Source organism: Mesorhizobium sp. M0598, assembly GCF_040320865.1.
In the GTDB taxonomy this organism is placed as follows: domain Bacteria; phylum Pseudomonadota; class Alphaproteobacteria; order Rhizobiales; family Rhizobiaceae; genus Mesorhizobium.
This window is the reverse complement of the sequence record NZ_JAMYQL010000005.1, coordinates 1-55,445: the sequence shown is the minus strand read 5'-3', so window position 1 is coordinate 55,445 and position 55,445 is coordinate 1. Positions and strand designations below refer to the sequence as shown.

The window sequence follows — 55,445 nt, the reverse complement described above, 5'->3', positions numbered from 1 at the left end:
AAGGGATAAGCCGCGGCAGGCCGATGGCAGGCCGGCCCGGCTTAGAGCGGTTCATCGTTTCACAGAAACGCCGAACCGCTCTATCTCTTTGTTTTTGCGCAATTCCGGACGGAAAACCGTTTCACACTTTTCCTGGAATTGCTCTAGTCGAGCGGCTTGATCTTGCCGAGCGGGATGAAGCCGAGCGAGGCCTTGCCCCTGACGATCTTCAGCGGCATCGACGGCTGGTTGCCGAGCAGCGCCAGTCCGGCAAAGCCGGTTTGGATCTCTTTCTTCTGCTCGGGGATGGCGGTGGCGAGGATTGCCGCCACGGCCTTCGGATCATTGAGCCTGATCGTCAGGTCGGCATTTATGAGACCGTCGTCATCGACCGACAGCGGTCCGGAAACGGTGATGCGCGCAGTTCCGGACGACAGATCGAGCTCGTGGATTTCGGCCGCCTGGCCGCGCAGGCTCTTCGGATTTGCCTTGATCAGCGTCACGCCGTTCTTCAGCGTCACGTCGCCGCTGCCGTCGAGCGGCGGCAAGACGCGCCCGTCGATGGCCGCCGCGTCGATTTCGAGATCGGTGAAATTGCCGGTATAGTCGATGTCCGGGCCGTTTGGGCGCAATTGCCCGATGGCAGTTCCGGCGCTGAACAGCGAGACGGGATCGGTGTCGTCTGCCGGATCGGTCTGGCCGGACAGGCCTTCTGCCTGCAGCGAGAGGCGTCTCGGCAGCGGCCAGGACAGCTTCATGTCGGCCCGCAGATCATCCCAGTCGATCCAGAGCGGGGTCATGCCGGGAACTGAGGTCCTGAGCGGCCCCCTGAGCTCGGCGGCAGGCGACAGAAGCCGCGTGATCTGCGTGGCGGCGTTGATCTTGCCTGTCGATGCCGCGACGTTGCGGCTGTCGTCCTCGTAAGCCAGGCTGTCGCAGGAAAGGGTGAAGCTGAAGGGATAGCCGCTGACCGCGAGATTGGCGCAGTCGGCCTTGATGCCTTTGTCGTCGAGGTCGGCGACCGCCTTTTTGGCTGCGCTCTCGACCAGGTCCGCCAGGTAGAACCAGCCCGCGCTGTAGATGCCGAACAGCACGAGAATGAAAGCGGCAAGCCACAACAGGCGGCGACGTTGGCTGGGCGGCGGGCGCTCGTCACTTGACGTCATGCTGCGGCTTTCGTTAACGCGGGGTGGCACGGGTGGGCTGTCGCTTGCGGCACCAATAGGCAGACGGACTGAAACACCACCGGTGAGGTGGTCGTCACAATCAGGCTTGGCGATATGGGCGATTTTTGGGTTTTTGGCTACGGCTCACTGATCTGGCGACCGGGATTCGCGCATGTCGAGACGCGGCGCGCCCGCCTGCATGGCTACCGCCGTTCGCTCTGCGTCTATTCTTTCGTGCATCGCGGCACGCGCGAACGGCCGGGCCTGGTGCTCGGCCTCGACCGCGGCGGCTCCTGCATCGGGCTGGCGTTCCGGGTTCCAGGCGAGCTGCGCAACGAGGTCATTACCTATCTGCGCGAACGCGAGCTGGTCACCAACGTCTATCTCGAACGTGTGCTCAGCGTTCGCCTCGACAAGAGTGAAACGGATGGGAGCGGGACGGTCGAAGCCATCGCCTATGTCGTGGACCGCAGCCATGAGCAATATGCCGGTGCGCTCGACCCGGCCGAGGCGGCGACCGTCGTTCGCGGCGCCGTCGGCCAGTCGGGGAGGAATGAGGACTACGTGCTCAGCACGCTGGAGCACCTCGAAGCACTGGGTATCAGCGACCACTGGCTGGAAGACGTGACAAGACGGATCGCGACGTAGCTTCTTTTATCGTTGACCATGATGTTTTCGGTGGTCTGGGCTACATCCTGAAAATCTGTTTTCCAAGATCGGCGCGATCCAGGCTGTTTGCCACGGCAAGCTTGAACTCGGTCAGCGCGTGGAGACCGCCGACAGGAACGTGGAAGCCGGGCTGGCCGAAGGTGTCGATAACCTCGCGTAGCACAGGCCGGTCGGCTTCGGCCGGCGGCGAAAAGAAATAGCGATAGATATTCGCCCTGATCTCGACGCCGCTCAGCAACACATCGAAATTGTGCAGTTCGAAGCGCTCGGCACTCATGCCGCCATTGATCACCATCTGCCCGCCGAGCGCCAGGGTGCGGATCAATTCGCCGCTGACAGGTCCGCCGACATTGTCGATAATCCCGTTCAATCCGGCGCCACCGGTGATATCCATCACCGCTTCCCGGATACTTGCCTTCAAGTCAGAAAGGTCAAGAATGGCGGCGGCGCCAAGCGTCTTCAGATCGAAGCTTTGGTGCGAGTGCCGCACCAGCGCGATGACGTTGATACCGCGTCGTTGGGCGAACTGCATCACCATTGTCGAAATCGACGAATAGCCGGCCGTGACAGCCAGCCACTGGCCAGGCCGCACACGGGAATCCACCAGCAGATCCCACGCGGTAATGGGGTTCACCATCTGCCCGGCGCGTTCGACCGGATAGCCGGCAGGCAACGGGATCAGCCATTCGGCGGGAATGGCCGCGTACTCGGCCCAGCTGCCATAATAGCTGAATGCGACAAGCGTGCCCGGTTCCAGCAAGACGTTCGCGCCGACGGCTTCGACGATGCCGGCGCCATGGTTTCCTGCGACCTGCCGGGGAAAATGCGGCTTCTTCGGTTCGGGATAGAGGTTCTGGATAAACAGGAAGTCGCCCGGATTGATCGAGGCCGAGACCATCCTGACCAGCACCTCGCCGTCGCCGATGCGCGGCATCGGCAGGTCGTCCATGTAGAGCACGTCGCGCGGCGAACCGATGGCGTCAAATACAATTGCTTTCATTCTGGTCTCCACAACAAACGATCCGGGGCAAACAGTCCGGGCTTGGCCAGACCGTGCCGAGATTTGCGTCGGCGCCGCGGAACCTATGGCCGGCCGGCAAAGGTCTGAATTGGCAGATTTGACAATCTATGTGCTAAACTTGCCAGATTGTTTCCTCAGAGGGTACTGGTTTGGAAATTCGGGACAGCGTCTTGAAGCCCGACACGGCGCGGCGGGTCGCGGTTTTGTGAAGCGCCGGCGGGCTGGAAAAGAGGCTATGCGTTTGACGTTGCCACGGTGCGACATAGGTTAGCCCGGTCGGCGGCTCCCACCCGCCCCAGCATGAATCACCATGGAGATCAGCCTTGCAGAAACGTCGTCTCGGTCGCACCGACCTATCCATCGCGCCATTGGTTCTGGGCGGCAATGTGTTCGGCTGGACCGCCGATGAGAAAACCTCGTTCGACCTGCTCGACCGCTTTGTCGACGCTGGCCTCAACGCCATCGACACGGCCGATTCCTATTCGCGCTGGATTGCCGGCCACCAGGGCGGCGAATCCGAAACCATCATCGGCCGATGGATGAAGAGCCGTGGTAACCGCGACAAGGTTGTCGTTATCACCAAGGTCGGTTCGGATATGGGACAGGGCAAGAGGGACCTGTCCGCCGCCTATATCGAAAAGGCCATCGATGCTTCGCTGAAGAGGCTGCAGGTCGATACAATCGATCTCTATCTGTCGCACTGGCCTGATCCGGCCACTCCCTATGAGGAAACGCTCGGCGCCTACCAGAAACTGCTCGACAAGGGCAAAATCCGTTATGCCGGCGCTTCCAACCTCGACGCCGCCCAGTTGCGGGCCGCACTTGACGTAGCAAGCCTGCGCGGCCTGCCGCGCTACGAGGTGCTGCAGCCGGAATACAACCTTTACGACCGCTCGTCCTTCGATGGTCCGCTGCGCGATCTGTGCGCGGCCGAGGACATCGGCGTCATCACCTATTTCAGCCTCGCCAAGGGGTTTCTGAGCGGCAAGTACCGCAGCGAGGCCGACCTCGGCAAAAGCCCGCGCGGTGGCGGTGTGAAGGGCTATCTCAACACCCGCGGCATGCGCATTCTCTCAGCGCTCGATGCCGTTTCAGCCAGACATTCGGCCAAGCCAGCGGAAGTGGCGCTTGCCTGGGTCATGGCACGGCCCGGCGTCACCGCTCCGATCGCCAGCGCGACGACGCTCGACCAGCTCGACAGCCTGGTGCGTGCCGCATCGTTGCAGCTCAGTCCGGACGATATCGCCGAGCTCGACAAGGCCAGCGCATAGCCGCGCACGATCGTTCAAGACCGGCGCCGCTGCCTTGCCCTACCGTCCCTGCCTCGTCGCAGGATGCAGGGACGCCGCATGGCCGGACAGGGTCTTCTCGATCAGCAGCTATGGCAGCAATTGCTGGCGCTGGTGCTGGCATCGGCCATCGTTATGGGCAGCCCGGGGCCGGCGACGATAAGCGTCACCGCGGTCGGTGCTGCGTTCGGCCTGCGCGATTCGCTCCGTTATGCCTCGGGAATCGTTGTCGGGACGGTCCTCGTGCTTTTGGTGGTGGCGACGGGCATCATGGCCGTTCTCATCGCGCTGCCGAAGCTCGCAGCGCTGTTGGCGGTCGCGTCAGCAGCCTACATCCTCTATCTGGCGTTCAAGATAGCGACGGCGCCGCCACTGGCGGCACGCATTGGTGGGGCGGCGCTTCCCACTTTCCTGGGCGGGTTCCTTCTGGCCGTTGCCAATCCGAAAGCCTATGTGGCGATTGCCGCCGTGTTTGCCGGCGCGTCTTCCGGCGCCGGCGGTCTTGCTATTTCAGCCAAGCTGGCGGTCCTCGCCTTGATGATTGTTGCCATTCATCTCTTGTGGCTTCTCGCCGGCGCGGCTTTTGCACGTTTGCTGCGCAAACCGCTGGCGTCGCGGATCATCAATCTGGTGTTTGCCGTGACGCTGGTTGCAACAGCCGCCCTGGCTGCCTTGCCGTGAGCCTTTCTGGCATCCGCGGCGGGTGTCTCAGCCTTTCAATTCAGGTTTCGCATCCAGCTCACCAAGCCGTTTCATTGCCGTCGGCGGCATCGGCGGCGGGTTCGGCGTCTGCGACGCTTCGACGAGGAGCTGGTCGCAGGCGGCCTCCGTCTCGCCGATCAGCCGTTGCATGAATTCGTCCTTGCCGAGGCCGGGCGGGATCGGTGGCAGGAAGCGCGCCTTGATCGTGCCGGGATAGCGCAGGAATTTGCGGCGCGGCCAATAGAGGCCGGCGACGTGAGCGACCGGCACCACCGGAATGCCAAGTTGCGCGTAGAGTTCGACGATGCCGTATTTGTAGACCGGTTCGTCGCCCGGCGCCCGGCGGGTGCCCTCGGGATAGATGATCAGCTGGCGCGGATTGCGCGCCAATTCCTGTTTGGTCGCGGCGATCACCGTCTTCAATGCCTTCGAGCGGCTGCCGCGGTCGACAGGAATCATCCGCATCTTCAAAATGTACCAGCCGAAGAACGGGATCCAGGTCAGCTCCCGTTTCAATATGTAAACGGGATCGTCGAGATAAGGCAGGAAAGCGATCGTGTCCCAGAAGGACTGGTGCTTCGGCGCCAGGATGAAGGAGCCGTCAGGCAGGTTTTCCTGGCCGGTGATCTCACTTCTGGTGCCGGCGATCTTGTCGTAGAGCCACATGCTGGTGCGCGACCAGAATTTCGGCACGAACCAGGCGCGATGGCGTGGCGACAGGAAATAATACGGGGTCCAGAGGATCATCTGGACGATCAAATTGAGGTAGAAGGCGAGATTGAACGCCAGCGAGCGGAAATACAGCATACAGCAAGTGCCCGGTGAGGAGGTGTGCGTTGGTTACACCAAGCGCCGGCAAAAAGGAAACGCTGCGAGGCGGGCGATCGGCCCGGCCTTGCGATGGGCCGTCTTCGTCACGTTTGCCACGCCGCCTGCAGCAGGCGCTGTCTCAGGCGCGGGGCGGCGAAGTCGAGGAATGCGCGCAGCTTCACCGGCAGTAGCCCCTGGCCGGCATGGACGAGGCTCACCGGCCATGGGTCTGGCTCAAACTCTTGCAGCACCGGGCGCAGCGTACCCGACCGAACTGCGGCGGCGATCTGGTAGGAAAGCAGCCTCGTCACGCCGACGCCGGCAATCGCCGCATCGATTGCCGCCTCAGCGGTGTTGACCCGTAACCTGGAGCGGACCGGTACGGTGAATTCGGCCTTGCCGGTGGCGAAGGTCCAACTGGCAGCGGTGAGCCCTTCAAAGGTGATTGCACTGTGCGCCGCAAGCTCCTGCGGCGTTTTCGGCGTGCCGTGCTCGGCGAGATAGGCCGGGCTCGCGCAAACGACGCGGTGGATCGAACCCAGGCGGATAGCGACCAGGCTCGAATCGGCAAGCTCGCCGATGCGGACGGCGAGGTCGATGTGCTCTTCGACCAACTGGGTTATCCGGTCGGCGAGTGTCAGCCGCACACTCACGTCGGGGTAGGCGGCGAGAAAGGCGGTGACGACCGGCAGCACATGCAGGCGGCCGAAGACGATCGGCGCAGTGACGATCAGTTCGCCGGTCGGGGCGCTGTATTCGCCGGCGGCTATTCGCTCGGCCTCGCCGACCTCGTCGAGAATGCGACGACACGCGGCGAGATAGGCATGGCCCGCATCGGTCAGCGACAGCTGCCGCGCCGTGCGGGTCAACAGCCGTGTCTTCAGATGCCGCTCCAGGTCCGAAACCTTGCGGCTGACCGTCGTCAGCGGAATGCCGAAGCGGCGCCCGGCAGCCGAGAGGCTGCCTGTCTCCGCCGCGGCAACGAAAAGCGACATGGACTGGAGGCGATCCATAGCTCTCCCGAAAATTTGCCCTCCCGAAAAACGGAAGGATAGATTGCAGATATGGCATCTGCATCTCGAAGATGGAAGGACCTATTTCCTGACTAGCAATGCAGCGCAGCTCGGCGCTTGAGGAGGCTTCCATGAACGCTCACACCAGCGATGTTGCTTTCACCCCGACGGTGAAGGCGATTCAGGCGCGCAAGGGCTCGCGCCAGGCCTATGCCCGTGTCGAGGAGCGTGGCGGCTGGCAGGCGGCAATCACGCCCGATCTCGCCGCCTTCATCGAGGCGCAGACCAGCGTCTTTCTGTCGACCGCCAATGCGGACGGGCAGCCTTACATCCAGCATCGCGGCGGGCCTGCCGGTTTCCTCAAGGTGCTCGACGAACGGACGATCGGCTTTGCCGATTTTTCCGGCAACAGGCAGTTCATCACCCAGGGCAACCTCAGCGACAACCCACAGGCTTTCCTATTCCTGATCGATTATGCGCACCGGCAGCGCATCAAGATCTGGGGCAAAGCGCAAGTCGTCGAGGGCGATGCCGAGCTGACGGCAAAGCTGATGCCGCAAGACTATAAGGCGCGACCCGAGCAGGTCATCCTGTTTACGGTTTCGGCTTGGGATTCAAATTGCTCGCAGCACATCCCGCAGCGTTTCGAAGCGGCCGACGTGGCGGCGGCGCTGGGCGAACGCGACAAGCGCATCGAACGGCTCGAACAGGAGATCGCACGCTTGCGCTCGGGTGCAGCAGCTAGGGAATAAAAGTGCCGGTGCCGTTCAGTTTCCGCCCGCGGCGTCGGCCAGCGTGACGCCGTTGGGCGATTGCTTCACCGGCATGATGCCGCGCGCCAGCGCCAGCAGGTATTTGTTATATTCGGTGAACAGCACGCGCAGCGCTTCTGGCTTGGTCAGCCAGCGGCCATTCTCGAGGTTGGTGTTGACCACCGGATAGGGTTCGAGCCTGGCGCCGTGCAGCAGCCGGCCCATTTCCAGCAGGCTGCGCGGCATGTGATAATTGTTGGTGACGAGAATGACCGTGCCGTAGGCATGGTCCTCGACCCATTTGGCACTTTCCTCGGCATTGCCGATCGTGTCGAGCGCGGCGCGGTCGATGTCGACGCAGCAGGAAAACAGCCTCTTGTCGCCGCCGGTCGCGGCCTGAAGCTGGCGGCGGCTGGCGGAGGGATGGACGCCGCTGATCAGCAGCCGCTCGCCCTTGCCTAACGAAAGCAGGCCCATCGCAGCGTCGAGGCGCGACTGGCCGCCGGTCAGCACGATGATAGCGTCGGCCCTTGCCGGATTGGCGGGCGTAGTCAGGCGGCTGACGGTATTGGCGAACCAGCCGAAGCCGGCGACAAACAGCGCCATAAAGGCGAGCAGAAGGAGAGCCGAGATGCGCAAGGAGCGGGCTGCCAGCAGCCGCCCATGTTTGGCGAACTGACCCGGCTTGGCAAATTCATCAGGCTCGGCGAATACAGGCGGGCGCGCAACCAGCACTGGCATGCATCCAGCGGTATCGGTCGAGTCCCGAACGTCCATCATGAAATGGTTAATCCCGAAATACGGCCTTTGGTAGGAAAAAAATGCAATTTTCGTGACGATGCGTTTTCATCCGTGATCGATCTTTCCTTTAGCCGGCGTCCGGCTGGCGAATGTCGATGTCGCTGAGATAGGTAACCACGGTGAAATGGGAGGTTGCCGCCGTCAGCGCGCCGATCACCAGCACCATGACAGCGACCCCGAGATAACCCGCCGAGCCGATGGCGAAATTGCCGAATAGGGCGGTCGCCTGGTCGGCCAGCGGCGTTGCCATGTTGCGTGACGACCACCAGGAGAAGACGATGAAGACCAGGATCGCCGCGGCGCCGCCTGCCGCGGCGCCCTTCATGCCGGTGACCAGAAAATGCCGGCGGAATTCGCGCGCGATGAAGCGCGCCTCGGCGCCGACAAAATGCAGCACCTCGATGATGTGGCCATTGCCGGCCATGGCGCCGCGCGTCGCGAATACCACGGTCAGCACCGTCGCCGACAGCATCAGCGCCAGCACTGCAATACCGATCGTTACCGTGGTGCGGGCCATGGCAACCAGCCGGTCGACCCAGGTGCGATGATCGTCGAGCGAGGCACTCGGCAGCTTCGGCGTGATCGCCGCGCGCAGTGCGGCGAAATCGGGCGGACTATTCTCGTCGATGGTGATGATGATCAAGCGCGGCACCGGCAGCTCATCGATGTTCAGGCCCGAGCCCAGCCAAGGCTCGAGCAGCCGGGCCGTCGCTTCGCGGTCGACGATCCGGGCGCTTTTCACGCCAGGGAATTCGCCGGCGATCTGCGAGGCCAGCGCAAGTGCGGCCTCCATGTCGAGGCCGTCGACCGGCTTGATCTGGATGGTCGCCTCGCGCGAGATCTGGTTCTCCCAGACGGAGGCGGTGTCACGCACCAGCGTGACGGCGCCAAACGTCAGGCAGGACAGAAACGTCATGATGGCGATGACCAGCACCAGCGCCCGGCCGGCGATGTTCTGCGCCGGCACGATCGGCGCCATTTTGCGCTGGACGCGGGGCTTTGCCGCCGCGGCGTCCTGACCCTCGAAATGTTCGACGGAGAGCTCAGTCATAGATGTCCAGCCTTCCGCCGGCCAGGATCATTCGCCGTGCGTCGACCTGTTCCATCAGGCCGAGGTCGTGTGTGGCGATCACCACGGCGGTGCCCAGCCGGTTGAGCTCGATGAACAGCCGCAGCAAGCGTCGTGCCAGCGGCGGGTCGACATTGCCGGTCGGCTCGTCGGCGAGCAGGATCTCGGGCTGCTCGATCAACGCCCGGGCGATGGCGGCGCGCTGCTTCTCGCCGCCAGACAGCACCGGCGGCAGCACATGCATGCGCTCGCCGAGGCCGACCCATTTCAGCAGCTCGGTGACGTCGGTGCGATAGGTCGCCTCCTCGCGGCCGCGCACGCGCAGCGGCAATGCCACGTTCTCGTAGGTGGTCATATGGTCGAGCAGGCGAAAATCCTGGAACACCACGCCGATGCGTCGTCTCAGATGCGGCAATTCGGTACGCGAGATGCGCGAGCGGTCCTTGCCGAAAATGGTGATCAGGCCGCGTGTCGGCTTCAGCGACATGAACAAAAGCCGCAGCAACGTCGTCTTGCCGGCGCCTGAAGGTCCGCTCAGGAACTGAAAGGAGCGCTCCGGAATGTGCAAGGAGATGTCGCGGAGGATCTCCGGACCCATGCCATAGCGGAGGCCGACATTTTCGAAGCGGATCACTTTCGACGACCTGAAATTCTCGGCGGCAAGATGCCAGCCCTTTCTATGGAAAGACCATCGGCCGGCATGGTTAACCGACGGTTAATTTGGGGGCTTTTCGAGCGAGTCACAGGGGTTCCGGTGGGGAAGCGTTAACCATTTCCGTTTACCCAAAAGAAACGAACAGCGAACAGGTGCGGTAGTGTTGGGCCATGATGGCTGAGGATCGAACCGCGCGCCCGGTTTCCGGCGAAATCATGACCGATCCGGCCGCCGAGCCGGAACGCATCATGCGCGACGTGACCGCCGAGGTCATCGATGCCGATTATGAGGTGCTGCCCCGCCATTTTACACGTCCAGACTTTGCGCCGCTGCCTGCGCGCATGATGTCCATGCCTTCGATCGAAGGCATGGACATGTTGCGCAAGCCCGAAACCGCCGTCGAACGCCCATTGTGGGTGCATGGTGGGCCGATCTTCTGGATTGTCGGCGTCGGTGCCGCCTTTGCCGCCTTCTGGATTTCGGGCGGCCATGCGCTGGTTCGTTAGAGCGGCGCCAGAAAATCAACAGGTCACCAGATAAACGATCAGCGACGCGCTGCGGACACCCGACCGTTCGCGGGCGTCCTGCGAAAGATTTGGCCTTGCCAGCCGGCTCGACATGCCTAGAAACAGGTTGAAGACCGTTTTCGGTCGGCTTCGCCTACAAGGCGATCATTTCTGGAAGGGCAGCCAATGCCAGTTGTGCGCGGCAAGGACATCGAAGTCCTGTTTTCGGCGTCCGCCATCGCGCGGCGGAACCTGGAACTTGCCAAGGAGATCGCCGGGCACGACTACCACGACCTTCTGGTAATCTCGGTGCTGAAGGGATCGTTCATCTTCGCCGCCGATCTTATCCGTGCCATGCACGATGTCGGCCTGTCGCCGGAGGTCGAGTTCATCTTCATCTCCAGCTATGGCGCCGGCACGACCAGCGGTGAGGTGAGGGTGCTGCGCGACATCGACAACGAGGTCGCCGGTCGCGATGTGCTTTTGATCGATGACATTCTGGAATCCGGCAAGACGCTGAGTTTCACCCGCGACCTCATGCTGTCGCGCGGCGCGAGGAGCTGTGCCATCGCCGTGCTGCTCGACAAGCGCATGCGCCGCCAGACCACGCTCAACGCCGACTATGTCGGCTTCGACTGCCCCGATTATTTCGTCGTCGGTTATGGCATGGACGTCGCCCACGCGTTTCGCGAATTGCCCTTCGTCGGCATCGTCAAGGGCGACGCTTGAGGCCTTTTGATAATTCTACTCCGGCGGCCACCTGACGCAGTTTTCTGCGCTTCCGGTGCTCTCGGACTCGAACGTCCGCTCCGCTCCGGTTCTCGAAAACCACGCTATCTGACTTGGCGGAGCGAATTCTGAAAAGGCCTCATCGACCCTTGGCGCCTTCAGGAAACATCAACTTTTCCCCGCCAAATATCCTGCCCATGGCAAAGCTCCTGATCGTCGAGGACGATGAATCCGTCCGCACTCTCGCCGCTCGCGCGCTCGAACGCGCCGGGCATAATGTCACTGTTGCCGCCGACGGCGCACATGGCCTTTCTCTGATCCGGGCGGCGCAAGGGAGCTATGACCTTGTGCTGTCCGACATCCGCATGCCGGAAATAGACGGCATCGAGATGGCCAAGGCGGCAGCAGCGCTGTTCCCGGCGATGAAGATCATGCTGATGACCGGCTATGCCGACCAGCGCGAGCGCGCCGAGGAATTGGACGGCATTATTCTCGACGTCGTGCAAAAGCCGTTCACGCTGGCTGAAATCCGCGCCCGCGTCGAACAGGCGCTCGCCTGCTTCGCCTAAAGCCCAAGGCCGACCGCCTTCAGGCAGGGTCGCAGGTCGCCGTAATGGCTGGCGCGCCGCTCAGGCGCCGGCTGGCATTGAGCGCAAACAGGCCGGCGCCGATGATGAGGGCTGCGCCCGCCGCCGTCGCTGGTCGCGGCACTTCGGCAAAGAACAGAAAACCCCATAGCGGCGACCAGATGATACCGGTGTATTCGAAGGTGGCGACGCTGTTGGCGGGCGCCAGCCGGTAGGCCTGCGACAACAGGATCATGCCGGCCGAGGCAACGAAGCCGCATGCCCCCATCTTGAGGAGATCCGGCGTCGCCGGCCAGACCCATGGCCGGACGAGGAATTCGAGACTCGGATGCACGGCGTGGTCAATGCCTGCCAGCCAAAACAATGCCGCCACAAATGCGGCGCCGATCAGATAAGCGCCGTTCTGATAGAAAGCCATGACAGTCGAGGATTCGGTGTCGCCGATCTTGCGTGCCATCAGCTGCGAGAAACCGTAGAGCAGAGCCGAACCTAGCGACAGCAGCGCTGCCCAGTCGAACAAGCCGGCGCCCGGGCGCACCATCACCAGCACGCCGAGCATGCCGACCAGGACGGTGGCGAGCGCCTGCCAGGACACGCGTTCGCCGAGATAGGGGCCGGCCAACGCCATGATGAACAGCGGCGCCATGAAATAGAGCGCCACCGCGTCAGCCAGCGGCAGGGCGGCGATTGCCAGGTAGTAGGCCGTGTAGGAGGTGAACTGGATGAAGGCGCGCATCGTCAGCATGCCGAACCGCTTCGACAGGATCGCCTGCAATCCGACATCGGCGTGGACAAGGAAAACCAGGATCGGCAGGGCGACGATCGAGCGGATCGCCATCACCTCGGTGACCGGATAGTGGCTCGACACCGCCTTGACCAGCGGGTCCTGCAGCGAAAAGACCAGCACGCCGAGACAGAGGCTGAGGATGCCGAGCACAAGCCGATTCTGCATAGGCGCTCCTGTCTCCCGCGTGCGCGGCCGAAAGCAGGCCTGCATCCGGGTAAAAAGAACCCGCCACCGTTTCGGGCAGCGGGTACGAGTGAGGACTTTTGATTGGTCCGCAGCCGATTTCCCGGCCGCATATCCAATGGGTAAGGCGACTATCGTCCGCCGTTTGACATGTTGCAAACGAATTGGAATGATGCCAGCAATCAGATTTTCTTATGGCGGGCACATGCGACCCAATCTCGACAGCGACCTGTTGCGCACCTTCGTGGCGGTCGCCGACACCGGCAATTTCACCAAAGCGGCGGAGCGGGCCGGCCGCACCCAGTCGGCGGTCTCGATGCAGATGAAGAGGCTCGAAGGCATGATCGGCGACAGCCTGTTCGAGCGCGGGTCGCGCGGTGTAGCGTTGACGCAGCGCGGCGGCGAACTCATCGCCAACGCCAGGCGCATCGTTTCACTGCTCGACGAGACGGCGGCATCGATGGTCGCGGCGCCGCTTGGCGGGCCGGTGCGCATCGGTATCCCGGAAGAATATGGCCACGCGATCCTGTCGCGGGCACTCGGCGCCTTTGCCAAGCGCCATCCTCAGGTCGACATCACGGTCCGCTACGCGCATTCCGGTGCGCAGATCGCGGCGCTCGCCGCCGGCGAGCTCGATCTGGCGGTGGTGTTCGAATGGCAGGATCTGTCAGGCGGTGAGGTGCTGATGCATGACCCGACCGTATGGGTGACGTCGGAGCTGCATCACATGCATGAGGAGCGGCCGGTGCCGATCGCGCTCTACAATCGTGCCGGTTGGTGCAAGGATTTCGCCATAAAGTCGCTGGAACAGCGCGGTCTCGCCTATCGTGTCGCCTACACCAGCGATACCAATGGCGGCCTGCGGCTCGCCGTCACCTCCGGGTTGGCGATTGCGCCGATCTCGCGCAGCAACATCCCGGCCGGCTGCCGCGAGCTTACGGCCGCCGACGGGTTCGGCGACATCGATTCCTCGAACGTGGTGCTGCGGCGCAATCCGAACGCTTCCGGCGAGGCCATCGACGGCATGGAAGAGGCGATCCGCGAGGCGTTCACCAACCGTTAAAACGTGCCGCTCAGTCCGGCGGTGGCGGCCTCCACGGACCGCACGGCGATCTTCCGAATATTGGGGGGCAGCCTTACTTCAGCTCCAGCAACCGCTCCAGATAGCTGCGCTCGATATCCGGGCTGAGTGCGTTGCCGAGCCGCTTGCGGATCGCTTCGAGGATCTGGCGGGCACGCTGCACATCGATCTCGTCAGGCACTCTCACCGAACTTCCGTCATCGGGACCCTCGCTGGTGCGGGGCCGCCCGAGCGGGTCACGGTCGGCATTCTGCTGGCGCCCGCCCTGCCCGTTGCCGCCCTGGTCGCCTTGCATCGCCTGCAATTGCTTCATCATGTCCTTGGCGCCCCTGCGCAAGGCTTCCAATGCGCGGCCCTGGTGACCGACGGCCTGGTCGCCTTCGCCCTCGCCGAGCGCCTGTTCGGCATTGCCCATGGATTTGCCGGCCTCGCCAAACCCCTCATTGGGGTCGAGGCCCATGCCTTCGAGGCTCTTCCTCAATTGATCGAGCTCGCTCTGCAGCTTGCCCTGGCCTTCCTGCAATTGCTTCAGCGCATCAGCAAATTCCTGCGGCGTCATCGGCTTCGGCCGGCCGAGCGGATCGCGGTCGTCACCCGGGCCGGGCTTGCCCTCTTCGCCCATCGGGCCTGGCTCACCGTTCTCGCCGAGCTGCTCGTCGCGGTTCTGCCCGCGCTGTTGCTGGCCGCGCTGCATCTGGTCCATACGGAAAGTGTCGTTCATCATCTCCTGCTGGCGCCGCATGATCTCGCCCAGCTTGTCCATCTGCTGGCGCATCTCGCTGTCCTGCTGGCCGCCCTGTTGCTGGCGGCCTGCCTGCAGATTGTTCATCATGTCCTGCAACTCGGACAGCAATTGCTGCGCCTGGTCGCGATTGCCGGATTTCGCCAGGTTCTCGATCTGGTCCATCATGCGGTCGATGTCGCTCTGGCGCAGTTCCTGACCGTTCTGCTGCATCTGTGGCGCATTCGGATTCTGCTGCGCCCGCGCCGCGAATTCCTGCAGGAACTGGTTCATCGCCTCGCGCAGTTCCTTCATCGCCTTCTCGATCTCTTGGTCGCTGGCGCCGTTCTTGATCGCATCCTGCAGCGCCTGCTGCGCCTGGCGCAGCCGCTTCTCGGCCGCCGACAGATTGCCTTCCTCAATGCCGAGCGCGATCTCCCAGAGGTAAGCGACCTCGTCGCGCAACTGGTCGTCGCTGTCTGCCATCTTCAGCCGGGTGCGGGCGCTCATGATGGCGAGGTAGTGCGCCATGTTGTCGAACGTGTCTTCCGGCCTGAGCGTGATTGCATCCATCAGGTCGAGCACGCGGTCCTTGGCATAGGCGTCGAGCGCCAGTATGCGGCGCTGCTCGACCACAGCCCGCGCCAACGGGTTGGAGAATGGCCGCTCCGGCATCACCAGCGTCTTGGTTTCGCTGGTCGCCGTGTGTCCGGCACCGTCGGTGGCGACAAGCGACAGCTTGACGTTGCCACCTGCCCAGACATGGTCGGTCAGGTCCTTCGTCGTCTTAGCGGCATTGGCCTTGCCGCCGCGGCGCGGCAACGTCAGCGGCATTTCCGGCGGGCCATAGAGCGGATGCGCGTTGGGCACTTGCGGATCGGCCAACGCGAAAACCGCCTTGGCGGAGGCCGCGCCATAGTCGTCGTCGATCTGGTAGTTGAGCTCGAAGGCGCCGTTGACGGCGCGCTTCGGCTCGCCGACAAAGCGGATCTGCGGCGGCTTGTCGGGAATTATGGCGAAGGCCCAGCGGCCGAGCTCGCCGTCGCTGGACTGCAGCGTCAGCGTGCCGTCGGCCGTTAACTTGCCGCTGAACTGGCGCACGGTGGAAGGCGTTGCCGGACTTGCCTCAGTCTTGGCGGCTTGCGGCCCGGTCGGATCGATGGCGCGGGTGTTGCCGCCGGTGTCGGCGTAGCTCAGCGTTTCCTCGCCCGAACCGCCGGTGACGCGCAGCGACACATCGCTGCCCTCCGGAATCGTGAAGGTCGGCGGCGCTTGAGTGGCGTTGTTGGCCAGGACCGGGGCGTTCAGGAATACCGGCGGCCTGCCGGTATAGGCCGGCGGCGTCACCCAGGCATCAATGCGCGGCGGCACGACGTCGCGGGCGGCACGGGCAACAAAACCGTCGCTCAGCCTGCCGCCCGATGGCCCGAAGGAGAAGGCAAAGGCAGTGACCAACAAAAGCGCGGCAACGGCACGCAGCGCCCACGGGTCGCGTTCCGGCACGCGTGTGCGCGGCACGTCGCCGCCAAGCTCGCCCAGCCGGTCCGCCATGCGCCGCTGATGCTCGCGCCACAGGGCTTGCGAAAAAATGCTTTCCTTGCCGCTCGGGCGATCGGTCTGGACCTGCACCGGGCTGTGCAGCAAACGGTTGGCCGCCTCGATGCGGCGGTCGACCTCGGCCCTGGATGGCGTGCGGAAGAAACGCAGTGGATAGAGTGCGGCAAGCGCTGCGACGCCGAATGCCGTGATAAGACCGATCCGCGCCAGATCGGGCAAAAATGGGAACAGGCCGAGCCACGAAATGCTGAGGAACAGGCTGGCGACGATGATCAGTGGCAGCAGCAATGGCCAGCCGCGTTCGACGATTATCGAGACCTGCGTCCCCAGCCGGCTCAAGGCAAGGCGCCTGGCCAGACTGCGATCGCTGGTGAAAATGGGTCGTTGTGTCATCGGCCCTTCCTGGCCGGGCGGGATAGCCCAGGCCTCACGAGTCTATCGCATGGGCCCGAAAAGTCGATTTTCGGGAAGCACGATGCGAAGACCTAAAATCCTAGCGCGTACTTCGTGCGTCCAAGCGGATGCACATCGCCCTAAGGATACCAACAAACACGGCGAAGGCGAGGCGGTTCCCCAAAACGTGAACAATAATGCCCCGGATATTGTCAGAATTTCGCCGGATTGGCGTTTGCGCCGCAGACCAGTACGGCAACGCGCTCGCCTGCAGCCGGTGCGTAGCGGCCGGACAGGAGCGCCGCGAAGGCGGCCGCACCGCCCGGCTCGGAGATGATTCGCACGCGGTCCCACAGCGCCGCCTGGGCGGCGATAATGTCGTCGTCGCCGACCAGGATCGAGCGCTCGACGAATGCCTCGGCGATAGGATACATCATTTCGCCGACACGCTTTGGCGCGAGCGAATCGGCGGCGATGCCCTCAGCCGGCGCGTCGACGGGTCGGCCCGCCTCGAAGGCGCGATGAAGCGTCGGCGCACCCTCCGGCTCGACCGCGATTATCCTGATGCGGCCGGAAAACCAGGCAGCGATGCCGCCGATCAGCCCGCCGCCGCCGACGGCGACCAGCAGGGTGTCGAGCTTCGGCAGGTCGGCCTCGATCTCGAGGCCGAGCGTGCCTTGCCCGACCAGCGTCTCCTCCTGGTTGAAGGCGTGGATCTGCAGCGCGCCGGATTTTTCGGCGAAGCTCTCGCTGGCGGCCAGCGCCTCGGCATAACGGGCGCCGCCGACGATCAGCTCGGCGCCGTAGCCGCGGATGCGGTCCAGCTTGGCCTGCGGGCTCACTTCGGGAACAAAGATGGTCGCCTTGTGGCCGAGCCGCATGGCGGCATAGGCGACGGCGGCGCCGTGATTGCCGCCCGACGCGGCGACGACGCCGGCCGCAGGAACCGGCCGTTCGAGGAGATTGGTGAACGCACCACGTACCTTGAACGAGCCGGAATGCTGCAAGCACTCAAGCTTCAGGTCGACGGGCAGAGGCGGGCGGCCGAAATCGGCCATGTCGACGCGCAGCACCGGCGTGTGGCGCACGAAGGGCCGGATGCGGGGTTCTATCGCCGCAATGCGCTCGCGTGTGATCGTGTGGCCGTGCAGCATGCTTTCACTCCCAGAGTTGACATTACTTAGTAACTTGGCAAAGTGCCTAAATGCAAGAGGTCGACGTTTTCAAAGCGATTGCCAACGAGCGCAGGCTCCAGATCCTCGATTGGCTCAAGGACCCGCGGGCGCATTTTCCGCCGCAGACGGACGGCGATCTGGTCGAGGACGGCGTCTGCGCGCTGCTGATCGCGGAGAGGCTAGGGATCACCCAGGCTACGCTCAGCGAGCATATGCGCGTGCTCACCCAGGCAGGGCTTTTGCGCAGCAAGCGCATCAAGCAGTGGATATTCTATCGCCGGAATGAGGACAGAATCGCCGAAATCAGGGCGCTCATTCAGCACCGGCTGTAGCTGCAGAGTTCTACTCCAACCAGTCCGGCACCGAGTCCAGTCCGATCAGCTCGTCATAGGTCTGGCGCGGACGCACAACGTGGAAGCGGTCGCCGTCGACCAGCACTTCCGGTACCAGCAGCCTGGTATTGTAGGTGCCGGCCTGAACGGCGCCATAGGCGCCGGCGGTGGAGACAGCGATCAGGTCGCCGGATTTCAGCCGGGGCAGGTCACGGTCGAGCCCGAGATAGTCGCCGGTCTCGCAAACCGGGCCGACGACGTCGACCTTCATGCGTGGTGCAGCGGCCGGCTGCTGCGCCACCGGCTTGATGTCGTGAAAAGCGTCGTAAAGTGTCGGCCGGATCAGGTCGTTCATCGCGGCGTCGACGACGAGGAAGTTCTTGGCGTCGCCCTCCTTCACGAAGATTACTTCCGACACCAGGATGCCGGCATTCCCGACGATCAGCCGGCCTGGCTCAAACATTACCTTCAGCCCAAGTTTGGCAACATGTTTCCTGACGATCCGGGCATAGGCATCGGGCAAAGGCGGCGGGTTGTTGTCGACGCGGTAGGGAATGCCAAGGCCGCCGCCGACATCGATGTGCTCGATGGCATGACCGTCGGAGCGCAAGGCGCCGACCAGCTCCACCAGCAGCGCAAAGGCATCGTCGAAGGGCTGCAATTCGGTGATCTGGCTGCCGATATGGGTGTCTATGCCGGTGACCTTGATGCCCGGCAGCTCAGCCGCGCGCGCATAGACCTTCCGCGCATGCTGCCACGGAATGCCGAACTTGTTCTCGGCCTTCCCAGTCGAAATCTTCTTGTGCGTCCTGGCGTCGACATCCGGATTGATGCGCAGCGAGATCGGCGCGATCTTGCCCAGCGCGGTGGCGCGGGCCGACAGCAACTCCAGCTCCGGTTCGGATTCGACGTTGAAGCAGAGAATGCCGGCCGAGAGCGCAGAATCCATTTCGCGCGCGGTCTTGCCGACGCCCGAAAACAGGATCTTGCTTGCCGGGATGCCGGCCGCCAAAGCGCGGCGCAATTCGCCCTCCGAGACCACGTCGGCGCCGGCGCCGAGCCTTGCCAGCACCCTCAGCACGGCCTGGTTGGAATTCGCCTTCATGGCATAGCAGACGAGAGCATCGAGCCCGGCAAAGGCCTCGGTGAAGACGCGAAAATGCCTGGTCAGCGTCGCCGTCGAATAACAGTAGAACGGCGTGCCGACGCTGGCGGCGATGTCTGATATCGCCACGTCCTCGGCATGCAGCGCGCCGTCGCGGTAGTCGAAATGGTTCACGAGATTGGTCCGAAATCAGAGCAGCGGGTCGAGGATGAATTTCTTGTCCTCGACAGGTTTTTCCGGCTCCGGCGGCAAAGGTTGCTTGGCCTTCTCGGCGTCCTTGCGGGCCTGCACGGCTGCCGCGTACGGCGTGTCGAGCGCAGCCTTCCTGCCGCAGGCCGCAACGGTGGCCATTGCCGCCAGCAGCGTCAGCGTCACCAAAATCCTGCTTCCGGTCATCGTGCCATCCGTCCGAAACTGTTGCCCGCAGCCGCTTCTAGCCGAGTTTTGCGGCCATTGCACCCCGCGTCTTACGCCTTGGCGAGCCGCTTTTTCCAGTAGCGGATCTGCTTGCGCACCTCGGACGGCGCGGTGCCGCCGAAGCTCGTGCGGCTCTTTACAGAATTCTGCACGGCAAGAACCGAAAACACGTCGGCGCTGATACCGGGGTGAATGGACTGCAGATCCTCCAGCGAAAGCCTGTCGAGCCCGACCTTCTTCTCCTCGGCCAGCGCCACCGCCCGGCCAGTGATATGGTGCGCCTCGCGGAACGGCAGGCCGAGCGTGCGCACCAGCCAGTCGGCGAGGTCGGTCGCAGTCGAATAGCCGGCGCCGGCCGCCTTCTTCATCGCGGCAGTGTTCACCGTTATATCGCGCACCATGCCGGTCATCGCCGCCAGCATCAGGTCGAGCGTCTCGGCCGCGTCGAAGACCGATTCCTTGTCTTCCTGCATGTCCTTGGCATAGGTCAGCGGCATGCCCTTCATCACCGTCAGCAGACCGACGAGATGGCCGGTGACACGGCCGGTCTTGCCGCGCACCAGTTCGGCAGCGTCGGGATTCTTCTTCTGCGGCATGATCGACGAACCCGTCGAGAAACTATCCGACAGCCTGACGAAGCCGAATTGCGGCGTCGACCAGATGATGATCTCTTCGGCCAGCCGCGACAGATGCGTCGCACAGATCGCCGCCAAGCCCAGGAACTCGAGCGCGAAATCGCGGTCCGAAACACTGTCGAGCGAATTGCGCATCGGCTCGCGGAAGCCAAGCGCCTTCGCCGTCTGGTGCCGGTCGATGGGAAAGCTGGTGCCGGCGAGGGCGGCGGCGCCGAGCGGGCTTTCATCCATCCGCTCAATCGCATCGCGGGCACGCGACAGGTCGCGCGCAAACATCTCGACATAGGCCATGCAGTGGTGGCCGAAGGTCACCGGCTGCGCCGCCTGCATGTGGGTGAAGCCCGGCATCACTGTTGCCGCATGCTCCTCGGCCCGATCCAGGAACGCCGTGATCAGGCCCTTCAGCGCCTCGGTGACGCGAAAGCACTCGTCCTTGACCCACAGCCTGAGGTCGACCGCCACCTGGTCGTTGCGCGAGCGGGCGGTATGCAGGCGGCCAGCGGCGGGGCCGATCAGCTCGGCCAGACGGGCCTCGACATTCATGTGGATGTCTTCCAGCCTGGTCGAAAACTCAAATGTACCAGCCTCGATCTCTGCCAGGATCGTGTTCAGCCCGTGAGCGATTTTCTCTTGGTCGGCCGCCGAAATAATGCCCGTTTGCGCCAGCATCTGGCTATGGGCGATCGAGCCGCGAATATCTTGCGCATAGAGTTTGCGGTCGAACGAGATCGACGCGTTGATCGCTTCCATGATTGCGGCCGGACCCGAGGCAAAACGTCCGCCCCACATCTGGTTGCTGGCCTTCTTGTCATTCATCGCTATAACCCGTGCTCCGGAGCAGTTTTTCAAAAATGGCAGACGGCAATAGATTTTTCCCGGCTTTGCGTCTCATCCTCGCCGCTTTGGTTGCGGGCGTGCTGGCCGGCGCGGTCGCGGTATATGTCAGGGAAAGCAGTTCTGGCAACAAGGCGCCCGCGCAAGTGGCCGCCGGCGGCGGCAAGGACGACGTCGCCTGCGCCGTCAAGACCGACCGTGCCAAGAAGATCGCCGCCGCTGCCACCGGCCAGGTTGCCGCGCTTTTGCCGGCGGATCCGCCGCAATCGCTGAAAAGCCTTGCCTTCAACGGCCCCGACGGCAAGCCGACGACGATCGCCGATCATGCCGGCAAGACGGTGCTGCTCAATCTGTGGGCGACATGGTGCGCACCTTGCCGCGCCGAAATGCCCGCGCTCGATGCGCTGCAGAAGGAGATGGGCAGCGATGCGTTTCAGGTTGTTGCCGTCAACGTCGATGCCGGCGACGATGCCAAACCGAAGAAGTTCCTGGAGGACACCGGCGTCAAGTCGCTCGGCTACTATCGCGATGCCACGATGGCGCTGTTCAACGACGTCAAGACGCGCGGCCTGGCGCTCGGTCTGCCGGTCACCATGCTGATCGATGGGCAAGGCTGCCTGATCGCCCATATGAATGGCCCGGCCGAATGGTCGGGGCCGGATGCCAAGCGTCTGGTCGAGGCGGCGCTTCAGCCGGGATAGGCTCAGACCGTGCGCAGGCGCGGCTTGAGCACGGCAATGCTTGCGCCGCGTCGGCTGGCGGTGCGGATTGCCGGAGCGGCCACGCCCGTCAGTTCCCCGAATGTCTCGATCGGAGCCGGTTTGCCGAGGTAGTAGCCTTGCCCGATCTCGCAAGCCTCGGCGTCCAGGAACTGCAATTCACCCGGCGTCTCGATGCCTTCTGCCAGAACCGGTAAGCCGAGACCGCGTCCAAGCCCCAGCACGGCGCGAACGATCGCCGCGAACTGGGCGTTCTTGTCGACCGATTTGATGAACGACCCGTCGATCTTGATCTTGTCGAAGGGAAAGGCGCTGAGGTTGGACAGCGAAGAATAGCCGGTGCCAAAATCGTCCATCGCCACATGCACGCCAAGCGCCTTGACCTGCCTCAAGGTTGCCAGCGCGCGCGGCATGTCCTTCACCAGGGCCGTTTCGGTGATCTCCAGTTCGAGCCTGCCGGGGGCCAGGCCGGATCTCGTCAACGCGTCGTGCACCTTGCGGCTGAAGTTCGGATTGTGAAGTTGCACGGCGGAGACGTTGACGGCGACCATCAGCGGGTTTGTCCAGCGAACAGCATCGTTACAAGCCGTCGTCAGCACCCAGTCGCCGATCTGCGCGATAGCGCCACTGTCCTCGGCCACGGGGATGAAAACGGCCGGAGAAATGTCACCCCGCTCAGGGTGCTGCCAACGGACCAGGGCTTCGAAGCCGATCATCCTGCCGCCGCGGATCTCCTTCTGCGGCTGATAGACGAGGTGGAACTCCTTGCGGGCGATCGCCTGGCGCAATTCATGCTCCATCACGCGCTTGTCGCGGGCCGCGGTGCCCATGGCCATCTCGAAAAACCGATAAGTGTCCCTGCCTTCGGTTTTGGCGCGATGGAGTGCCGTGTCGGCATGGCTGATCAGGCCGGCCTGGTCTTCGGCATCCAGCGGAAAGAAGGCGATGCCGATGCTGGCCGAGACGAGGCCGGAGCCGACCGAAACCCTGTTTTCCTCCCGGATCGCCGCCAGCAAGTCCTCGGCTATCCGGCCTGCGGCCAGGGGGTCGGGGAGGTTCGGAGCTATGATGGCAAATTCATCGCCGCCGAGACGCGCGAGCATCTGTCCGTGGCGCGGGATGCCGGAAATGCAGTGCGCCAGCTTCTGCAGCATAGCATCGCCGGCCCCGTGGCCATAGAGGTCGTTGACTTGCTTGAACCGGTCAAGGTCAAGCAGCAGGAGCGCCAGATGTCCATCCTTGCCGCTACGATCCATCGAGGCGAATTCTGCTTCCAGCCGGGAAGAAAAGCTCCGCCGATTGGCAAGCCCGGTAAGCGGATCGAAATGCGCGAGGCGGAGGATCTCTTGTTCTGCCTTCTTGCGCTCACGGATGTCGCGAACGGCAAGCACTGTATGAGGCCTGCCGCAGTAGGTGATTTTCCTGGCGATCAGCTCGACAGGAATTCTCGCGCCGTCGCTGCCCCTTAACTTCGCTTCCTGCGCCTGTTCGCCGAAGCCGGACATATCGGCTGCGCTCTGTCCGTCGAAAAGCTCGCCGAATTGCATCGTGTTCAGGGTGGCTGTCGCTGTTCCGGTCAGCTTCGCCATACTGTCATTGGCGCTGACAATGCGGGTGCCATCGCAAACGATCAGACCTTCCACCGCCGCATTGGCGAGATCGTGCATGCGATCGGCCTCGAGCTTCTGGCGGCGAAAGCGCAGGTCGATCCACAGCGCGGCACCCGATAGCACAAGGATTATCAGGCTGGCGACCGCTGCGGCAAAGGCCTGGGAAATGGGCTCGATGGAATGTTCGGATATTTCAATCGAGGAATCCGGAATGATCGACACCGCGGCCATCGCGATGAAATGCAAGCTGCAAATCGCCAGCGTCAAAAGCGCCGCGCCGCCGAAAGTCGCGAGCGCTGACGGACGGCGCAAGACGACAAGGAGCGCCAGTGCCGCGAGGATCACGCCGGCCAGAAGCGATATCGCGACAAGGAGCAGGTTCCATACGACCCGGCCTTCGACCTCGAAAGCTGCCATGCCGATGTAGTGCATCGTCGCGATGGCGCCGCCCAGAATAGCGCCACCGACGAGGAAATAGTCGATGCCGCGGCGCAAGGTGGCGACCCACATCCCAAGCGCGGTCATGATAACGGCGGCGGCAAGCGAAAAAGGCGGATAATCCCGGATTGTATGCGTTCGGTATTCCCGGCGTAAACGCGGTCATGGCGATGAAATGCGTCGCCCATATGCCGAACCCGGTCGAGGCCGCGGCGATCATCAGCCAGACAAGCCGGTTTCGCTCGGTCGATCGGCCGACATGCTTAAGGAGATTAACCGCTGAGAAGCAAGAAATTCCACAGACGAGTGCGGCAAGCGCAACCAGTCTCGGATCGTGCTGACTTACAATACAATTATAGACCGTCAGCATCCTGGTTCACTCGGTCTGCCAAAACTAACAGGGGAGGTGTGACTGATTAGCTCTTGGAGATTTTAACGAATGGTTAACCCGCGGGCCATGAGGCGGGTCTTTTCGGGGGAAAACCGACGCCGCTGCGCCGAAAGACGGTGATGTGATTTCTGGCGCCCGGTTTCGGTAGCGAGTGCACTTTAGGAAGGAATGATGTTCATTGATCCGCAATAAAACCGTTGTCCGATTGTCATCAGCGCCACATATTGGCTTTGCGGAAGTGCCCCTTTCGCCAATGACAAACGGGAGATGAAACATGAAGTTCTTCGGCTTTGCGGCCGGTATCGCCGCCACGTTGACCCTGCTTTCCACCACCTCCGCCTTCGCCGTCACGCAGATCAGCTGGTGGCACGCCATGACCGGCGCCAACGCCGAGGTCGTCGCCAAGATCTCCAAGGATTTCAACGCCAGCCAGAGCGACTATGAGCTCGTTCCGGTGTTCAAGGGCACCTATCCGGAGACGCTGAATGCCGGCATCGCCGCTTTCCGCGCCGGCCAGGCGCCCGATATCCTCCAGGTGTTCGACGTCGGCACCGGCGTGATGATGGCGGCCGAGGGTGCGATAAAGCCGGTGGCCGATGTGATGACCGGCGCCGGGATGACTTTCGACAAGAGCCAGTATCTGCCCGGCATCGTAGGCTATTATTCGAAGCCGGACGGCACCATGCTATCGTTCCCCTACAACTCTTCCTCGCCCATCCTCTATTACAACAAGGACATCTTCCAGAAGGCAGGCCTCGACGTGAACAATCCGCCCAAGACGTGGAACGAGGTGTGGGAAGCTGGCAAGAAGATCAAGACGAGCGGCGCCGCCCCTTGCGGCTATACCTCGACCTGGCTGACCTGGATCCACCTGGAGAATTTCGCGGCGTGGAATGACGTGCCTTGGGCCACCCAGCAGAATGGCCTGGCCGGCGGTGATGTCGAACTCAAGATCAATGCGCCGATTTTCGTCAACCACTTCCAGGCGCTAGCTGACCTGGCCAAGGACGGCACGTTCAAATATGGCGGACGCACCTCCGAAGCCAAGCAAATATTCCTCGCCGGCGAATGCGGCATCTTCACCGAATCGTCGGGCGGCCTCGGCGATATCGTCAAGTCCGGCATGAACTATGGCATCGGCCAGCTTCCCTATGATACCGACGCCAAGGGCGCACCACAGAACACGACGCCGGGTGGTGCCAGCCTGTGGGTGTTCGGCAACAAGTCGGACGAGGAATACAAGGGCGTCGCGGCTTTCTTTGCCTATCTGTCCAAGACCGATGTGCAGGAATATCTGCACCAGAAGTCGGGATATTTGCCAGTGACGCTTGCGGCATACGAGGCGACTAAGAAATCAGGCTTCTATGACAAAAACCCCGGCCGCGAGACACCCATCCTGCAGATGACGGGCAAGGCGCCGACCGACAACTCGAAGGGCGTGCGCCTGCCGAATCTGCCGCAGGTGCGCGATATCCAGAACGAGGAGCTGGAGAAGATGCTGGCCGGCCAGCAAACCGCCCAGCAGGCACTCGACAATGCGGTTGCGCGCGGCAACGCGGCGATCAAGGAAGCGCTGGAGAACTGACGGGATTATCTCGGTTAGTCGGTTGGAATATCGCCCACGCGAGCTCGCGTGGGCGATACCTGGATAGCGAGGGAAATCAGCCTGTCTCCACGCGTCGTCTTTCCCAACAAGATCCTGCCCTACCTGCTGGTGGCGCCACAACTCGCCATCACCCTGGTTTGCTTCTACTGGCCGGCCGGTCAGGCGCTTTACCAGTCCATGCTCAGGCAAGACCCGTTCGGGCTGAAGAGCAGGTTCGTCTGGTTGGCCAATTTCCGGAAGGTGCTGGCCGATCCGGCCTACCTCAACTCGATCAAGGTCACAGTAGTGTTCTCTCTTGCGACCGCGACCGTTGCCATGGTTGTGGCCCTGCTGCTCGCGGTCATGGCCGAGAAGGCCGTGCGCGGCAAAGGCCTCTACCGCACACTGTTGATATGGCCTTACGCCGTGGCGCCGGCGATTGCCGGCATGCTTTGGCTTTTCCTGTTCAATCCCTCGATCGGCTCGTTGGCCTATTTGCTGAGAAGCCTCGGCGTCGTATGGGACCCGCTGCTCAACGGCACCCACGCCATGATCCTGCTGGTGTCGGCTGCTGCCTGGAAGCAGATCAGCTACAACTTCCTGTTCTTCGTCGCCGGCCTGCAGGCGGTGCCGAAAACGCTGATCGAAGCGGCGGCCATGGACGGCGCCGGCGAAACCAAGCGCTTCTGGACCATCGTCTTCCCGCTGCTTGCGCCGACAACCTTTTTCCTGCTGGTCGTCAACACCGTCTATGCCCTGTTCGACACGTTCGGCATCGTTCATGCCGTCACCGGCGGCGGGCCGGGCAAGACGACAGAGACGCTGGTCTACAAGGTCTACAATGACGGCTTCGTTAATCTGATCCTGGGCGACTCGGCGGCGCAGTCGGTCATCCTGATGGCCATCGTCATCGCGCTCACAGCAATCCAGTTCCGCTATGTGGAACGCAAAGTCCACTACGGCTGAGGGCAGCGATGATCGGCCAGTCCCGGCTCCGCACCTTCATCGCCCATGCCGTGCTCATCCTCGGCATAGTGATCGTGGCTTTTCCGATCTACTACACCTTCGTTGCCTCGACGCACACGCTGCAAACGATCCTCAGGCCGCCCCTGCCGCTCTTGCCCGGCGGCCAGCTATGGAACAATTACAGCGAGGCGCTATTCGGCGGCATCGGTCGTATCGGCGGGGTCAGCGTCGGCAGGCTGCTGCTCAACACCACGATCATGGCGCTCGGCGTTGCGGTGGGAAAGATCTTCATCTCGATCCTGTCGGCCTACGCGATCGTGTTCTTTCGCTTTCCGCTGCGCATGACCTTCTTCTGGCTGATCTTCATCACCTTGATGCTTCCAGTCGAGGTGCGCATCCTGCCGACCTACAAGGTGATGGTCGATCTCGGCATGATCGACACCTATGCCGGCCTGATCGTCCCGCTGATCGCCTCGGCTACCGCAACGCTGCTGTTTCGCCAGTTCTTCATGACCATACCGGGCGAATTGGTCGAGGCGGCGCGTGTCGACGGTGCCGGGCCATGGCGCTTCTTTTTCGATATTCTGGTGCCGCTGTCGCGGACAAACATCGCCGCGCTGTTCGTGATCCTCTTCATCTATGGCTGGACGCAGTATCTTTGGCCGCTGCTCGTCACCAACAGCAACGACATGAACACCATCGTCATCGCGCTGAGAAAGATGGTTTCCTTCGCCGATGCCGACACCCAATGGCACCTGGTGATGGTCACGGCAATGCTGGCCATCGTGCCGCCGATCCTGGTGGTCGTGCTGATGCAACGCTGGTTCGTGCGCGGTCTGGTCGAATCCGAAAAGTGAGAAGCCGATGGCGACCGTGGATCTGAAGGATGTCAGGAAAATCTATCCCAGCGGCGTCGAGGCCGTGAAGGGCGTTTCCATCGCCATTCCCGACAAGGAGCTTTGCGTGCTGGTCGGCCCCTCCGGCTGCGGCAAGTCTACGCTGCTGAGGATGATCGCCGGGCTGGAGACGATTTCTGCCGGTACAGTCGCCATCGACGGCAAGGTGGTCAACGCCATTGGCCCGACCGAGCGCGACATCGCCATGGTGTTCCAGAACTACGCGCTCTACCCGCATATGAAGGTCTATGACAACATGGCCTATGGCCTGCGCAATCGCGGCACGCCGAATGACGAGATCGACAGCAGGGTACGCTCGACTGCCAAGGTGCTGGAGCTTTCGGCGCTGCTCGACCGGCGCCCGCGCGAGCTTTCCGGCGGTCAGCGCCAGCGCGTCGCCATGGGTCGCGCCATCGTGCGCAACCCGAAGGTCTTCCTGTTCGACGAACCGCTGTCCAACCTCGATGCGAAATTGCGCGGGCAGATGCGCATCGAGATCAAGAATCTGCAGCGCTCGCTTGGCGTCACCTCGGTTTATGTCACGCACGACCAACTTGAGGCGATGACGCTGGCCGACATCCTCGTCGTCATGAACGCCGGCCTGGTCGAGCAGACCGGCGCGCCGCTTGATGTGTACGAGAAACCGGCCTCGACCTTCGTCGCTTCGTTCATAGGCGCACCGCCGATGAATCTGCTGGCGCTCACAGGGGCCTCCCCAAGCTCGGTATTGGCGGACGGTAATGTGATTGGCTTGGCGCCTCGACAGGGCAAGGCAGTGACACTAGGCTTTCGTCCGGAGGACGCCGACATCACCTTCGCGGCAGAGGCGCCGGCCGGCGCGCTCGCGCTGCCGGCAACAGTGGAAGCGGTCGAACCGGTCGGTGCCGAAAGCTTTCTCCATTGCGTAGCAGCCGGCAGCCGCATCGTGGTGCGCGTCTCAGGCCGCGCCAGCGCCAAGCCGGGCGACCAATTGCGCGTCGTGGCTAGGTCCGAAAAGCTGCATTGGTTCGATCAGGCAGGCAAACGGGTCGATTGAAGTCGGCCTTGCGCAAAACCGTTCAGGCAAACACATGCGCCTTGCCCGACACGGTCAGCCGGACGATCTCGCCGATCGCCGGCGCGTCCATGCCCGGCTTGCGCAGGATCAACGGCGTATTGCCGATGGCGGCGGCGTCGGGCGGATCGGGGCTGTTCAACAGACGCACCGCGATGGTGCACATCGAGCCGGCGAACTCCGATTCCGTCACCTCGCCGAACAGCATGTCCGGCGTGCCGGACATGCCTTCACGCGATGTGCGTTTCAGCAACACCTGCTCCGGCCGCAGCATGATGCGGGCGACGTCGCGCCGCTCCGAGCTGTCGACAGCGATGCGGCCGAGCGGCGAGATGGCGAAGCCATCGGCGATCCTTGCCGGCAGGACGATGGCGTCGCCAAGGAACTCGGCGACCATCCTGTCCTTCGGCTTGAAATAGAGCTCGCGCGGCGTGCCGACCTGCGAGAATTTGCCGTCGCGCATCACCGCGACCTGGCTGGCGAATGACAGCGCCTCGGCCTGGTCGTGGGTGACCAGGATGGTGGTGATGCCGGCGGTTTCAAGGAGCTCGGCCACGGCCTTGCGCATCGAGGCGCGCAGGCCGGTGTCGAGCGCCGAGAACGGCTCGTCGAGCAGCATCAGCCGCGGCTTCATGGCCATGGCGCGGGCGAGCGCGACGCGCTGCTGCTGGCCACCGGAGAGTTCGTGCGGACGGCGCTTCAGGATACCTTTGTCCAGCCCGACGACATAGGCGAGCTCGGCGATGCGCTCACTGCGCTTTTCCTCGTGACGCCCCATGCCGAAGCCGATATTGGCGGCGATGCTCAGATGCGGGAATAGAGCGCCGTCCTGCGCCACCAGCCCGATGCCGCGGCGATGCGCCGGCACGGCCGTGTCGCCATCGGCCAGCACCTCGCCATCAAGCACGATGCGGCCCTGGTCCGGCGCCTCGAAGCCGGCGATCAGCCGCAGCAAGGTGGTCTTGCCGCAACCGGACGGCCCGACGATTGCCGTACGGCTGCCGCTGGCCACGCTGAGGTCGACGCCGGCAAGTGCTGCGACGGGCCCGTAGTGCTTGTGGATGCCGCTCAGCTCGAGAAAGCTCATCGCCCGGCCATCCGCTTCGACTGGACGTAGAGCAACCAGGTCAAAGGCAGCGACATCGCCACCATGATCAGGGCATAAGGCGCCGCCGACGCATAGTCGATCTCGCCGCTATAGGACCAGAACGCCATGGCCAGCGTGCGGGTGCCGTTGGGCGCCAGCATCTGGGTTGCGGTCAATTCGTTCATGATACCCAGCGCGACCAACGCCATGCCGGCTGCGGCGCCCGGCGCCGACAGGCGGATGGTCGTCGACCACAGCGCCTTGAGCGGCGACCGGCCGAGGCTGGAGGCGGCGCGTTCGAGCTCGACCGGTGCCTGTGCGATCGACGCCCGCAAGCTGATCAGGGCGCGCGGCAGGAACATCAGCGCATAGGCGACCAGAATAGTGAACAGGGTCTGGTAGAGCGGCATGGCGATACGCACGGCGATGGTGACCAGCGCCAGGGCGATGACAACGCCGGGCAACGCGCCGACGATATAGTTGCAGCCCTCCAGGACGCGTTGCAGCCGCCCGGGCGCGCGGATCGAAATCCACGCCATCGGCATTGCCGCGACGGTGGCGAGCAGCGCGCCGGCAATTGCTAGGAACAGCGTTTGGCCAAGCGCCAGGCCGATCTCGTCGAGCCGCCAGACATCGGCGCCGCCGGCCATGAGCCAGCGGCCGATAGTGGCGAACGGCACGCCGAGCGCCAGCAGCGTGGTAATGGCAGGCAGCAGCAGGCAAGGAATGGTGGCGCGCCCAAGGCCCGTGCGCTGCTGCTGGCGCGCAGCACCCGAACCGACGCGGGCATAGCGCTCCTCGCCGCGCACCAGCACCTCCAGCCCGAGCAGCACAAGGCAGCAGGTCACCAGCACGCCGGCCAGCATGTTGGCGGCGGGACCGTTGAAGGTCGACTGGAACTGGTCGACGATCGCGGTGGTGAAGGTGTCGAAGCGGATGAAGACATAGAGCCCATATTCGGCCAGGAGATGCAGGCCGACCAGCAGGGAGCCGCCGCAAATGGCGAGCCGGAGCTGCGGCAGCACGACGCGCCTGAACACACGCCACGGGCCGAGACCAAGGGCTGCCGCTGCATCCTCGAGAGCGGGATCGAGCCGGCGCAATGCCGCCGCCACCGGCAGATAAAGGAAGGGGAAATAGGCGATGACCGACACAAGCACGCCGGCCCACAGGCCGTGCAGTCTGGGCACCATGGTGACCCAGGCGTAGCTGTGGACGAAGGCCGGAATGGCGAGCGGCGCCACCGACAGCCAGGCCCATAGGCGGGCACCCGGCAGATCGCTGCGCTCGGTCAGCCAGGCCAGCATGACCGACAGCACGATCGAGATCGGCACCGCCAACACCACCAGCAGGCTGGTGTTGACCAGAAGTTCGCCGACGCGCGGCCTGAACACCAGCGCCGCCACCGTTTCCCAGCCGGTCTGCACCGCCACCCAGACGATGAAGGCAAGCGGCAGCAGCGCGAAAAGCGAGACAAAGACGGCAGCCAACGCAATCCATGAGACCGACCAACGACGTGCCCGCACGGCCGTGGCGTCGGCCGGCAAGCCTGGGCGTGCGAGATCGATCGCGGATTGCATCAGATCAGACGTTGCGCCAGCTCCGCCCGGAGGCGGAAACGATCGGCGGCGGATAATCTCGCGGGTAGCTTGTGGTCATAGGCAAATGCCATCTTGAAAACAGAGCGCTCCTGTGGAAAGCGAATTCCCACAGGAGCGCAGTCGGTTGCCCTTTTAGGACGAACGCCGGCTAAAGCAAGCCGGCCGCCGTCATCAGGTCGGTCACCTTTTTCGAGTTCAGCGTCGTCGGGTCGACTTTCGGCGCCTGCAGATCGGCCAGCGGCACCAGCTTCGGATTGGACTCGGCGCCCTTGCCGACTGCGTATTCGAACGAATCGCCTGTTTTCAGCACGTCCTGGCCGCCATTGCCGGTGACCCATTTCAGGAAAGCCTGCGCTTCCTTCGGGTGCTTGCTCGAGGCCAGCACGCCGCCGCCGGAAATCGAGACGAAAGCACCGGGATCCTGATGCTTGAAATAGTGCAACTCGACGTTCTTGCTGTTCTCGCCGGTCTTGGCCTGATCGCCGTAGTAGTAATAGTGATAGATCACGCCGCCTTCGACCTCGCCGGCATTGACCGCCTTCATCACCGTGCTGTTGCCCTTATAGGCGGTAAAATTCTCCTTCATCGCCTTCAGCCATTCGGCCGTCGCCGCCTCACCCTTGAGCTGCAGAAGCGCGCTGACGATCGCCTGGAAATCGGCGCCGGAGGGCGAAGCGGCCCAGCGGCCCTTCCATCTCGGATCGGCGAGATCGAGCAGCGATTTGGGCAGCTGGTCGGCGCTCAGCTTGGTCTTGTTGTAGGCAAAGACGGTGCTGCGCGCGGCGACGCCGACCCATTTACCGCTCGCCGGCTGGTACTCCTGCGGAACCTGGGCCAGCGTCTCGGTATCGACCGGTGCGAACAGGCCGGCCGCCTCGACTAATGCCATGGCCGGCGAATTCTCCGTCAGGAATACATCGGCGGGCGAAGCGGTGCCTTCCGCAACGATCTGATTGGAGAAATCGCTGTCGCCGCCATTGCGGACGGTAACCTTGATGCCGCTTTCCTTGGTGAATCCCTCCGCCCAGGCCTTGGTCAGGTTTTCGTGCTGGGCGTTGTAGACGACGATGCCCTCGTCCTCTGCTATTGCCGGGCGGGCGATCAGGCTGATTGCAAGTGCTGTCGCACCGGCAAGGGCGGAAAGAGCATATTTCATGGCGTCGTCCTCGATTTCGATGGTCTTTGGCTTGGCACGCTGCACCTACCAATACCTGACTGGTGCAGTCAACATTGCTGGCCCACTCAATCGCTCAAAAGGAGCAAACTTTCGTGATGCTCAGCTAATTTGCCTTGGACATTATTTCGCCGGCCCCGTAACAAATCAGCGCCGAGACGCGAATATCGGGGAGTGAACTCTTGTGAGCGGCAAGGACGAAGCCGAGCTTTCACGGCTGCTGCGGGCCGCGATCGCCGGAGACGAAAGGGCCTATGCCGACTTTCTGCACCGGATCGCCGCGCTCGTTCGTGGCTTTGCCCGGCGCAAGATCGTGCAGGGCGGGGTGGATCCCGAGGATGTCGTGCAGGAAACCTTGCTGGCCATTCATGTGAAACGACACACCTGGCGCCATGATGCGCCGGTGCTGCCTTGGGTCTATGCAATAGCCCGCTTCAAGCTGATCGATGCGTTCCGGCGGCGCGGTCGGCGGATCGAGATCGAGATCGACGAAATCGCCGAGACCTTTGCCGAGCCGGAATCGGAGACGGTGAGCGAGCGCGACCTCAACCGGGCGCTCGACAGCCTGCCGCCGGCACAGCGTTCCGTCGTCTCGGCCGTATCGGTCGAAGGCCGGTCAATCGGTGAGACCGCGGCCAAATTCGGCATCAGCGAGACGGCTGTGCGGGTGTCACTGCACCGCGGGCTTGCCGCCATTGCCAAACGGTTCAGGGCGGGGCGGGAATAACATGAGGACCGAAGATTTCATCAAGGCGCTCGACGCCGATGCCCGCAGCAAGGCGCTGCCGCTAGGCACCGCCTGGTGGCTTGCCGCCGGCGCGGCCATCGTGATCGCGGCCGCGGTTTTCTGGCTGACGATCGGCCCGCGGCCCGACATTGCGATCGCCATGCACACGATGCGGTTCCTGTCCAAATTCGTCTTCACGATTGCTCTTGCCGCCAGCGCCTTTGTCCTGGTGCGTGGGCTGTCGACGCCCGGTGCATCGACCGGCCGGGCGGTGAGCTGGATGGTCGCCGCGCCGCTGCTGGTGATTGTGGCTGTGATTCTCGAACTCTTCGCCGTGCCTGCGTCCGACTGGGGCACGCGCCTGGTCGGCACGAACATGGTCATCTGCCTGACCTTCATTCCGTTGATCGGGATCGGCCCGCTTGCCGTCTTTCTCGCGGTGCTGCGCCATGGCGCGCCGACAAGGCCGGTGCTTGCCGGTGCGGCCGCGGGCCTGCTTGCCGGCGGGCTGGCGGCGACCTTCTATGCGGCGCATTGCTTCGACGATTCGCCGCTTTTCGTCGGCACCTGGTATACGATCGCGGTCGCCATCCTTGCCGTGCTCGGGGCGCTCGGCGGACGACTTTTTGTGCGCTGGTAGCGAGGCGATCAGCGTGTCGGAACGGGATGCTCGCCGCGATAGTCGTAGAAGCCGCGCCCGGTCTTGCGGCCGAGCCAGCCGGCCTCGACATATTTGACCAGCAGCGGGCAGGGGCGGTATTTCGAATCCGACAGCCCGTCATGCAGCACCTGCATGATCGACAGGCAGGTATCGAGCCCGATGAAATCGGCAAGCTGCAGCGGCCCCATCGGATGGTTGGCGCCGAGCTTCATGGCGGTATCGATGGCGTCGACCGAGCCGACACCTTCATAGAGCGTGTAGATCGCCTCGTTGATCATCGGCAGCAGGATGCGGTTGACGATGAAGGCCGGGAAATCCTCCGAGACGGTGATCGTCTTGTCCAGCTGCTTCACGTAGGTTTTTGCCGCCTCGAAGGTCTGGTCCTCGGTGGCGATGCCGCGCACCAGTTCAACCAGCTTCATCACCGGAACCGGATTCATGAAATGTATGCCGATGAAGCGCTCCGGCCGGTCGGTCTGCGAAGCCAGCCGCGTGATCGAGATCGACGAGGTGTTCGTCGCCAGGATGGCCTCGGGGTTGAGCTGCGGGCAGAGCTGGGCATAGATCTTGCGCTTGACCGTCTCGTCCTCGGTCGCTGCTTCGATCACCAGATCGGCGCCCGCAAGGTCGGCCATGGCCGGTGCCGCCGAAATGCGCGCCATCGCCTCATTGCGCAGCTTTTCCTCGAGTTTGCCGGAGCCGACCTGACGGGCCATGTTGCCGCTGATCGTAGCGATGCCCTTTTCGATGCGGTCGGGCGAAATATCGTAAACCAGCACCTTATAGCCCGCCAGCGCCGACACATGGGCGATGCCGCCACCCATCTGGCCCGCGCCGATGATGCCGATCGTCTCGATCTTGCTCATTACCCGATCCCGTCGAGGCCTTTGCGGCCCGTTTTTTGTGCAGTGCAAACTAAAAGGGCGGGGCGACTTCGTCTACCCCACCCCTCAGAATTTAATACGCTTTGGCAGAAGGCGTCAAAGCGCCTTTTGCAGTTCCGGCAGAATGACGAAGAGATCGCCGACGAGACCGTAGTCGGCGACCTGGAAGATCGGCGCTTCCTCGTCCTTGTTGATGGCAACGATCACCTTCGAATCCTTCATGCCGGCAAGGTGCTGGATGGCACCGGAGATGCCGACGGCAATATAAAGGTCGGGCGCTACCACCTTGCCGGTCTGGCCGACCTGCCAGTCGTTCGGCGCATAGCCGGCATCGACGGCGGCGCGAGATGCGCCAACCGCCGCACCGAGCTTGTCGGCGACCGGCAGGATGACCTCCTGGAACTTCTCGGAGGAGCCCAGCGCACGGCCGCCCGAGATGATGATCTTGGCCGAGGTCAGCTCTGGACGGTCGGTCTCGGAGAGCTTGTTCTCGACAAAGCTCGACAGGCCGGGATTGGCCGCCGCCTGGACCGTCTCGACCGGCGCGGAACCGCCCTCGGGTGCTGCCTGGAAGGAAGCGGTACGCACCGTGATGACCTTCTTGGCGTCACTGGACTGCACCGTCTGGATGGCGTTGCCGGCATAGATCGGCCGCTTGAAGGTGTCGGGCGACACGACTTCGATGATTTCAGATATCTGGGCGACATCGAGCAGCGCTGCCACGCGGGGCGCGACGTTCTTGCCCGACGAGGTCGCCGGCGCGATGATCGTCTCGTATGGCTCAGCAAGCGAAACGACGAGTGCCGCCAGCGGTTCGGCGAGACGCTCGGTCAGTTCGTCGGCGTCGGCGAGCAGCACCTTGGTGACGCCCTTGAGCTTGGCGGCGGCATCCGCTGCCGGCTTGGCACCTTTGCCGGCAACCAGCACATGCACGTCCGAACCGATCTGCAGCGCCGCCGAAAGCGCCTTGGCGGTCTGGTCGGAAAGCGCAGCGTTGTCGTGTTCGGCAATCAGAAGAATAGCCATGATGTTTTCCTGACTTTCGTCTTCGAGGCTCCTGAAATCCGGTCAGGCCGAGTCGAAAACGGTTGGTTTCGAGAACCGGAGCGGAGCGTACTTCAGTACGTGAGCACCGGAAGCGGAGAAACCGGCCGTTTGCAGGCCGGCCTCATCGGATTTCCTTAGAGCACGCCGGCTTCGTTCTTCAGCTTGTCTACCAGTTCGGCGACGCTCTTGACCTTGACGCCCGCCTTGCGGCCGCCCGGCTCCTCGGTCTTGATCACTTTAAGCCGCGGCTTGACGTCGGCGCCGTAATCGGCAGGGCTCTTCTCGTCGAGCGGCTTCTTCTTGGCCTTCATGATGTTGGGCAGAGACGCGTAGCGTGGCTGGTTCAGCCGCAAATCGGCCGTGACGATCGCCGGCATCTTCAGTTCCAGCGTCTGCAGGCCGCCATCGACCTCGCGCGTCACCGTGGCCTTGTCACCGTCGAGCACGATCTTGGAGGCGAAGGTGCCCTGCGCCCAGCCGAGAAGCGCGGCCAGCATCTGGCCGGTCTGGTTGGAATCGTCGTCGATCGCCTGCTTGCCGAGAATGACAAGGCCGGGCTGTTCTGCCTCGACGACGCCCTTCAGCACCTTGGCGACGCCCAGCGGCTCAGTCTGCTCGTCGGTCTTGACCAGGATGGCGCGGTCGGCGCCCATGGCGAGAGCAGTGCGCAGCGTTTCCTGCGCCTGCTGCGGCCCGATCGACACGACGATGATCTCTTCGGCCTTGCCAGCTTCCTTCAGCCGGATCGCCTCTTCGACCGCGATCTCGTCGAACGGGTTCATCGCCATCTTGACGTTGGCGAGTTCCACCGCCGAACCGTCCGCCTTAACCCGGACCTTGACGTTCGCATCCACAACCCGCTTCACGGGCACAAGGATCTTCATTTGCCTGTCACCTCTTTCACGATAGTCTCTTCACGCTCGTCGGGCGCGCTATAGCAGCGTGCACCTCTTCAGAGTTGTCGAAAGCCGACATTCCGGACGGAATTCTGGTCTTCGCCACGCCAGTAGGGTGGCGCTTCCGTAGTTGCGGCGACCCCGCGCGTCAATATCCGGGGCGCACTCGGATCCTCGGCGAAGCACTCAAATCGGTTCAGTCCGGACCGGAAACGGTCCCCCGGCCCCAGCGCGGCGCCGGCTGCGCAGGTTGTGGGTCGCTTGGCGCCGGCTCCACGGCTACGGGCACCGGACCGGCGACCACGGCCGGCTCCTCGTCTGCGCCGGCGAGTAGCGGTACGCCGCGGCTGCGCAAGACAAGCACCAGCACGGCTCCAGCGATGATGCCGCCGATATGGCAGGCCCAGGAAACCTGATCCTCGCCTCCCTGGGCGAACATGAAGATCTGGAACAGGATCCACAGGATCAGCGGGATGAAGGCCGGGATGCGCAACGGGATGCGCGCGAAGACCAGCACCCATACCTTCACCCGCGGATAAAGGATCAGGTAGGCGGCGACCACACCGGCGATGGCGCCCGACGCGCCAATCAGCGGCACCGGCGAATCCCAGGCAACCAGACCCTGGAAGAAAGCGCCGGCGATGGCGCAAAGCAGGTAGAAGACGAGGTAGCGGACATGGCCGAGTGCATCCTCGACATTGTCGCCGAACACCCACAGGAACAGCATGTTGCCGCCGAGGTGGAAGATATCCGCGTGCAGGAAGGAATAGGTCAGATAGCTCAGGCTCTCCGGAATGACGACAAATTGCGGAGCGAGCTCGACGCTGTCATGCACGACCGACGGGATGAAACCGAGGCCCAGCACCGCGGCGTTGGCGAAATCCTCGCCGCCCAGTGTGGTGACAAAGTAGATCAGCACGTTGAGCGCGATCAGGCCGATGGTCACATATTGCAGCTTGATGTGCCGCAGCCTGTTGGTGTCGTAAAGCGGAATGAACATCAGGTCCCCAGCTCGGCGGATTTCAGCGGTTCTTGCCAGGAACCCATAACACGTCGGCATTTCCGTTGTCATTGACCGCGCGTGCGGCGACGAACAGAAAGTCCGAGACACGGTTGATGTATCTTATCGCCTCGCGGTTGACGTGCTCGTCCGGGTCTTGCGACAGCGCCACCATGATGCGCTCGGCGCGGCGGGCCACCGTGCGGGCGAGGTGAAGGGCAGCCGCTGCCGGCGTACCGCCGTTGAGCACGAAGGATTTGAGCGGCTCAAGGTCCTTGTTGAGGAGATCGATATCCTGTTCGATGCGGTCGGTCTGCGAGGCGATGATGCGCAACGGCTCGTAGTCGAGCGGCTTGCCATTATCGGGAACTGCCAGATCGGCGCCGAGGTCGAAAAGGTCGTTCTGGATGCGGCCGAGCATCGCATCGATCGCCGGATTTACTGCCGCGGTATGAATGCGGGCCATGCCGATGCAGGCATTGGCCTCGTCGACCGTGCCGTAGGCGTCGATGCGAAGGTCGGATTTCAGCCGCCGCTCGCCAGAGCCGAGGCCTGTGGTGCCATCGTCGCCAGTGCGGGTGTAGATCTTGTTGAGCTTGACCACGGGTTACCTCCCGGCTGGTGGCTGCTGCGTCACTTACGGGTGAAATACACCGCCAGCATGATCAGCACCAAGGCCACGAACTGCAAGAGCACGCGCGTCTGCATCAGTTTGTTGGAGGTCATGCTGGAGCCGCCGCGCATCATGTTGATGAGGCCGCGGATCAGTACGATCACCACGGCGACCATGACGAGAACGGCGAGGATGTTGAAGACGGTTGCCATGGTGTGTTCCAGTTGGATTGCGTTCAGGCGCGTTTGGCGAGCAGACGGTAGAGTGCCGATGACGGCAGGATGCGTTTAAGGATCGCGCCGATCCGGGCCGGCACAGTTACCACATAATGCGGGCGCGGGCGCCGCGACAGAAGCGCATGATGCAAGGCGGAATAAACCACCTCCGGCCCGGGCTTCAGCCGCGATGTGCTGCCGCCGGCCCGCAGCCGTTTGAGTTGCGCCGCATAGGCGAGGCGATGAACGGACTTCTCGTGATCGATATTTGCCAGGAACCACACAAGGCTGTTGCTGGCGATCTTCGATTTCACCGGCCCGGGCTCGATCAGCGAAACATGGATTCCGCTGCCGAGGAGTTCTTGGTAGAGGGACAGCATCAGCCCTTCGATAGCGTGCTTCGATGCCGAGTAGGCGCCGCGAAAAGGCACCGGCGCCAGGCCGAGGATCGACGAGCAATGAACGAGACGACCATGGCCCTGGCGGCGCATCACCGGTACGACACGGCGAGTGAGGTCATGCCAGCCAAAGACATTGGCCTCGAACTGCTGCCGTAAAGCCTCGACCGGCAGGTCCTCGACGGCGCCGGGCTGTCCGTAGGCGCCATTGTTGAAGAGCGCATCGAGCCGGCCGCCGGTCCGTTCCAGCACCGACGCCACCAGCGCCTCGATCGATCCGGGCTCGGTGTAGTCCAGATAAAAGGCCTCGATGCCGTCGGCCTCGAGCGCAGCGATATCTTCGGGCTTTCGGGCCGTCGCGAACACCCGCCAGCCTTCCTTCTTAAGAGCATGGGCGCAATAGGCGCCTATACCGGAAGAGGCACCTGTGACAATGATGGTGCGCAACTCTTCTCCGAGAGGACTGGTGGTTTGACCTAGGGTTGTCATTTACCGCAAACCCTTCCCATATTCGCGGCGTCGGGACAATCGAAGGGAACGCGGTTCTTGTTGCGGAAGATCGTAGCCCTCAAACGCGTCCTCTACGACGCGCTCGGCCATTTCAACACCGACGACGGCTGGGCAATGGCCAGCCATCTGGCGATCACCGCGCTGATGGCGCTTTTTCCTTTCCTGATCTTCGCCACGACGCTGGCGAGTTTTTTCGGCGCGCAGGCTTTCGCCGACACCGCCGTGCACCTTGTGTTCGACACATGGCCCGAGCAGATCGCCAAACCGATCGCGCGCGAGGTGCTCAACGTGCTTACCGTCCGGCGCAGTGACCTGTTGACCTACGGTATCGTGCTTGCCGGATATTTCGCCTCGAACGGCATCGAGGCGCTGCGCACCTCGCTCAACCGGGCCTATCGTGTCTCAGAAACGCGCGGCATCATCTACCGGCGGGTGCAGAGCATCATCTTCGTGCTGATCGCGACGGCCGGGTTTTTGGCCATCAGCGTGCTGCTGGTCTTCGCGCCATTGCTGGCACGGCTGGCCGAGTCGCATTTCGAATGGATAAAACCCTATATGGGCACGATCACGCTGTGGCGTTACGTCATCGCCTCAGTAGTCATCATCGGCGGCCTGTTCGCCGTGCATTTCTGGTTGCCGGCCGGCAAGCGCCGCTTCGTTTCGATCGTGCCTGGCATCATCTTCACGCTGGTCGGCTGGCTCATTGGGTCGACCATCTTCGCCGCCTATCTCGATCATTTCTCGTCTTATGTGACGACCTATGCCGGCCTCGCCTCGATCATGATCGCCGTCGTGTTCCTCTATATCGTCTCAGCGATCTTCATCCTCGGTGGCGAGCTCAACGCCGCGATCAGCCGCTATTTAGAGGCGCGTGCCCGCGTCGGCGGCTGAGCCGTCGCCAGCCCGACGCCGAGTGTCGCTATCGCCATGCCGGCGATCTGGAGCGGGCTCAAGTGCTCACCGAACAATGCCCAGGCGATGACCGCGGTGACAGCCGGCACGAGGTAAAACAGCGAGGCGACCTTCGACATTTCGCCGTCGCGGATCATCACCATCAACAGGAAGATGGCGCCGATCGACAGCACCAGCACGAGCCAGGCCATGGCGAAGATCAGTTCGCCGTTGACGATGACCGTTCGGGTCTCGAAGGCGAGCGAGGCCAGAGCCATCACCGATGCGCCGCCGACATATTGCCAGAACGTGGCAGCCACCAGATCGCCGCCGGAAGCAAAGCGCTTCTGCCAGATGGTGCCGGCGCTCATGCCGAGTACCGAGACCAGCGAGGCGCCCAGTGTCTCGGCCGTCACGCCGCCGCCGAGCGCACCGAGCTTCGGCCAAAGCACGATCACCACGCCGATCAACCCGAGGCCGAGACCGGCCCAGTGGCGCGGCAGGATGGCCTCGCCGAGAAGCCGGCCGGCGAGCACTGCCGTGATCAGCGGCTGCAGGCCGACGATCAGGGCTGAAAGTCCGGCGGGCATGCCCCGGTGGATTGCCCAGAACACGCCGCCGAGATAGATGCCATGCATCAGGATGCCGGCACCGGTCGCGTGCAGCGCCTCATCGCGGGTGGCGCGGCTCGAACCAAGTGCGGCCATCAAAGCGACAAGCAGGATTGCGGCCAGGACAAAGCGCGCGGCCAGGAACGTAAAGGGCTCCGCCCACGGCATGGCATAGCGCGCGCCGATGAAGCCGGTCGCCCATAGGAGGACGAAAGAGGCGGGGATGAACCGCTTGAGGCTGTGCATTTCCGGAGGCCGCGATGAATTCGGGTAGGGATCGACTGCGGCGACTGCTTAATGCCGTTCGGGCCGGCAAGCAAAACCAAACGGTTGATCCATAGAGTCATTTGAATTGAAGGAGCGCCGTTGATGGCCGCGAGCTCACCGGTCTAGTCTAGAGACCGACCAGCCACTTGAGATCGGCGGGCGATGCGCCCGCCTTACGCTGGGCGGCAAGGCCGGTATGGCCAAGGCTCTTCGACAGTTTTCGTCCGTCCGGGCCGAGGATCAGGCGATGGTGAAAATAGGCCGGCTGCGGCAGGCCAAGCAGTTGCTGAAGCAGCCGCTGCACGCTGGTCGCGGAATAAAGGTCCTGGCCGCGCACGACATGGCTGACGCCCTGCAGCGCGTCGTCCATGGTGACGGCGAGGTGATAACTGGTCGGGATTTCGCGGCGCGCCACGACCACGTCGCCCCAATCCTGCGGATGGGCTTCGACACGACGCGTCGCGGAGAGCGTCTCGTTCGTGTATTCGGCCCATGACAGGTCCTTGCCGGCGCGTGCTATTGCAGCATCGACGTCCAGCCGCCAGGCAAATGGCACATTTTCGGCGCCGCGCCGCTTGCGTTCGCTCGGTGTCAACGCCTTGTCGGCGGCCGGATAGAGAGGCACGCCGTCCGGGTCGCGCGGCCAGTCGCGGCCACGCTTCTCGCTGTCGGCGATAAAGGCGCGGATCTCACTTCTGCTCATGAAGGCCGGGTAGACAAGTTCTTCCTTGATCAGCCGCTCGAGCATCGCCCGATATTCGGCAAAATGCTCGGACTGGCGGCGCACCGGTTCCTCCCAGCCAAGCCCCAGCCATTTCAGGTCGCGAAAAATGCCTGCCTCGAATTCCGGCGTGCAGCGCGTCGTGTCGATATCCTCGATGCGCAGCAGCAGGCGTCCGCCCGCCGCCTTTGCCAATTTCTGGTTGAGCAGCGCCGAATAGGCATGGCCGAGATGCAGTTCGCCGTTCGGGCTCGGCGCGAAGCGGAATGTCAGCAGTGTCATTGTCCGGCGGCAATCGGGTTGTGTGGCGCTTTCGCCAATTGCTACTTTGCGCCGGCGGCGTCGTGCGTCCAGAGGGACACGTGACGAAGCGTGCGGCACTTTTGATTTTGGAACAAGCAGACATGCAACGCATCGCCAGCCTCGACGACATTGCGCAAGGGCTGGATAGGCTATGCTTGCTCGACCCACGCCTCGAAAAAGTGCGCGGCATGGCCGGCGAGGTGCCGCTCAGGCTGTCGGAGCCGGGATTCAGGAGCCTTGCCTCGATCGTCGTTTCACAACAAGTGTCCCGCGCGAGCGCCGATGCCATCTTCGGCCGGCTGACGAGACTGCTCGATCCGCTGACGCCGCAGGCGATACTTGCCGCCGACGAGGCGGTCTTCCGCGAGGCCGGGCTGTCGCGGCCCAAGCAGCGCGGCCTGATTGCCGTCGCCCAGGCGGTGGCCGACGGGCTCGACCTCGATCACCTCTGCCGGCTCGATGCAAGCGAGGCGATCGCGGCCATGACCAGGGTGCCGGGGATCGGCCCGTGGACGGCTGAAGTCTACCTTTTGTTTGCCGCCGGACACCCAGATATCTTTCCGGCGCGCGATGTTGCGTTGCAGAGCGCGGTCGGCCATGCACTCGGCATCGCGCCGCGTCCGCCGGAGAAAATGCTGATCCGGCTTGCCGAATCATGGAGCCCGTGGCGCGGTGTCGCATCGCGGCTTTTCTGGGCTTATTATCGCGAATTGAAGGGCAGGGACGCCGCGCCTTCGGCCTGAATCCGCAAAAAAGCATTGAAATCATGCCTTTTTGAGACCCGGCATGATCGACAATCCGCTTCACATCCCTGTCATGTCGGGCTTACAGTATCCGCGTCGACCGGTTCTAGGATGAAGGAGGTCAACGACGTGACGGTTGCCGTATCTCCGGATGGGCTTCCAGCGCTGGTGCTGAATGCGGATTACCGTCCGCTCAGCTATTACCCCCTGTCGCTCTGGTCCTGGCAGGATGCCATCAAGGCGGTGTTCCTCGAGAGGGTGAACATCGTCGCCGAATATGAACACGCCGTCTCTTCACCGACTTTTTCGATGAAGCTGCCGAGCGTCGTCAGCCTGAAGGCTTACGCGAAGCCGTCGAGGCATCCGGCGTTTACCCGTTTCAACGTCTTCCTGCGTGACCGTTTCCAATGCCAATATTGCGGCACGCCGGACGATCTGACGTTCGACCATGTCATTCCTCGCCATCGCGGCGGCGCCACGACCTGGGAGAATGTCGTCGCTGCCTGCTCGCCCTGCAATCTGAGGAAGGGCGGCATGATGCCGGCCCATGCCGAGATGTGGCCGCTGCAGAAGCCCTACCAGCCGACGGTGCATGATTTGCATAATAACGGCCGGCTGTTCCCGCCCAACCATCTACACGAAAGCTGGATGGATTATCTGTACTGGGATGTCGAACTCGAACCATAGAGTTCGGCAGAAATCCGCCATGCCGGTCGCCTGACGCAGCTTTCTGCGCTTCCGGTGCTCACGTACTTTAGTACGCTCCGCTCCGGTTCTCGAAAGCCACGTCATGCACTCCGGCCTGACGAATTTCTGGACGAACTCTGCGTTGTGCCGCTCAGTCGCGGGCGAAGGCGCTGCGGAAGGCTACGACCGTCAGGACAAAGCTGGCGATGGCGTTCCAGCCGGCCAGCGACAGGCCGAGGATGCGGAGCGCCGCCTTGTCGCAGGAGGGCGGGACGAATTTGTCGAGCGCATCGAGCACGCCCTTGCCGCCGGTGTCCACCGGCCCGGCGGCTGCGGTGCAATCGGTCGGGCCTGGCCACCACGCCCATTCGATGCCGGAGTGATAAACGCCGAGATAGAGGCCGTAGAGCATCAGCAGGCCGCCAATAGCCAGCAGGCCACGGCTTACCCAGGCTGGCGCGTGAAGAGCCGACGCAAGCACCGCCAGCAGCATCAAGGGCACGCCGACGTAGTAAGGCGTGCGCTGCTCGAGGCAGAGCTTGCAGGGGATGTAGCCGCCGAGATACTGGAAGGCCAGCGCCGAGCCGACCGTGGCGGCCATGGCGACAGCGAGAAACAGGGCGGTGCGCAGCCGCTGGCGTCCGGTATCGGCATTCACGGTCGCTGTCATCGGACTCAGTCCATTCGGTTCGATGCCGTTCAGACGGCGTATTTGACGACGATATAGAGCAAAATCACGGCAGCGGCGGCGGCGCCTGCAATCTGGCCAAGGCGCTTTTCGATGAAGTGGCGGATCGGCTCGCCATAGCGGCGCAAGAGCCACGCGAGAAACAGGAAGCGAGCACCGCGCGCCACGATTGCCAGCACGATGAACAGCAGCAAAGGAACACCGATGACGCCCGACAGGATCGTCACAATCTTGATCGGCGGCAGATGGGCGAGGCCGGAGGTGACCAGCATCAGGATGATGAAGCCGACACCCGATGAGACGCGCATCGCTTCGAACTCGTCATATTTGCCATAAAATTCGAGGATCGGCCGCGCCACCGCATCATAGGCATAATGGCCGATGAACCAGCCGGCGATGCCGCCCAGCACCGAGGCGACGGTGGCGACCAGCGCGTAACGATAGGCGCGATCCGGCCGCGACAGCGCCATCGGCAGATAGAGGACGTCGGCCGGCACCAGGAACACCGAGCTCTCGACGAAGGCGATGAAGGCCAGCCACCATTCGGCGGATTTGCTCGCCGCCAGCGACAAGGTCCAGTCGTAAAGTCCGCGAAGCATCGGCACTCCTAACGCACGCCCAAACCAGAAGCGGTCTTGGGATCACGACATGTACAAACAAGACTTGGAAGCGCCCCGCATCAACCTCGTCGGACAAGGTGCGCTTCAATGACATGCGCCGCCTGTCTAGAAAGATTTTCCGCGCTGCACAATGGCAGCTGCTTCACGAAATCGAAAGGCTGAGGCTTGAGCGAGCCCAGATGTCGGGATTTGGCCAGTTGATTGACGAGCAAGCCATGGCGTCGAACACTTGCCTGCCTGAAGTGCGTCAAGGCAGTTTCCAATTACATCGTGGGTTTTCCGGCCGAACACGATCCGTGTTTAAATACCGGCGATTCCTGTCGCATCCTCTCTCCCTGCTTCGCCCTTTGCGCCGCCATGTCGTTGTCTGATTTCATTTATCGCGCCTTTGAGAAGCTCATCCGTCCGCTGGATATTCCACCCGCGCCGCTGCCTGCGAGCGGGCCGTTTGCACTGCTCCTGCATTTTGCGCGGATGTTCCGCGGCACCCTTGCGGCCATTACCGTCCTGATGATGGCGGTCGAGGGGATCAACCTTGCGACGATTTGGGGGGCCTCGTTCGTCGTCGATGGGGTGAGCGCGAAGGGCGCGGCGGTTTTCCTGCAGGAGGACTGGCCGACGCTGGTCGTGCTCGGCGTGCTGGTTTTCCCCGTGCTGCCGTTGCTCATCTTCGTGGGCAATGCGCTGAACTCGCAGACGGTGGCCGTATGCATGCCGGCGGCGATGCAGTGGCAGGGCCACAAGGCGGTGGAACGTCAGGATCTTGCCTTCTTCCACGACCTCTTCGCAGGTCAGGTGGCGTCGCGCATTTCGCAAGTCGCATCCGCCGTGCAGCAGCAGATCGTCGTGGCCTTCTACAGAATACCGCTGTTTCTGGTGCAACTCGTCGGTTCGCTCGTTCTGCTTGGCGCGTTGTCCTGGCCGCTTGCGCTTCCGGTTTTCCTCTGGATCTCCGCCAACATCGCCATTGCGGTGGTGGCGGTACCCCAATATTCCGAGCGGTCGCGCCGCTCGGCGCGGGGGCGAAGCCTCGTGGTCGGCGCCATGACCGACCTCCACAGCAACATTCAGATGGTCAAGCTGTTTGCGGCGGAAGACAGCGAGGCGGGCGCGATGCGGACCGTGATGGAAAACGCCATCGAGACCCAGCAGCGCGAAAGGCGCATCTATCTGATGACCGATATGGGCGTCGTCCTGCTCAACGTTGCCCTCTTTCTCACCAACGTTGCCATAGGGCTCTGGGGATTTGTCGCCGGCTTCGTCACGGTTGGTCAGTTCGCCGCTTCGATCGCCATCGTGCAGCGGCTCAATGCCAACTCCCGTGCCTTCCTGCAGATGGGCCAGCAGATTTTCCAGGCGGTGGGCACGATCCGCGACGCAATGCCGGTCGTGACGACGCCGCCGACCATAAAAGACGCGCCGACCGCCAAGCCGCTCGAGGTCACGGCCGGCGAAGTCGAGTTCAAGAACATCCAGTTCGAATACCGCGAGGGGCAACGGGTGATCGAAGACCTGTCGCTCACCGTGCGCGCAGGCGAGAAGGTCGGGCTCGTCGGCCTCTCCGGGGCCGGCAAGTCGACCCTTGTCAGCCTGCTCCTGAGGTTCTTCGAGCTGAAGGGCGGCGCGATCCTGATCGATGGGCAGGATCTCCGTAGCGTGACCCAGGCCAGCCTTCGGGAGAGCATCGGCGTCGCCACCCAGGACGTCTCACTGCTGCATCGCTCCGTCGGCGACAACATCCGTTATGGCCGGCCCGATGCCCCGCCGGAGGCGTTGGAGCGCGCCGCGATGCTGGCCGAGGCCGACGGCTTCATCGCCGATCTCAGAGATGGCGAAGGCCGCACCGGCTACGACGCTTTCGTCGGCGACCGCGGGGTAAAACTTTCCGGCGGCCAGCGTCAGCGCGTCGCGATCGCCCGGGTGTTGCTCAAGGACGCGCCAATCCTGGTTCTCGATGAGGCGACGTCCGCATTGGACAGCGAGGCCGAGGCGGCGGTCCAGGACAAGCTCGCTCTTCTGATGGAAGGCAAAACTGTGATCGCCATCGCCCATCGCCTGTCGACGATTGCCAGGATGGACCGGATCGTCGTCCTCGACAAAGGCCGCATCGTCGAGGAGGGAAAACCATCGGCGCTGCTGGAGCGCGACGGGCTCTATGCCCGACTGTGGAAGCTTCAGACCGGCGGCTATATTGCCGACGCCCTCGAGGAGATGTGAGCCGCCCTCGGTGATGATGTTTTGCTCATGGCCGGCTCGATACATTCTGCTTTCACTCCGGAAACCGGACTTGGCTGAACTCGTTTCCACCATAACGTTCGGAAGCCGATCCCAACTTCATCGATCATGAGCGAAGCCATAATCCCGAACTCCCGTGCCGCCATTCTCGAGCGGCGATCTGCCGGCGCGCTGACATGGTCCGGCCCCGCCCTGATGTTGTTCGCGCGGTCGGCTTTCGCTGTTGCCGCGCAGGGCCTGGTTGCGGCCGTGTACGCTGCGCACGGTTCGGCGACGCCCTGGCGCGACGCACGGGCTTGGCTGCCGGTATATGGCAGCTTGATCGACGCGGGCTGCCTTGGACTCCTTTGGTGCCTTGCGCGGCGCGAGGGCATCACGTTGCTCGATTTGGTCGGTTTCGATCGCAAACGCTTGGGGCGCGATCTGTTGTTGGGCGTTGCGCTCATCCTCCCGAGCCTCGTTTTCATCTACGCTGGGATCACCGCCAGCAGCCTGTTGGTCTATGGCAACCCTGACGCACCGCAAATATACGGACCTTTGCCGCTCTTGCCTGCGCTCTACGGGGTGCTGATCTTTCCGTTGGTCTGGGGCATTACGGAGCAGACCACCTATAACGGCTATCTTCTGCCGCGTTTCCAAGTCTTGTCGGGAAGCACGGGATTTGCCGTTGCCGTCGTAGCGTTTTCCTGGTCGTTTCAGCATGCGGTGATGCCGCTGACGTTCGACCCACACTTCATGCTCTACCGGCTCTTGGCACCCATCGCGCATTCGACATTCATCACCCTCGTGTACCTGCGCGTGCGCCGCATCCTGCCGCTGGCGACGGCGCATTGGCTCATGGATGGGGCGTCGGTATTCATCGGCATTCCGCTGTTGCGGTAGAAGGGTTCAAACGGGCTGAGATGCCCACTTTAGACCGAAGCCTCCGATCGACGAAATCGAAAGCCTGGGTTTGAGCTACATGGGGTCTCGGGAATTGGCCAGTTGACGAACAGGCCTCCAACCGTATAGTCCGCGCCCATCCAGGCCGCCCGGCCTGAGCCCCTATGGCGGAATTGGTAGACGCGCTCGACTCAAAATCGAGTTCCGCAAGGAGTGCTGGTTCGATCCCGGCTAGGGGCACCATTTCCTAAAATTCCCACGCCACTTCCTGTTAAATCCAATGGCGTGGGTGGGATCGTCCACGACGCCCTCGACGGCCACCGAATGGTTGCGTCTTGCCTGTTGCCGCAAGCTGCCGCTGAACGGTGCGCGGACCAGCCCCAAGCGCAATCTGGCGTTCCTCACCGCACGCGATCAGGCGTGCCGCGGTCCCGCAAGAAGACGTTGCCGCAAAGTCGATCGCTGCCCGACGGACATGTTTCCTCCCGCGAACTACCCACCAGACCCGGCCCACGGATGCAACCTCGGGAGGTGAGATATGCGGGCATTATGGCACGATGCGAAACAGCTTCGTCTTGGATCGTGCTGCGGGCCGGAGCCGCCGCCGTGCCTAGCGCAGGGCCGCCACGACGTCGGCGAAGTCGGCCCGCTTGCCATTGCCGGCGCGACGCAATTGCACCTCGACCGGCTTGCCGTCGGATTGATCGCAGTAGACGATGGGTCCGGGCCGCACCCATTTGTCGCCCCACTCGGTCAGCGCGATAATGACCGTTTTGAATTCCAGCCCCTTCCGGGTCAGGACGTAGTCGGCCTGCTCGCCGGCGGCACCCGGGCGACGGTCCATCAGGCCGGCCTCGACGAAATCCTCGAGGCGCTTGGCCAGGATGTTGGTGGCGATCCCCAGGCTCTTCTGGAATTGCGAAAAGCGCGTGCAGCCGCCGAATATCGCGTCGCGCAGGATCAACAGGCTCCAGCGCTCGCCGACCAGTTCCAGGGCGCGTGAGGCCGAGCAGTTTTGTTTTTCATAGAGACGACCAAGCATGGTGTGAACATACCCTATTGACTTGCATCATGCAAGTACGCATTGTGCTTGCATGATGCAAGCGACAGAGGTCGAGAGAGTGTCGCTCCACTTCATCGCCCGAGATTTCGGGTGTCCATCAACCAATCAGATCCAGACAGGAGATATGTTATGAAAAAGGAAGAAGATTACACGACGTCATTCGTCGTTAAGCAAAGCCCCGAAGAGGTTTTTGCCGCGGTTGTCAATCCGCGAGCCTGGTGGTCGGAAGATATAGATGGCGATACCAACAAGCTCGGTGCGATATTCTACTATCATTTCAAGGATATCCACCGCGGCACATTCAAGGTCACGGAGCTTGTGCCTGGCAAGAAGGTCGTCTGGCACGTCGTCCAGAACTACTTCAACTTCGTCAAGGATGCGACCGAGTGGACCGGCACGGACGTGGTCTTCGAGATCGCGCCGACCGAAAAGGGGACCGAGCTGCGTTTCACCCATGTCGGGCTGACGCCGAGTGAAGAATGCTACGATGTCTGCCATGACTCGTGGCGCTTCTATGTCGCGAGTCTCCGCGACCTGATTTCGACGGGCAAGGGGCAACCCAACAAGGGCGAAGAGAACGCCAACCCAACGGTTGTGCCGCAAAACGAGGACCTCGGCGCCGTCGAGCGCAAGGCGGCAGGCGATGGCGCCGAGATGATCGTCATGACGACGGCAGCGGCGAAGCCCGGCATCGAAAGCAAGGTGCGGAATGCCCTGCGGGACGTGGCGGGGGCGGCCCGCAAGCAAAGCGGGTGCATCGACTATAGCGTCTTTCGCTCGGAGGCAGAGCCCAACGTTACCATCTGCGTCGAGCGCTGGGCATCGAAGCAGGAGCGCGACGCTTTTCTACGCTCGGCGGACGCGAAGAATTTCGTTTCGGCCATAACCGGCGCCTTCCTGGAGCGGCCTTCGCCGATCTCCTACACGACGTTGGAAGTCGGGTCCTAGTTGCAAGGTTCGCCCGGTCACGGCGCCGGCTGCCCTGGAGCAATGCAACGGGGCAGACGGCGTCCAAGCGTGGGAACAGAAAACCATAGCCTACTTGCATGATGCAAGAACGAATGGCTTGCATTCATGCAAGAGGAAGAGAGATCGCCGTGCCGAAATCGATGGAAGTCACAAACAAAGCCGTTCTCGTGACCGGGGCCAATCGCGGCCTCGGCAAGGCGCTGGTCGAGGAAATATTGAGGCGGGGTGCCAAGCGCGTCTATGCCGGCGCGCGCAAACCGCTCGCCCACGCGGATCGGCGCGTCACGCCGCTGATCCTGGACGTGACCGATGCGGTGCAGATTGGGGCGGCTGTCGAGCGGATCGGGTCTCTCGATATCCTCATCAACAACGCCGGCATCGGGCTCTACGACGATCTTGGCGATCGTGCTGCGCTCGAGCGACACCTCGCCGTCAACCTGCTCGGCGTGCATGGCGTAACCCACGCATTCCTGCCGCTGCTCACGAATTCGCGCGGCGCCGTGGTCAACATCCTGTCGGAAGCGGCTCTCGTTCCCTTCCCGATTATTCCGTCTTACTCACTATCGAAGGCCGCCGCGTTTTCCATGACGCAATCGCTGCGTGCTCTCGCCGGCGCTCGTGGCGTGAGCGTTCATGCAGTCCTGTCCGGTCCCATAGACACCGACATGAGCAGAGACGCCGATATACCGAAGAGCTCCGCGGAGAGCGTCGCGAAAGGTATCCTGGACGGCATGGCGCGAGGGGAGGAGGAAATCTTCCCTGATCCGAAATCGGCCTCCATGGCCGAGAGCTGGCGCGGCAGCGCGTTCAAAGCGCTCGAACGCCAGATGGCGGCTTTCGTCCAAGCCATGCCCGCCAAGCCATAGGCGACCGCCGCCATCGATACGCTGCCAGCATTCGCAATTCAGCACCCCACAGTGGAGCGGAACATCATGCTGTTGAACGCAACTTCCCCGGTTTTCACCAGCGGATCACGATGACTTTGTCGGTCCCGTTAGCGAGTTCGACAGCTTCGGTGCCATCCGGTTTGCGGCTTTGGATTCTGGCGCTCTCGACAGCTTCAACGCCAACAACGTTGACTGCAAAGGCTTCATCGATTTCGGCGGCACAGACCAAGGTGTCCGGCGGCAGGTCCTTTACTTGATCCAACAACTCGCGAAGCTTCATGGTCGAATCTCCTTGGCGATAGCAGGAATGAGCAGCACGCTTTCGCCGCACATTCGGAACCATGTCCCTTGAGAAAGGTTCCCGATGAGGTGGAGATGCCGCAGAATGGGACGAGCGCGACGATCCGCCCGTCGCGATGATGTGAACGCGCCGTGCGAAGCATCTGTCTCAAATCCCTGTCCCTAATGCTGCCGGCGCAATTCCTTGTTGATCATGCCGCCCATCGCTAGACCGACCGCCATCACCGCAAAAGTCGCCGCGATAGATCGCTTCGGCAGCACCGTCTCCCAACCTGGCGTCAACCGCTTCGGCACGAAGCCATAATCTGTTGCCGCGGCAATGGCCGCTGCCGCCAACGCATCGCGAAATATCAGAAGCGACGGACGCGGCGGCCTCGAGGCGAGCCATAGTTCGAAAAGGAATGCCCAGAAGATGGAGGAAGCGTGATGCGTGCCATAGCCGACGAGCGTGTGCGCCACGTCACCGCGCCGCACGGACGCGGCCTGTTCGCCGTAGAGCCAGTGGCTGGTCGCATTCGTGGGCTGCAGGGCGCCTTTGCCTTCCCGCCTTGCAAGCAGGGCCAGCGCAGCTGTCGTGGCGAAGCTGACGATCGTACCCGAACCGGCTGCGGACAATCCTGTCTGGATCAGACTTTTCACTTGGTCCTCCGTCGTTTCGCGGGTCGGCTCCTTGGAACGCCTTCGTGAATTCGCGGCAGTCTCGTGCCGTCGTTGCCAAACGGCAAAACGAGTCCGAAGTTCCGGGAACGGACTTTTGGTTGGACGTTATCCCAGAAGCGTCCTCTGGGATAACGCCATTGAAGTCCGGCTGCCTTTCCTCGCAAGCTCGGATCGCAGCCCGGCCGCTATTACATTGGCCCCGGCACCATCTTGGTCGGCTGCTCAGGCATCGGAAACGGATAGTTGTCGCATTTCACGTCCGGGTTCGTCGGGCTGAACATTCCGAGCGGGTTGTCCTTGAACAGCCAGGCGTGAAGGTCGTAGTGGTGGAACTCCTTCGGGATGAGCGGGTAATGCCCCTCCATCGGCCCCTGGAATGTCTGGCCGAAGAGCTTCGGCGGCTCCTTTGTGTCCGGCGTCAAGGGCACGAGCCATTCCGCGCCGACTAGGCGCAAGTCGACCGGCCGAAGCCGGGGGATGGGACTCCCAGAGTGCCGCTGCCGTATCCTGCAACGGGCGTGGCAGAGTAGTAATTTTGTCCCCAACTATGGATTGGCTTTAATTTTGCGAGAGGACCCCAGTAGTCAGACTGGGGTCCTCAACCGTGCATGACAGCGGCGTTGCTTGATCGTTGCTCGCCGGAGCCACCAGCCCAAGCGCCGCAACAAGTATCTCAATAGCTGGTCTGAAGGCTTCAAAATCGGCAGGGTTCTGCCGCTCCTCGCAGATAAAATTACAGAGGTCTCGTTTCCGCAACTTGCTAATACGGGTTACGTCCGCCGTTCGCTTTTCGATAACCTGATAGAAGCGCTCCTCGAAAACCCCTTCTGGCAGCATGTTTTCAATACCACTGCGGCATACCTTATTGTTCACATTTTCTGGGAACGTTCGAATGTGGATATTGTCGAAGTCAGCCGAAGCTTGGGGAGCATCGAAATCGAAGGCAAGAACCATAGGCGAACGCACGATTTGCGGGTTATTCTTGAGGAGCTTGGCGGCTTGAGCGAGACGGTCCTTGCCACCATCTATCGCACCTCCCGGCTGCGGCTGTCCAACCCAGTCCAATTCAATTTTGTCTAAGAGCCAGTCGAATCCCAACAGACCGGCTGCGGTTCGAAGATATCGAGGATCGGTCTCACCCTCACAAAGCACTAGGGGGCGTTCGGCTTTTGCTGCCCGTGAAGCAACCTCCTCCTCGAAGCTCTTGGTTGCCTGGAAGTACCGGAAAGAGTCGAGGAACTCGCTGAAACGTTCCGCTGTGATCTTCGTAGCGGTTGGAAGCTCGACCAATGAAAACCCCTCATCCCCGTAAACCTCAACCATTCCCAAGGGAAACAATGGGGAGTGAGACGACGCGATGAATTGAATTTTTGGGAACAGGCGCATCAAGGCGGGGAGAGCTCTGTGTTGCAGGTCTGCGTGAAGGTGCGCGTCAATTTCATCGACGAGTACTATCCCTTGCATTTCATGTGCCGGGCTAGCGATTTGCCCCGTGTCCGCATATCGCAAGATCGTTGAAAAGATCGACAATAGAGTGGCCTGACCTGCTGAAAGCGAATTCAGACTTGGCAGCAGAAGGTGGCTGTCGCCGGAGAAGATTTGGATTTTTCGACTCAGCGCGCCTCGCCCAGTTCTCACTATTCGCGCCTGCTCGTCGCCAAGAATTACGCGAACGATCCTATTTAAACTTTGAAGTACGCCAACGTTTTGAAGGGCTCCTGTCAATGATTCTTGCGCTTTAACTCGATTCAACACAAATTGCACAGCATCCAAAGATTGGTCCAAGATTACATCGACTATCCATGGCAGCAAGTCGTTGATTGTGGCGGTGACTGCTATGGGTTTAGTCAATCGATCGGCATAACGTTCCCGAAAAACCGATATTGGTTCTTCGTTCTGGGTGTTCGCCCAGAATGGCAGCTCAGAGCGGTTGGATGGGAAGAACGCGTAACACCCAGAGCGAAAGATTTTCTCTATCTGATCAACAGGTCCAACTACTGCTTTGTCGTTTCCTTCCAGGCTCCAGCTCCCAATGCCTGGGAAGGGCTGCATCCGTTCGGCAACTTCATTTATATCAAGTTTGCCTGCCTTGGTCCTGCAGCAGAACGTTGAGCCCTCATGGTCGAATTTAGTAGCGACGAGCTCAAAGTTAGCCCCGGTCCGGATGGTGGAGCCCCCGACTACGCGATAAAAGGACCTCCCACCAGACGAATTTGAAGGAGTTATGTCTGTAAAGTGTTGCGCCGCCATTTCTATCAATGCATCGGCAACTATCGACATTAGATTAGTTTTTCCCGCCCCGTTTCTCCCAACCAAGATTAGCGGTTTTGGCAGCCCTTCGGGCGTGAATTCCGGTTGGAAATCAATGTCGGTTAGCGGACCGCTATTAGCTACTAGTATGTGCCTAAGGTACAATTGGGGTGCTCTTCTACGGTTAGGCCAAAATAGGCCGCTGTCTGTTTCACAGATCAAGAAAAAGATGATTCGGTCAAGGGCGTAGACAGTGCGTCGTCGCCGTAAAAAGCGTCGAGCTCCCCGGTGCGGTCTTTTGTATTTAAGTTGCTGATGGTCGGGCCGCTAGGCAGGGCCGAAGCCGCCCCAGCTCGACCCCGCTCGATTAGAGTGCCCCAACCCCGGTGCGGGCACGAATGAGGCTTGTAGCTGGCAGCTGTGTCTTGACGGGAGGTACACCAAGGGGCTGCCAATGAGGTATACCGAGCCGTCGGCGCCTCGGGGGCGAATCCCTCGCAACTCGTTAGATTTCAAGGGTAAAGCTCGATAGGGAAAGCTGGTTCGAAATCTCCTGCCGTTCCGGCTAGGGGCACCATTTTCCTCCTGAGAAACCGCGAGCTCGGCTGGCGTTATTCCCAGGATAGTGTGCTGAAGGTTCTGCAAAAAGTTTTGGAGAGAGAACGGCGCTTGCTCTGAGGGGCGAGCGGCCATGGCACGGTGGTGACATTGCGATCACCGATTCCCGTGGAAGGGGAAGTGCCATGACCAATCGAGACGTTAGACTGAGCAGAGGCGAGTTGAAAGCGTTGCTGTTGTCGGATGAGGACGGCTTTCGCCAAGCATTGCAGAGTGTCGTGCAGGAGGTTCTTGAAGCCGAGATGACGGAGGCGATCGGGGCCGAGAAAGGCGAGCGGACGGCGGAGCGGACGAGTTACCGGTCCGGCTATTACGAGCGCAAGCTGGTGACGCGGGTCGGGGTGCTGGAGCTTCGCGTTCCGCAGGATCGGGCTGGCCGGTTCTCGACGGAGTTGTTTGAGCGCTACCAGCGTTCGGAGAAGGCATTGGTGTCGGCGCTGGTCGAGATGTACGTGCAGGGCGTCTCGACCCGCAAGGTGAAGGCGGTGACGGAGGAATTGTGCGGCCACTCTTTCTCGGCCTCGACGGTGAGCGAGGCGACGATGCGGCTGGATGAGGCGCTCAAGGCGTTCTTCACGCAGCGGCTCGAGGAAAGCTATCCGTATCTCAT

57 protein-coding genes, 1 tRNA gene and 1 pseudogene (1 of these 59 running past the window's edge) are annotated in these 55,445 nt (G+C 62.4%); 26 read left to right on the top strand and 33 right to left on the bottom strand.

Annotated elements, in window-relative coordinates; translation table 11 throughout:
• On the top strand, positions 1-9 hold the end of the coding sequence (locus NKI59_RS08910; protein WP_352621620.1) for a prephenate/arogenate dehydrogenase family protein. Its footprint begins 927 nt before the window's first position; the window shows 9 of its 936 coding nt (coding positions 928-936); its start codon lies beyond the left edge, outside the window; the stop codon is at positions 7-9.
• Between the two features lie 134 nt (positions 10-143).
• Here NKI59_RS08910 and NKI59_RS08905 read toward each other — a convergent pair whose 3' ends face one another.
• On the bottom strand, positions 144-1,145 hold the full coding sequence (locus tag NKI59_RS08905) for a DUF2125 domain-containing protein (RefSeq protein WP_352703653.1): 1,002 nt from the start codon (positions 1,143-1,145) through the stop codon (positions 144-146).
• Positions 1,146-1,259: 114 nt separating this feature from the next.
• On the opposite strand from NKI59_RS08905, the gene NKI59_RS08900 reads away from it, so the two are divergent.
• On the top strand, positions 1,260-1,793 hold the full coding sequence (locus tag NKI59_RS08900) for a gamma-glutamylcyclotransferase (protein WP_352703651.1): 534 nt from the start codon (positions 1,260-1,262) through the stop codon (positions 1,791-1,793).
• A gap of 40 nt (positions 1,794-1,833) precedes the next feature.
• Here NKI59_RS08900 and NKI59_RS08895 read toward each other — a convergent pair whose 3' ends face one another.
• Positions 1,834-2,814 carry a quinone oxidoreductase family protein gene (locus NKI59_RS08895; RefSeq protein WP_352577230.1) on the bottom strand — a complete coding sequence of 327 codons (981 nt, stop codon included), beginning with the start codon at positions 2,812-2,814 and terminating at the stop codon, positions 1,834-1,836.
• A gap of 344 nt (positions 2,815-3,158) precedes the next feature.
• Here NKI59_RS08895 and NKI59_RS08890 point away from each other — a divergent pair, with 344 nt between their 5' ends.
• Positions 3,159-4,106 carry an aldo/keto reductase gene (locus NKI59_RS08890; RefSeq protein ID WP_352593905.1) on the top strand — a complete coding sequence of 316 codons (948 nt, stop codon included), beginning with the start codon at positions 3,159-3,161 and terminating at the stop codon, positions 4,104-4,106.
• Positions 4,107-4,184: 78 nt separating this feature from the next.
• Positions 4,185-4,805: a LysE family transporter gene (locus NKI59_RS08885; protein ID WP_352577228.1), complete on the top strand. Its 621-nt coding sequence runs from the start codon at positions 4,185-4,187 to the stop codon at positions 4,803-4,805.
• 27 nt (positions 4,806-4,832) lie between these two features.
• On the opposite strand, the gene NKI59_RS08880 is transcribed toward NKI59_RS08885, so the two are convergent.
• Positions 4,833-5,633, bottom strand: coding sequence for a lysophospholipid acyltransferase family protein (locus NKI59_RS08880; protein WP_352703649.1), 801 nt, complete (start codon positions 5,631-5,633; stop codon positions 4,833-4,835).
• A 107-nt stretch (positions 5,634-5,740) separates the two neighbouring features.
• Positions 5,741-6,649, bottom strand: coding sequence for a LysR family transcriptional regulator (locus NKI59_RS08875; protein WP_352703646.1), 909 nt, complete (start codon positions 6,647-6,649; stop codon positions 5,741-5,743).
• A gap of 131 nt (positions 6,650-6,780) precedes the next feature.
• Between NKI59_RS08875 and NKI59_RS08870 the strand changes: the two genes are divergently transcribed.
• Positions 6,781-7,401 (top strand): pyridoxamine 5'-phosphate oxidase family protein, encoded by a 621-nt coding sequence (locus NKI59_RS08870; protein WP_352570568.1) that lies wholly within the window; start codon positions 6,781-6,783, stop codon positions 7,399-7,401.
• A gap of 15 nt (positions 7,402-7,416) precedes the next feature.
• Here NKI59_RS08870 and NKI59_RS08865 read toward each other — a convergent pair whose 3' ends face one another.
• The 3 genes from NKI59_RS08865 to ftsE form a co-directional block, all read right to left on the bottom strand.
• A complete protein-coding gene (locus NKI59_RS08865; RefSeq protein ID WP_352703644.1) occupies positions 7,417-8,181 on the bottom strand; it encodes a YdcF family protein in 765 nt (254 codons plus the stop codon).
• A gap of 88 nt (positions 8,182-8,269) precedes the next feature.
• Positions 8,270-9,253 (bottom strand): cell division protein FtsX, encoded by a 984-nt coding sequence (locus tag NKI59_RS08860; RefSeq protein ID WP_352646673.1) that lies wholly within the window; start codon positions 9,251-9,253, stop codon positions 8,270-8,272.
• Positions 9,246-9,905, bottom strand: a complete 660-nt coding sequence (gene ftsE / locus NKI59_RS08855) for a cell division ATP-binding protein FtsE (protein WP_023677923.1) — start codon at positions 9,903-9,905, stop codon at positions 9,246-9,248. Before ftsE ends, NKI59_RS08860 begins: the two co-directional genes overlap by 8 nt.
• A gap of 236 nt (positions 9,906-10,141) precedes the next feature.
• Between ftsE and NKI59_RS08850 the strand changes: the two genes are divergently transcribed.
• The 3 genes from NKI59_RS08850 (at position 10,142) to NKI59_RS08840 (ending at position 11,730) form a co-directional block, all read left to right on the top strand.
• Complete coding sequence (locus NKI59_RS08850; RefSeq protein WP_352646671.1) at positions 10,142-10,432, top strand: hypothetical protein; 291 nt, start codon at positions 10,142-10,144, stop codon at positions 10,430-10,432.
• 186 nt (positions 10,433-10,618) lie between these two features.
• Entirely contained in the window at positions 10,619-11,161 is a 543-nt protein-coding gene (hpt, locus tag NKI59_RS08845) for a hypoxanthine phosphoribosyltransferase (protein ID WP_254816654.1), read from the top strand.
• A 197-nt stretch (positions 11,162-11,358) separates the two neighbouring features.
• Positions 11,359-11,730 (top strand): response regulator, encoded by a 372-nt coding sequence (locus tag NKI59_RS08840; protein ID WP_023677925.1) that lies wholly within the window; start codon positions 11,359-11,361, stop codon positions 11,728-11,730.
• Positions 11,731-11,749: 19 nt separating this feature from the next.
• Here NKI59_RS08840 and NKI59_RS08835 read toward each other — a convergent pair whose 3' ends face one another.
• Positions 11,750-12,700, bottom strand: coding sequence for a DMT family transporter (locus tag NKI59_RS08835; protein ID WP_352703642.1), 951 nt, complete (start codon positions 12,698-12,700; stop codon positions 11,750-11,752).
• A gap of 223 nt (positions 12,701-12,923) precedes the next feature.
• Here NKI59_RS08835 and NKI59_RS08830 point away from each other — a divergent pair, with 223 nt between their 5' ends.
• Positions 12,924-13,781, top strand: coding sequence for a LysR substrate-binding domain-containing protein (locus tag NKI59_RS08830; protein WP_023677927.1), 858 nt, complete (start codon positions 12,924-12,926; stop codon positions 13,779-13,781).
• A 73-nt stretch (positions 13,782-13,854) separates the two neighbouring features.
• Here NKI59_RS08830 and NKI59_RS08825 read toward each other — a convergent pair whose 3' ends face one another.
• Complete coding sequence (locus NKI59_RS08825; protein ID WP_352703640.1) at positions 13,855-16,470, bottom strand: TIGR02302 family protein; 2,616 nt, start codon at positions 16,468-16,470, stop codon at positions 13,855-13,857.
• Between the two features lie 212 nt (positions 16,471-16,682).
• Positions 16,683-17,624 (bottom strand): threonine/serine dehydratase, encoded by a 942-nt coding sequence (locus NKI59_RS08820; RefSeq protein WP_352502689.1) that lies wholly within the window; start codon positions 17,622-17,624, stop codon positions 16,683-16,685.
• 50 nt (positions 17,625-17,674) lie between these two features.
• Here NKI59_RS08820 and NKI59_RS08815 point away from each other — a divergent pair, with 50 nt between their 5' ends.
• Positions 17,675-17,977, top strand: a complete 303-nt coding sequence (locus NKI59_RS08815; protein ID WP_352489424.1) for an ArsR/SmtB family transcription factor — start codon at positions 17,675-17,677, stop codon at positions 17,975-17,977.
• Positions 17,978-17,987: 10 nt separating this feature from the next.
• On the opposite strand, the gene lysA is transcribed toward NKI59_RS08815, so the two are convergent.
• From lysA to argH, 3 genes are all read right to left on the bottom strand, one after another.
• Positions 17,988-19,256: a diaminopimelate decarboxylase gene (lysA, locus tag NKI59_RS08810; protein ID WP_352703637.1), complete on the bottom strand. Its 1,269-nt coding sequence runs from the start codon at positions 19,254-19,256 to the stop codon at positions 17,988-17,990.
• Positions 19,257-19,271: 15 nt separating this feature from the next.
• Positions 19,272-19,478: a hypothetical protein gene (locus NKI59_RS08805; RefSeq protein ID WP_023677931.1), complete on the bottom strand. Its 207-nt coding sequence runs from the start codon at positions 19,476-19,478 to the stop codon at positions 19,272-19,274.
• A gap of 71 nt (positions 19,479-19,549) precedes the next feature.
• The gene (gene argH / locus NKI59_RS08800) at positions 19,550-20,950 is read right to left on the bottom strand and encodes an argininosuccinate lyase (protein WP_352703634.1); all 1,401 of its coding nucleotides are present in this window, start codon (positions 20,948-20,950) and stop codon (positions 19,550-19,552) included.
• 35 nt (positions 20,951-20,985) lie between these two features.
• On the opposite strand from argH, the gene tlpA reads away from it, so the two are divergent.
• Entirely contained in the window at positions 20,986-21,669 is a 684-nt protein-coding gene (tlpA, locus tag NKI59_RS08795) for a thiol:disulfide interchange protein TlpA (protein WP_352456686.1), read from the top strand.
• A gap of 2 nt (positions 21,670-21,671) precedes the next feature.
• On the opposite strand, the pseudogene NKI59_RS08790 reads toward tlpA, so the two are convergent.
• Positions 21,672-24,105: pseudogene (locus NKI59_RS08790) on the bottom strand (bifunctional diguanylate cyclase/phosphodiesterase).
• Positions 24,106-24,400: 295 nt separating this feature from the next.
• Here NKI59_RS08790 and ugpB point away from each other — a divergent pair.
• The 4 genes from ugpB (at position 24,401) to ugpC (ending at position 28,609) form a co-directional block, all read left to right on the top strand.
• Positions 24,401-25,711, top strand: a complete 1,311-nt coding sequence (gene ugpB / locus NKI59_RS08785; RefSeq protein WP_352703632.1) for a sn-glycerol-3-phosphate ABC transporter substrate-binding protein UgpB — start codon at positions 24,401-24,403, stop codon at positions 25,709-25,711.
• 81 nt (positions 25,712-25,792) lie between these two features.
• Positions 25,793-26,677 carry a sn-glycerol-3-phosphate ABC transporter permease UgpA gene (gene ugpA, locus NKI59_RS08780; RefSeq protein WP_352703948.1) on the top strand — a complete coding sequence of 295 codons (885 nt, stop codon included), beginning with the start codon at positions 25,793-25,795 and terminating at the stop codon, positions 26,675-26,677.
• 8 nt (positions 26,678-26,685) lie between these two features.
• Complete coding sequence (gene ugpE, locus NKI59_RS08775; RefSeq protein WP_352703630.1) at positions 26,686-27,534, top strand: sn-glycerol-3-phosphate ABC transporter permease UgpE; 849 nt, start codon at positions 26,686-26,688, stop codon at positions 27,532-27,534.
• Between the two features lie 7 nt (positions 27,535-27,541).
• Complete coding sequence (gene ugpC / locus NKI59_RS08770) at positions 27,542-28,609, top strand: sn-glycerol-3-phosphate ABC transporter ATP-binding protein UgpC (protein ID WP_352703628.1); 1,068 nt, start codon at positions 27,542-27,544, stop codon at positions 28,607-28,609.
• A 22-nt stretch (positions 28,610-28,631) separates the two neighbouring features.
• Here ugpC and NKI59_RS08765 read toward each other — a convergent pair whose 3' ends face one another.
• The 3 genes from NKI59_RS08765 to NKI59_RS08755 form a co-directional block, all read right to left on the bottom strand.
• The gene (locus NKI59_RS08765) at positions 28,632-29,714 is read right to left on the bottom strand and encodes an ABC transporter ATP-binding protein (protein ID WP_023677939.1); all 1,083 of its coding nucleotides are present in this window, start codon (positions 29,712-29,714) and stop codon (positions 28,632-28,634) included.
• Positions 29,711-31,294, bottom strand: a complete 1,584-nt coding sequence (locus tag NKI59_RS08760; RefSeq protein WP_352577202.1) for an ABC transporter permease — start codon at positions 31,292-31,294, stop codon at positions 29,711-29,713. Before NKI59_RS08760 ends, NKI59_RS08765 begins: the two co-directional genes overlap by 4 nt.
• A 169-nt stretch (positions 31,295-31,463) precedes the next feature.
• Positions 31,464-32,471, bottom strand: coding sequence for an iron ABC transporter substrate-binding protein (locus tag NKI59_RS08755; protein WP_352703945.1), 1,008 nt, complete (start codon positions 32,469-32,471; stop codon positions 31,464-31,466).
• A 202-nt stretch (positions 32,472-32,673) separates the two neighbouring features.
• Here NKI59_RS08755 and NKI59_RS08750 point away from each other — a divergent pair, with 202 nt between their 5' ends.
• Positions 32,674-33,216, top strand: a complete 543-nt coding sequence (locus NKI59_RS08750) for a sigma-70 family RNA polymerase sigma factor (RefSeq protein WP_352703626.1) — start codon at positions 32,674-32,676, stop codon at positions 33,214-33,216.
• Position 33,217: 1 nt separating this feature from the next.
• Positions 33,218-33,856, top strand: coding sequence for an NrsF family protein (locus tag NKI59_RS08745; RefSeq protein WP_352456681.1), 639 nt, complete (start codon positions 33,218-33,220; stop codon positions 33,854-33,856).
• An 8-nt stretch (positions 33,857-33,864) separates the two neighbouring features.
• On the opposite strand, the gene NKI59_RS08740 is transcribed toward NKI59_RS08745, so the two are convergent.
• The 7 genes from NKI59_RS08740 to NKI59_RS08710 all read right to left on the bottom strand — a co-directional run bounded on the left by NKI59_RS08740 (position 33,865) and on the right by NKI59_RS08710 (position 39,419).
• Complete coding sequence (locus tag NKI59_RS08740) at positions 33,865-34,743, bottom strand: 3-hydroxybutyryl-CoA dehydrogenase (RefSeq protein ID WP_023677945.1); 879 nt, start codon at positions 34,741-34,743, stop codon at positions 33,865-33,867.
• A 114-nt stretch (positions 34,744-34,857) separates the two neighbouring features.
• Positions 34,858-35,787, bottom strand: a complete 930-nt coding sequence (locus NKI59_RS08735) for an electron transfer flavoprotein subunit alpha/FixB family protein (RefSeq protein WP_023677946.1) — start codon at positions 35,785-35,787, stop codon at positions 34,858-34,860.
• Between the two features lie 155 nt (positions 35,788-35,942).
• Complete coding sequence (locus tag NKI59_RS08730; RefSeq protein WP_023677947.1) at positions 35,943-36,692, bottom strand: electron transfer flavoprotein subunit beta/FixA family protein; 750 nt, start codon at positions 36,690-36,692, stop codon at positions 35,943-35,945.
• Positions 36,693-36,900: 208 nt separating this feature from the next.
• On the bottom strand, positions 36,901-37,704 hold the full coding sequence (locus NKI59_RS08725; RefSeq protein ID WP_352703624.1) for a rhomboid family intramembrane serine protease: 804 nt from the start codon (positions 37,702-37,704) through the stop codon (positions 36,901-36,903).
• Between the two features lie 22 nt (positions 37,705-37,726).
• A complete protein-coding gene (locus NKI59_RS08720) occupies positions 37,727-38,308 on the bottom strand; it encodes a cob(I)yrinic acid a,c-diamide adenosyltransferase (protein WP_023677949.1) in 582 nt (193 codons plus the stop codon).
• Positions 38,309-38,337: 29 nt separating this feature from the next.
• Positions 38,338-38,529 (bottom strand): twin transmembrane helix small protein, encoded by a 192-nt coding sequence (locus NKI59_RS08715; protein WP_023677950.1) that lies wholly within the window; start codon positions 38,527-38,529, stop codon positions 38,338-38,340.
• A 23-nt stretch (positions 38,530-38,552) separates the two neighbouring features.
• The gene (locus NKI59_RS08710) at positions 38,553-39,419 is read right to left on the bottom strand and encodes an SDR family oxidoreductase (RefSeq protein WP_352703622.1); all 867 of its coding nucleotides are present in this window, start codon (positions 39,417-39,419) and stop codon (positions 38,553-38,555) included.
• 57 nt (positions 39,420-39,476) lie between these two features.
• On the opposite strand from NKI59_RS08710, the gene NKI59_RS08705 reads away from it, so the two are divergent.
• Positions 39,477-40,331, top strand: coding sequence for a YihY/virulence factor BrkB family protein (locus NKI59_RS08705; RefSeq protein ID WP_292656768.1), 855 nt, complete (start codon positions 39,477-39,479; stop codon positions 40,329-40,331).
• Here NKI59_RS08705 and NKI59_RS08700 read toward each other — a convergent pair.
• Complete coding sequence (locus tag NKI59_RS08700) at positions 40,298-41,188, bottom strand: DMT family transporter (protein WP_352703620.1); 891 nt, start codon at positions 41,186-41,188, stop codon at positions 40,298-40,300. The two genes, NKI59_RS08705 and NKI59_RS08700, sit on opposite strands and share 34 nt — an antisense overlap.
• A 148-nt stretch (positions 41,189-41,336) precedes the next feature.
• On the bottom strand, positions 41,337-42,212 hold the full coding sequence (gene gluQRS / locus NKI59_RS08695) for a tRNA glutamyl-Q(34) synthetase GluQRS (RefSeq protein WP_352703618.1): 876 nt from the start codon (positions 42,210-42,212) through the stop codon (positions 41,337-41,339).
• A gap of 122 nt (positions 42,213-42,334) precedes the next feature.
• Between gluQRS and NKI59_RS08690 the strand changes: the two genes are divergently transcribed.
• Positions 42,335-42,976, top strand: coding sequence for a DNA-3-methyladenine glycosylase family protein (locus tag NKI59_RS08690; protein ID WP_352703616.1), 642 nt, complete (start codon positions 42,335-42,337; stop codon positions 42,974-42,976).
• A 129-nt stretch (positions 42,977-43,105) separates the two neighbouring features.
• Positions 43,106-43,663: an HNH endonuclease gene (locus tag NKI59_RS08685; protein ID WP_352703943.1), complete on the top strand. Its 558-nt coding sequence runs from the start codon at positions 43,106-43,108 to the stop codon at positions 43,661-43,663.
• A 151-nt stretch (positions 43,664-43,814) separates the two neighbouring features.
• Here NKI59_RS08685 and NKI59_RS08680 read toward each other — a convergent pair whose 3' ends face one another.
• Positions 43,815-44,333, bottom strand: coding sequence for a disulfide bond formation protein B (locus tag NKI59_RS08680; RefSeq protein ID WP_352703614.1), 519 nt, complete (start codon positions 44,331-44,333; stop codon positions 43,815-43,817).
• Positions 44,334-44,362: 29 nt separating this feature from the next.
• Positions 44,363-44,950, bottom strand: coding sequence for a YqaA family protein (locus tag NKI59_RS08675; RefSeq protein WP_352703613.1), 588 nt, complete (start codon positions 44,948-44,950; stop codon positions 44,363-44,365).
• A gap of 378 nt (positions 44,951-45,328) precedes the next feature.
• Here NKI59_RS08675 and NKI59_RS08670 point away from each other — a divergent pair, with 378 nt between their 5' ends.
• The 3 genes from NKI59_RS08670 to NKI59_RS08660 all read left to right on the top strand — a co-directional run bounded on the left by NKI59_RS08670 (position 45,329) and on the right by NKI59_RS08660 (position 48,331).
• Positions 45,329-47,188 (top strand): ABC transporter ATP-binding protein, encoded by a 1,860-nt coding sequence (locus NKI59_RS08670; protein WP_352452438.1) that lies wholly within the window; start codon positions 45,329-45,331, stop codon positions 47,186-47,188.
• A 126-nt stretch (positions 47,189-47,314) separates the two neighbouring features.
• Complete coding sequence (locus NKI59_RS08665) at positions 47,315-48,088, top strand: CPBP family glutamic-type intramembrane protease (protein WP_352570539.1); 774 nt, start codon at positions 47,315-47,317, stop codon at positions 48,086-48,088.
• Between the two features lie 158 nt (positions 48,089-48,246).
• Positions 48,247-48,331, top strand: a tRNA-Leu gene (locus NKI59_RS08660).
• Between the two features lie 367 nt (positions 48,332-48,698).
• Here the strand turns inward: NKI59_RS08660 and NKI59_RS08655 are convergent.
• Positions 48,699-49,130, bottom strand: a complete 432-nt coding sequence (locus NKI59_RS08655) for a winged helix-turn-helix transcriptional regulator (protein ID WP_352456668.1) — start codon at positions 49,128-49,130, stop codon at positions 48,699-48,701.
• A 150-nt stretch (positions 49,131-49,280) separates the two neighbouring features.
• On the opposite strand from NKI59_RS08655, the gene NKI59_RS08650 reads away from it, so the two are divergent.
• Both NKI59_RS08650 and NKI59_RS08645 read left to right on the top strand, forming a co-directional pair.
• The gene (locus NKI59_RS08650; RefSeq protein ID WP_352570538.1) at positions 49,281-50,099 is read left to right on the top strand and encodes an antibiotic biosynthesis monooxygenase; all 819 of its coding nucleotides are present in this window, start codon (positions 49,281-49,283) and stop codon (positions 50,097-50,099) included.
• Positions 50,100-50,248: 149 nt separating this feature from the next.
• Positions 50,249-50,986: an SDR family NAD(P)-dependent oxidoreductase gene (locus NKI59_RS08645; protein ID WP_352570536.1), complete on the top strand. Its 738-nt coding sequence runs from the start codon at positions 50,249-50,251 to the stop codon at positions 50,984-50,986.
• 94 nt (positions 50,987-51,080) lie between these two features.
• Here NKI59_RS08645 and NKI59_RS08640 read toward each other — a convergent pair whose 3' ends face one another.
• The 4 genes from NKI59_RS08640 to NKI59_RS08625 form a co-directional block, all read right to left on the bottom strand.
• Positions 51,081-51,287 (bottom strand): hypothetical protein, encoded by a 207-nt coding sequence (locus NKI59_RS08640; protein ID WP_023677964.1) that lies wholly within the window; start codon positions 51,285-51,287, stop codon positions 51,081-51,083.
• A gap of 182 nt (positions 51,288-51,469) precedes the next feature.
• Positions 51,470-51,946, bottom strand: coding sequence for a hypothetical protein (locus NKI59_RS08635; RefSeq protein ID WP_352570535.1), 477 nt, complete (start codon positions 51,944-51,946; stop codon positions 51,470-51,472).
• A 209-nt stretch (positions 51,947-52,155) separates the two neighbouring features.
• The gene (locus NKI59_RS08630) at positions 52,156-52,389 is read right to left on the bottom strand and encodes a hypothetical protein (RefSeq protein WP_502901036.1); all 234 of its coding nucleotides are present in this window, start codon (positions 52,387-52,389) and stop codon (positions 52,156-52,158) included.
• Between the two features lie 136 nt (positions 52,390-52,525).
• A complete protein-coding gene (locus NKI59_RS08625; protein ID WP_352703609.1) occupies positions 52,526-54,247 on the bottom strand; it encodes an AAA family ATPase in 1,722 nt (573 codons plus the stop codon).
• Positions 54,248-54,960: 713 nt separating this feature from the next.
• Between NKI59_RS08625 and NKI59_RS08620 the strand changes: the two genes are divergently transcribed.
• Positions 54,961-55,445: transposase (locus tag NKI59_RS08620; protein WP_352703607.1), on the top strand; the 485-nt coding region annotated here is incomplete at its 3' end.

Bases quoted from the DNA above. Each gene is read 5' to 3' on its own strand.
- NKI59_RS08715 (WP_023677950.1), bottom strand. From the start codon at position 38,529: ATGGCAACCGTCTTCAACATCCTCGCCGTTCTCGTCATGGTCGCCGTG.
- NKI59_RS08860 (WP_352646673.1), bottom strand. From the start codon at position 9,253: ATGACTGAGCTCTCCGTCGAACATTTCGAGGGTCAGGACGCCGCGGCG.
- NKI59_RS08840 (WP_023677925.1), top strand. From the start codon at position 11,359: ATGGCAAAGCTCCTGATCGTCGAGGACGATGAATCCGTCCGCACTCTC.
- NKI59_RS08725 (WP_352703624.1), bottom strand. From the start codon at position 37,704: ATGTTCATTCCGCTTTACGACACCAACAGGCTGCGGCACATCAAGCTG.
- NKI59_RS08765 (WP_023677939.1), bottom strand. From the start codon at position 29,714: ATGAGCTTTCTCGAGCTGAGCGGCATCCACAAGCACTACGGGCCCGTC.
- NKI59_RS08625 (WP_352703609.1), bottom strand. From the start codon at position 54,247: ATGTCGATAGTTGCCGATGCATTGATAGAAATGGCGGCGCAACACTTT.
- NKI59_RS08760 (WP_352577202.1), bottom strand. From the start codon at position 31,294: ATGCAATCCGCGATCGATCTCGCACGCCCAGGCTTGCCGGCCGACGCC.
- NKI59_RS08670 (WP_352452438.1), top strand. From the start codon at position 45,329: ATGTCGTTGTCTGATTTCATTTATCGCGCCTTTGAGAAGCTCATCCGT.
- NKI59_RS08650 (WP_352570538.1), top strand. From the start codon at position 49,281: ATGAAAAAGGAAGAAGATTACACGACGTCATTCGTCGTTAAGCAAAGC.
- NKI59_RS08875 (WP_352703646.1), bottom strand. From the start codon at position 6,649: ATGGATCGCCTCCAGTCCATGTCGCTTTTCGTTGCCGCGGCGGAGACA.
- NKI59_RS08680 (WP_352703614.1), bottom strand. From the start codon at position 44,333: ATGACAGCGACCGTGAATGCCGATACCGGACGCCAGCGGCTGCGCACC.
- NKI59_RS08755 (WP_352703945.1), bottom strand. From the start codon at position 32,471: ATGAAATATGCTCTTTCCGCCCTTGCCGGTGCGACAGCACTTGCAATC.
- NKI59_RS08880 (WP_352703649.1), bottom strand. From the start codon at position 5,633: ATGCTGTATTTCCGCTCGCTGGCGTTCAATCTCGCCTTCTACCTCAAT.
- NKI59_RS08700 (WP_352703620.1), bottom strand. From the start codon at position 41,188: ATGCACAGCCTCAAGCGGTTCATCCCCGCCTCTTTCGTCCTCCTATGG.
- NKI59_RS08865 (WP_352703644.1), bottom strand. From the start codon at position 8,181: ATGATGGACGTTCGGGACTCGACCGATACCGCTGGATGCATGCCAGTG.
- ugpC (WP_352703628.1), top strand. From the start codon at position 27,542: ATGGCGACCGTGGATCTGAAGGATGTCAGGAAAATCTATCCCAGCGGC.
- NKI59_RS08815 (WP_352489424.1), top strand. From the start codon at position 17,675: ATGCAAGAGGTCGACGTTTTCAAAGCGATTGCCAACGAGCGCAGGCTC.
- tlpA (WP_352456686.1), top strand. From the start codon at position 20,986: ATGGCAGACGGCAATAGATTTTTCCCGGCTTTGCGTCTCATCCTCGCC.
- NKI59_RS08825 (WP_352703640.1), bottom strand. From the start codon at position 16,470: ATGACACAACGACCCATTTTCACCAGCGATCGCAGTCTGGCCAGGCGC.
- NKI59_RS08830 (WP_023677927.1), top strand. From the start codon at position 12,924: ATGCGACCCAATCTCGACAGCGACCTGTTGCGCACCTTCGTGGCGGTC.
- NKI59_RS08675 (WP_352703613.1), bottom strand. From the start codon at position 44,950: ATGCTTCGCGGACTTTACGACTGGACCTTGTCGCTGGCGGCGAGCAAA.
- NKI59_RS08895 (WP_352577230.1), bottom strand. From the start codon at position 2,814: ATGAAAGCAATTGTATTTGACGCCATCGGTTCGCCGCGCGACGTGCTC.
- NKI59_RS08730 (WP_023677947.1), bottom strand. From the start codon at position 36,692: ATGAAGATCCTTGTGCCCGTGAAGCGGGTTGTGGATGCGAACGTCAAG.
- NKI59_RS08735 (WP_023677946.1), bottom strand. From the start codon at position 35,787: ATGGCTATTCTTCTGATTGCCGAACACGACAACGCTGCGCTTTCCGAC.
- NKI59_RS08655 (WP_352456668.1), bottom strand. From the start codon at position 49,130: ATGCTTGGTCGTCTCTATGAAAAACAAAACTGCTCGGCCTCACGCGCC.
- NKI59_RS08885 (WP_352577228.1), top strand. From the start codon at position 4,185: ATGGCCGGACAGGGTCTTCTCGATCAGCAGCTATGGCAGCAATTGCTG.
- NKI59_RS08740 (WP_023677945.1), bottom strand. From the start codon at position 34,743: ATGAGCAAGATCGAGACGATCGGCATCATCGGCGCGGGCCAGATGGGT.
- NKI59_RS08745 (WP_352456681.1), top strand. From the start codon at position 33,218: ATGAGGACCGAAGATTTCATCAAGGCGCTCGACGCCGATGCCCGCAGC.
- gluQRS (WP_352703618.1), bottom strand. From the start codon at position 42,212: ATGACACTGCTGACATTCCGCTTCGCGCCGAGCCCGAACGGCGAACTG.
- argH (WP_352703634.1), bottom strand. From the start codon at position 20,950: ATGAATGACAAGAAGGCCAGCAACCAGATGTGGGGCGGACGTTTTGCC.
- NKI59_RS08690 (WP_352703616.1), top strand. From the start codon at position 42,335: ATGCAACGCATCGCCAGCCTCGACGACATTGCGCAAGGGCTGGATAGG.
- NKI59_RS08710 (WP_352703622.1), bottom strand. From the start codon at position 39,419: ATGACAACCCTAGGTCAAACCACCAGTCCTCTCGGAGAAGAGTTGCGC.
- NKI59_RS08850 (WP_352646671.1), top strand. From the start codon at position 10,142: ATGACCGATCCGGCCGCCGAGCCGGAACGCATCATGCGCGACGTGACC.
- NKI59_RS08905 (WP_352703653.1), bottom strand. From the start codon at position 1,145: ATGACGTCAAGTGACGAGCGCCCGCCGCCCAGCCAACGTCGCCGCCTG.
- NKI59_RS08835 (WP_352703642.1), bottom strand. From the start codon at position 12,700: ATGCAGAATCGGCTTGTGCTCGGCATCCTCAGCCTCTGTCTCGGCGTG.
- NKI59_RS08805 (WP_023677931.1), bottom strand. From the start codon at position 19,478: ATGACCGGAAGCAGGATTTTGGTGACGCTGACGCTGCTGGCGGCAATG.
- NKI59_RS08640 (WP_023677964.1), bottom strand. From the start codon at position 51,287: ATGAAGCTTCGCGAGTTGTTGGATCAAGTAAAGGACCTGCCGCCGGAC.
- hpt (WP_254816654.1), top strand. From the start codon at position 10,619: ATGCCAGTTGTGCGCGGCAAGGACATCGAAGTCCTGTTTTCGGCGTCC.
- NKI59_RS08665 (WP_352570539.1), top strand. From the start codon at position 47,315: ATGAGCGAAGCCATAATCCCGAACTCCCGTGCCGCCATTCTCGAGCGG.
- NKI59_RS08820 (WP_352502689.1), bottom strand. From the start codon at position 17,624: ATGCTGCACGGCCACACGATCACACGCGAGCGCATTGCGGCGATAGAA.
- NKI59_RS08900 (WP_352703651.1), top strand. From the start codon at position 1,260: ATGGGCGATTTTTGGGTTTTTGGCTACGGCTCACTGATCTGGCGACCG.
- ugpB (WP_352703632.1), top strand. From the start codon at position 24,401: ATGAAGTTCTTCGGCTTTGCGGCCGGTATCGCCGCCACGTTGACCCTG.
- NKI59_RS08870 (WP_352570568.1), top strand. From the start codon at position 6,781: ATGAACGCTCACACCAGCGATGTTGCTTTCACCCCGACGGTGAAGGCG.
- ugpE (WP_352703630.1), top strand. From the start codon at position 26,686: ATGATCGGCCAGTCCCGGCTCCGCACCTTCATCGCCCATGCCGTGCTC.